Source organism: Pseudomonas sp. NFACC41-3 (genome assembly GCF_900109505.1).
Lineage (GTDB): Bacteria > Pseudomonadota > Gammaproteobacteria > Pseudomonadales > Pseudomonadaceae > Aquipseudomonas > Aquipseudomonas chlororaphis.
The window spans coordinates 239676-287393 of sequence record NZ_FOAE01000001.1; the positions used below are offsets into that span (position 1 = coordinate 239676).

Sequence of the window (47718 nt, forward strand, 5' to 3'; positions counted from 1 at the left end):
ATTCCCATGGTGCAGCAGGCCTCCCAGGGCATGTCGGAGATCAAGCTGCTGTGCTTGGCACTGGTGTTCGTCTACGCCTTCTTCACCTTCAGCTGGTGCATGCGCCAGTACAACTTCGCGGCCATTCTCGTGGGCTCGGCGCCGATGATCGGTGAGCGACATGTTTCCGAACAGGAGCGAAAAGCCTTTGCAATGCGGGCCGCGCGGGTGATTTCCATGGCCGCCAACCAGTTCAACTTCGGCCTGCGTTCCTATTACTTCGGCATGAGCATGCTGGCCTGGTTCGTCAGCCCCTGGCTGTTCATGCTGATGAGCGCGGGCGTGGTGCTGGTGCTGTACCGCCGGGAGTTTCATTCCGACGTGTTGGACGTGATGGTCTATACCCCTACAGAGGCGCCATTGCCCGAGGCGAACAAGGAGATAGCCTGATGAGTATTGCTTTCTGGTGTGTGTTTATCAGCGCGCTGTTGATTTACGTGGCGCGCATACCGGTAGCCAGGGCGATGAAAGAGCAGGGCGGCTACGACAATCACCTGCCACGCCAGCAACAGACACAGCTCACGGGGTTCGGCGCCCGGGCAGTGGCGGCGCACCAGAACAGTTTCGAAGCCTTCATGTTATTTGCGGTCGGGGTGCTGATGGCCCATACCACCCAGACTCAGGGCTGGTTGATCGACGGCCTGGCGATCGTCTTCGTTATCACGCGGGTTATCTATCTGCTGTGCTATTGGGCGGATCTTGCCTGGCAGCGCAGTCTGGTCTGGTTTATCGGTCTGCTCTGCTCATTGCTGCTGATGCTTAGTCCGACTTTTCGCAGCCTGTTGGCTTAGCGTTATTGCAGACAAAGTAAAGCCCGCACTAGGCGGGCTTTCTTTTTGCTGCACTAAAACCGGATTAGTTGGTTTTAGGAGCGGCTTCCTTGGCAGCTTCTTCAGCCGCTGCTTTGTTCGATTCAACCTGATCTTTGGCTGCTTCGGCGTTTTCTTTTGCAGCTTCGTTCACTTTATCCTGAGCTTCATTCATTTTCTGTTGAGCTTGCTCAGCATGTTGGTTGGCATCTTGAGCTTTGTCCTCGGATTTTTTATCGCAGGCAGCGAGACCGAGGGAAGCGGTCAGCATCAGGGCAATAGCTAAAGTCTTACGCATGGGGTGTTTCTCCTTATTGAAGATATCTTCTCGCCTTTCGAGCATGGCTCTACAGGTTAAGTTCCTTGAAAGTTAAAGATATATAAAGTGCCGGCAATATGGAACTTTTACCTGTCGCGTTAACCGAGCGGTTTTGACACCAACTAGAGAATTTCCTTATGGAGCAGAACCCTGTTTTTGAGCGTGCGACGCGGTTTTTGTCGGCGCTGCGCCATTGCCAGGTATTGGCCATGAGCGTGCACAGCGCCTCAAAAGACGGCATCACCCTGATGTTGCCTTACAGCCCGCAGATAGTCGGCAACCCAGAGACCGGAGTGATCCACGGTGGCGCGCTGACCTCGTTGATGGACACCGCCTGTGGCATGGCCACGTTGTGCGTCCTGCCGGAGTTCGAGGTCTGCCCGACCCTGGACCTGCGCATCGATTACATGCACCCGGCGCAGCCGGGCAAGAGCGTGTATGGCTTTGCCCAGTGCTACCGGGTGACCACCGATGTGATTTTCACCCGCGGTTTTGCCTATCAGGACGACCCCGAGCACCCTGTTGCCCATGTGGTGGGCACCTTCATGCGCATGGGCAAGGGCATCAAGGGCAGCAAAGGTTTTGCCGGTGCCATCAAGGGCGAGCGGCCATGAGCGACGATTTCCAGAAGCAAGTGCAGCATGCCCACCAGCAAGGCGATTACGCCGCGCTGCTGCAATTGATTCCCTACGCCAGGCTGATTGGCATCGAGTGTTCGCGGCAGGGCGATGAGTTGCTGTTTCGCCTGCCCGCCAACCGCGACAACATCGGCAACCCGTTGCTGCCGGCCCTGCACGGTGGGGTGATTGCCGGATTCATGGAGCTGGCCGCGGCCCTGCATCTGTTGATTGGCACCGGCTCGCCGGGCGTGCCGAAAATCATCGACTTTTCCCTCGATTACCTGCGTGCCGGGCAATTTCGCGATACCTATGCCCGATGCCAGGTCTGCCGCCAGGGACGGCGGGTGGCGAATGTGGCCATCACCGCCTGGCAGAGCTCCGCAGAGGAACCGATTGCCACCGCCCGCGCACATTTCAAACTCGAAGAAAGTCCAGGGCCTTGAAATCTCAGGTATAGCCCCCAACTCTGTGGACATCCCGCCGTAAGCCCTCCGGGCGCGGCTTATGCCATCTGATTGGAGTTTGATGACCATGAGTGTGGAAACTCAAAAGGAAACCCTGGGCTTCCAGACCGAGGTGAAGCAACTGCTGCACCTCATGATCCATTCGCTGTATTCCAACAAGGAAATCTTCCTTCGCGAACTGATCTCGAACGCCTCTGACGCTGTCGACAAATTGCGCTTCGAAGCCCTGTCCAAGCCTGAGTTGCTGGAAGGTGGCGCGGAGCTGAAAATCCGTGTGAGCTTCGACAAGGACGCCAAGACCGTCACCCTCGAAGACAACGGCATCGGCATGAGCCGGGACGATGTGATCACCCACCTGGGGACCATCGCCAAGTCCGGCACCGCCGATTTCATGAAAAACCTCACCGGCGACCAGAAGAAGGATTCGCACCTGATCGGTCAGTTCGGCGTGGGCTTCTATTCCGCCTTCATCGTCGCCGACAAGGTCGATGTCTTCAGCCGCCGCGCCGGCCTTGACGCCAGCGAAGGCGTGCACTGGTCCTCCAAGGGCGAAGGCGAGTTCGAAGTCGCGACCATCGACAAGGCCGACCGCGGTACCCGCATCGTCCTGCACCTGAAGTCCGGCGAAGACGAGTTCGCCGACGGCTGGCGCCTGCGCAACATCATCAAGAAGTACTCCGACCATATCGCCCTGCCGATCGAGCTGCCGAAAGAGGCCGCTGCCGCAGAGGGCGAGGAGAAGCCTGCGCAGGAATGGGAAACCGTCAACCGCGCCAGTGCCCTGTGGACCCGTCCGCGTACCGAAATCAAGGACGAGGAATACCAGGAGTTCTACAAGCACATCGCCCACGACTTCGAGAATCCGCTGAGCTGGAGCCACAACAAGGTCGAAGGCAAGCTGGAATACAGTTCGCTGTTGTACGTGCCGGCCCGTGCGCCATTCGACCTGTACCAGCGTGAAGCGCCGAAAGGCCTGAAGTTGTACGTGCAGCGCGTGTTCGTGATGGACCAGGCCGAATCCTTCCTGCCGCTGTACCTGCGCTTCATCAAGGGCGTGGTCGATTCCAACGACCTGTCGCTGAACGTGTCGCGGGAAATCCTGCAGAAAGACCCGATCATCGACTCCATGAAGTCGGCGCTGACCAAGCGCGTGCTGGACATGCTGGAAAAACTGGCGAAGAACGAGCCTGAGCAATACAAGGGCTTCTGGAAAAACTTCGGCCAGGTGATGAAGGAAGGCCCGGCCGAAGACTTCGCCAACAAGGAAAAGATCGCCGGCCTGCTGCGCTTCGCCTCCACCCAGGGCGACGACGGCGAGCAGAATGTTTCCCTGGCCGAGTACCTGGCACGCGCCAAGGAAGGCCAGGACAAGATCTACTACCTCACCGGCGAAACCTACGCGCAGGTCAAGAACAGCCCGCACCTGGAAGTCTTCCGCAAGAAAGGCATCGAAGTACTGCTGCTGACCGACCGCATCGACGAGTGGCTGATGAGCTACCTGAGCGACTTCGACGGCAAGGGTTTTGTCGACGTGGCGCGGGGTGACCTGGACCTGGGCAACCTGGACTCGGAAGAGGACAAAAAGGCCGCGGAAGAAGTCGCCAAGAGCAAGGAAGGCCTGGTGGAGCGGATCAAGACCGCCCTGGGCGATACCGTCAGCGAAGTGCGGGTTTCCCACCGCCTGACCGACTCCCCGGCGATCCTGGCGATCGGCGAGCAGGACCTGGGCTTGCAGATGCGCCAGATCCTCGAGGCCAGCGGGCAGAAGGTGCCGGATTCCAAGCCGATCTTCGAATTCAACCCGGCTCACCCGTTGATCGAGAAACTCGACGGCGAGCAGAGCGACGAGCGTTTCGGTGACCTGTCGCACATCCTCTTCGATCAGGCGGCCCTGGCTGCCGGCGACAGCTTGAAAGACCCGGCCGCCTATGTGCGCCGCCTGAACAAGCTGCTGGTTGAACTGTCGGTTTAACTGCGTTGTATAAAAACCCGCTTCGGCGGGTTTTTTCATTCCGGTGTTTTTGAATCAGGAGTCTGAAATGAGCCAAGTCACTGTTCGTTCCCTGGTCTACCAGATTGATGGTCAATCCTATGAAAGCCGCCTGGCGTTCGATGCCAGCCAGCAGGGCCCGCGTCCGGGGCTGTTGATGGCGCCGAACTGGATGGGCGTCGGCGCCGGTGCGGAGAAGATCGCTGAGGCGGTCGCCGCCAAGGGGTATGTGGTGCTGATCGCCGACCTGTACGGGCAACAGGTCCGCCCGAGCAACGGTGACGAGGCGGGCGCCGCGATGATGCCGCTGAAGAATGACCGGGCCTTGCTGCGCAAGCGCATGCAGGCGGCCTTCGAGGCGCTGCAGAGCCAGCAGGAGGCGGCGGTGGACAAGGCCCGGCTGGCCACCTTCGGCTTCTGCTTTGGCGGCTGCTGCTCCCTGGAGCTGGCGCGCAGTGGTGCGCCGCTGCAAGCCGCGGTGTCGTTCCACGGCACCCTGGATACGCCGAACCCGGCCGACGCACGGAACATCAAGGGTTCGGTGCTGGTGCTGCATGGCGCTTCCGACCCGCTGGTGCCGAAAGAGCAATTGCCGGCCTTCGAAGAGGAAATGAATGCCGCGGGCGTGGATTGGCAACTGCTGAGCTACGGCGGCGCGGTGCATTCCTTCACCGATCCGCACGCCAATGTGCCGGGCAAGATGATGTACGACGCCAAGACCGCTCGTCGCGCTTTCACCTCGATGCACAACCTGCTGGATGAAGTGTTCAAGGGCTGAGCCCGGGAACCACAAGCCCGCTTGGCGATGCAATACGGCTCTCAGTGAGCCGCCTTGTACGCCAGGCGGGCTTTTTTGTGCCTGTCGGCCATTCAGATTCGCGTCAGTGCCTGGGCCAGGTCGGCGCGCAGGTCCTCGACATCCTCGACCCCCACGGACAAACGCACCAGTCCATCGCCGATGCCGAGCTGTGCCCGGGTGTCAGCGGGAATGCTAGCGTGGGTCATGATCGCCGGGTGCTCGATCAGGCTTTCCACACCGCCCAGGCTCTCGGCCAGGGCGAAGATTCGCACGCTCTCGAGAAAACGCCTGGCGCCGGCCAGGTCGCAGTCCAGGTCGAGGGAAATCATCCCGCCGAAACCGTGCATCTGCCGCCGTGCCAGTGCGTGCTGCGGGTGGGACGGCAAGCCCGGGTAGTAGACCCGCGCTACCTGTGGCTGGCGCTCCAGCCATTGCGCCAGCTCCAGGGCGTTGCTGCAGTGGCGTTCCATGCGCAGCGCCAGGGTCTTCACCCCGCGCAGGGTGAGGAAGGCGTCGAACGGCCCGGCGATCGCTCCCACGGCGTTCTGCAGGAAGCCCAAACGTTCGGCCAGGTCGGGGTTCTGCCCGACCACCGCGATGCCGCCGATCACGTCGGAATGGCCGTTGAGGTACTTGGTCGTCGAGTGCAGCACGATATCGAAGCCCAGCTCCAGCGGACGCTGGATCCACGGGCTGGCAAAGGTGTTGTCGGCGACGCTGATGATGCCCCGCGCCCGGCAGATGCGCGCGATGGCGGCGAGATCGGTGAGGCGCAGCAGGGGATTGCTCGGGGTCTCGACCATGACCATCCGCGTGTCGTCCTGCAGCGCCGCTTCGAAAGCCGACAGATCGGTCAGGTCGACGAAGCTGAAGCGATGGCCGGCGCTGCGTTGGCGCACCTTGTCGAAGAGACGGAACGTCCCGCCGTACAAGTCATTGCCGGAAACGATATGCGCGCCCGCGTCGAGCAGTTCGAGCACGGTGGAAATCGTTGCCAGCCCGGAGGCGAAGGCGAAGGCCTGGGTGCCGCCCTCGAGGTCCGCCACGCAGCGCTCCAGGGCCCAGCGCGTGGGATTGTGCGAGCGCCCGTAATCGAGCCCCTTGTGCACCCCGGGGCTCTGCTGGGCATAGGTGGAGTTGGCGTAGATCGGCGGCATCAGCGCCCCGGTGGAAGGGTCCGGCGTTTGCCCCGCATGGATTACCCGGGTGGCGAAGGCGCGTGGCGCGCCGGTTTCATCCTGTTGGCTCATGGCAGTGATCTCCGTAAGTGGTTGAGCATGTCGACCCGGGTAATCAAGCCGTGGAAGCCCGAAGCGTCGGCGATGATCGCCACGAAGCCACGGTCGAGTTCCGCCTCCAGTTCGGCCAGGCTGGCGCCGGGAGGCAGGGTTTCCAGCTGATCGGTCATGGCGCTGGCCACGGTCTTGCGAAAGTGTGAAGCATCTTCGTGCACGCCCAGCAGGATGTCCGACTCGTCGATCACCCCGACCAGCCGCTGCCCGTCCACCAGCACCGGCAGTTGCGACACATCGGCCAGGCGCATGCGCTGGAAGGCGGTGAGCAGGGTATCGTCCGGCCCCACGCTGATCACCCGGCCATCTTCGAAGCGCCGCGCGATCAGGTCGCGCAGGTCGCCGTAGCCTTTGCGTTGCAGCAGGCCCTGGTCGTTCATCCATTGGTCGTTGTAGATCTTCGACAGGTAGCGGGTGCCGGTGTCGCAGACGAAGCTGACCACCCGCTTCGGCTCAGTCTGCTCGCGGCAGTAGCGCAGAGCCGCGGCCAGCAGGGTACCGGTCGAAGAGCCGCCGAGAATACCCTCGGCGCGCAGCAACTGGCGGGCGTGCTCGAAACTTTCCTCGTCGCTGATGGAATAGGCCTTGCGCACGCTGGAGAGGTCGGCGATGGATGGAATGAAGTCTTCGCCGATGCCTTCCACCGCCCAGGAACCGGGCGTGCCGAGGGCGCCGCTGCGGCTGTATTCGGCCATCACCGAGCCCACCGGATCGGCCAGGACCATGGCCAGGTCCGGCTGCACCCGGCGGAAGAACCGGGTCAGGCCAGTCAGGGTGCCGGCGGAGCCGACGCCGACCACGATGGCGTCCACGTCATGCTGGGTCTGCGCCCAGATTTCCGGCGCGGTGCTGCATTCGTGGGCCAGCGGGTTGGCTGGGTTGTTGAACTGATCGGCGAAGAACGCGTCGGGAATCTCCTTGGTCAGGCGCGCGGCCATATCCTGGTAATAGTCAGGGTGGCCCTTGCCGACATCGGAGCGGGTGATGTGCACTTCGGCGCCCATCGCCTTGAGGTGCAGGACTTTCTCGGTGGACATCTTGTCCGGCACCACCAGGACCACTCGATAACCCTTGGCGCGGCCGACCAGGGCCAGGCCGAGGCCGGTGTTGCCGGCGGTGGCCTCGACTATGGTGCCACCGGGTCGCAGGCGACCATCGCGCTCGGCGGCGTCGATCATCGCCAGGCCGATGCGGTCCTTGATCGAGCCACCGGGGTTTTGCGATTCAAGCTTGAGAAACAGCGTACAGGGGCCGGTATCGAAACGGCTGACACGCACCAGCGGCGTGTTGCCGATCAGTTCGAGCACGGCGGGACGGGAGTCGTTCGGCATGTCGTCACCTCGCTGCGCAAAGCTGCGCTGGATGGGCGACCCACGGCGAATCATCGCGCGCCGGTCGCAGGCAATGCATCGCTTGGACCATAGGCCGGGATCCGGCCACCCGCAACCGCTCGCGCCGGCCGGTACCTGGTTGCGCAACCAGGCGGCGGGGAAGCCTTGACCTGTCCAGATCACCGAGCGCCCGGCGCTACAGGGGTGACGGCGAGCCTTTGCCCTTGGGCAGTTCGATTCTTTCGCTTTCCCCCGGCACCGTCGGCCAGTCGCCGGCGGCCCAGCGCTGGCGGGCTTCATCGATACGCGCCGGGTCGCTGGAGACGAAGTTCCAGTTGATCCGCCGCGGACCGTCCAGCGGCGCGCCGCCGAACAGCACGGCATGGCAATCGCTGTCGGCGAACAGGGTGGGAGTGGTTCCGGTGGGCAGGATCACCAGCGCATGCGGCTCGACGGGCTCGCCATCCAGCTGGGCGTCGCCTTCGAGCACGTACAGGGCGCGCTCTTCATGTTCGGCAGGGATCAGCAGGGTGGTCGCGGTCTGCAACTGTATTTCGGCATACAGGGTCGGGGAGAGCACCGGTACCGGTGATTCCAGGCAGAAACCGCTGCCGGCGATCATGCGGATCCTGACCCCGAGGTTGTCGCTGACCGGCAAGGTCGCGGCTGGGTGATGGCTGTAGTGCCCCGGGCCTTGTTCATGAGCCTTGGGCGAAGCCAGCCAGACCTGCAGGCCGTGCATGCTGAAGTCGCTGTCGATCAGCGCCTGCGGGGTGCGTTCGACATGGGCGATGGCGCTGCCGGCGGTCATCCAGCTGACATCCCCCTGGTTCACCACCTGATCGGAACCCAGGCTGTCCTTGTGCTGGATCTGCCCCTGGAACAGGTAGGTCAGGGTCGACAGGCCGATATGCGGATGCTGGCGGATATTCATGCCCTTGCCCGCGGGGTAGCGGGTTTGCAGCATGTGATCGAAAAACACGAAGGGCCCGACGCTGCGGCATTGGGCCGAGGGCAGCGGACGCAGGATGGGTTGGCCTTCGACGTCCTCGGCGCGAGGGCGAATCACGAGTGGTGTGTTCATGGTGCATTCCAGGCTGATCGGGTTATGCCCGGGAGCATAACCCGCTTGTGCGAGCCGTGGCGCTATTGGCTGAAGGCGCCTTCGGACAGGTGGGTCTCGATGCTCACCTCGGCGGTGGTCATCAGCTTGTGCACCGGGCAGCGGTCGGCGACGCGATGCAGTTCTTCACGCTGGGCGTCGGTGAGCACGCCCTTGAGGGTCAGCTTGACGTGCAGCGCGTATTTGCCTTTCTGCTCCTGGCTGTTGTCGTGCTTGACCTCGACCGTGACGCCGGTGAGTGGAATCTCTTTTTTCTGCGCATACAGCTTGAGGGTCAGGGCCTTGCAGGCGCCCAGGGCGGCATCGAAGAAGTCGTGGGGTTCCGGCGCGGAACCTTCGCCGCCCAGGGTCTTGGGCAGGTCGGCGAACAATTGATGGTCATCGATCTGGATGCTGTGGCGGAAACCTTCGCTGGATTCGGTGTTGACGGTGATAGTCATGACGGACCTCGGGCAGTGGTGGGCAGTCGGAACAGACGTTGAAAGGTGGTGCAGTTATAGAGCATTACGCTTGCCGTGCGTTCCCCTTTTTCTGAACCGTCACCTGCGGGGCAGGGTCTACCCAGCGTCAACCGACGGGAGCCCGCCCATGCACTGGATCTATCTGAGCACCTTGCTGTTGCTGCTGCCGAGCGCCTGGGCCCAGGCCCGCGACTACGCCTACAGCGATGCTCACTTGCATTACGTCGACTTTTTCCAGGAGTCGGCGGGCATGGACAAGCTGCTCAAGGCCATGGCCGACAATCGCATCGAGCATGTGATGATTTCCGGTATCCCGGTGGCCAAGAAATGGCATGAAGACGAACCCAAGCGGCCGCGCTACTACGCCGGCGACGACGCCGAGGCCTACTGGTACAGCGCCACCGATGTGATTGTCGCCGCCGCGGTGAACCGTCTGACGCCCGAGCAGCGCCAGCATTTTCATCCGTTCCTCTCCGGCTTCAACCCCAATGACAAGAACTCCGACGCCCATATCCAGCGCATGCTCGACCTCAACCCGGGGCTATGGCAGGGCATCGGCGAGGTGTTCACCCGCCACGACGACCTGACCGCGCTGACCTCCGGCGATACGCCACGGGCCAATAACGAGGCGATGACGCGGATCTATCACCTGGCGGCGGAAAATGACTTGCCGGTGATGCTGCATTCCAACATCACCTCCAAGCGCGAGAAGAACCCGCTGTACCTGGCGGAAATCGAAGAGCCGCTGCGCAATCACCCTCACACGCGTTTTATCTGGGCCCACGCGGGCACCAGCGTGGAGATCCATCGGCATCAGGTGCAGCTGGATTTTCTCCTGCCGACCCTGGCGCGGATGCTCGAGTCTTATCCCAACCTCTACATCGATCTGTCCTGGAGCGTGCTCAGGCCGTATCTGCTGGATGAGCAGGGCATGCCCCGGGCGCAGTGGCTGAAGCTGGTGGAGCGTTTTCCCGAGCGTTTCATGCTGGGTTCGGACGTGGTAGGGCGCTTCAACAAGCTGGGGCGGGAAATGCGCGGCTTCGATCCCTTCCTCGATGCCTTGCCGGAGGCCGTGGCGCGCAAGGTGGCCCGGGACAACTTTCTCGCCGTGCTGCCGCGCGCTCGTTGATCCTGGGTGGCTCCAATGCGCGGGCGTTGCCAAGGCGCTGGCGATGCAGGTTTGTCATCAGCCTGTCATGCCTGCGTCATAGGCTCGCGCCATCTCAATCAAGGAGCGCGATATGCACCTCACCCGTTTAAGCGCATTGGCGGCGCTGATGATGCTCAGTGGCCTTGCCAGTGCTGAAGTCCGTGTCGAAGGACCGGTGGAATATGGTGTGTTCGAGGGGCCGAAGGCCGCGTTGCAGTCGGGTGAGCGGGTGCTGCGGCGCAGCAACGAAAACATCGAGCAGACCGAGATCGTGCCCGCGCGGCTGGGCACCAAGTTCGGCCTGCGTTATCAGTTGACCGGCAAGGTGGCCGAGGATGTGCCGCTGACCCTGTTGTATTTCACGCCGGGCATCCGTACCCCGGATGGCCAGCGTCACGACAAGCTCGAAGTGACCCAGAAACTGGTGCCGGGCGCGCCGCAGGACATCATGGCCTATGAGTTCACCGAGAGTCATGAGGTGATCCCCGGCGAGTGGCGTTTCATGGTGTTCCAGGGCGACCGTTTGTTGGTCCAGCAGCGTTTTACCGTACGCTGAATCGGTTACGCCCAGGCATCGGAGTGCTTGGGCGTTTTGATATCACGTTTTCGTCTTAAGCAAATTTTCCGCGACCCGATACCTTCAAGAGCAGCCCGCTGTATGGCGAATGCAGCGCTTTTGGAAGGAACCGGAGAATGAGCATCAGGAGTCTCAACATTGCACCGCGCGCGGGCCTGGGCTTCGGCCTGCTGGCGTTGATGGTGTTCGGCCTGGGGGCGTTCGCCCTGTTGCAGATGTCGAACATGCGCGCGCAGTCCGACGAGGTCGACAACAACTGGCTACCCAGTGTGATGTCGGTGGGCGAAATGAATCAGGACCTGCTGCGGGTCCGTGCGCTGACTCTGCGCTTGCTGGTCAACCGCAGCCCCCAGGCCCTGGCGCAGAACGAAAGCAAACTCAATGAGATCAAGCGCGGCATGACGGTGGCCCAGGAGCGCTATAACGCGCTGATTGTGCTGCCGGAAGAGCGTGTGCTGTTCGATCGCTACAAGGCCGCCGAGAAGCGCTACCTCGAGCATCAGAACCAGGTAATGGCGCTGTCGCAACAGGGGCGTGTCGAGGATGCGGTCGCGGTGGTCAATGGCGAGATGAGCCAACTGGCCGATGAGCTGGCGGGCACTCTCAACGAACTGGTGGCCCTGAACCGGCACAACGCCAACCTGGCCACCGAGCTGGCCAGGGCGGTGTTCAGCAACGCCAAGGTCTGGGTGGTCGTAATGGTCGTGGTGGCTGGCCTGATGACCATTGTCCTGGCCCTGTTGCTTACCCGCAGCATCGTGCTGCCGCTCGCGCAATCGCTGAACGTGGCCGAGGTGGTGGCCGGCGGCGACCTGACCGAGGACATTCGTATCAGCGGCAAGGATGAGCCGGCGCGCCTGCTGCAGGCGCTCAAGGCCATGCAGCACAGCCTGCGGGAGACCATCCGGCGTATTTCCGACTCTTCCAGCCAGTTGGCTTCCGCTTCGGAGGAGCTCAGTTGCGTGACCGAGGACGCCACCCGCGGCCTGCACCAGCAGAGCCAGGAAATCGAACAGGCGGCGACCGCGGTGAACCAGATGACCGCCGCGGTGGAGGAGGTGGCCAGCAATGCCGTGGCAACGTCCGAAGCCTCCCGCCAGTCCGACCTGATTGCCCAGCATGGACGTGAGCAGGTGCGCCAGACGGTACAGTCCATCGAGTCCCTGGCCGACGACGTGACTGCCAACGCCTCCCAGGTCGAAGAGCTGGCGCAGAAGGTGTATGGCATCAGCAAGGTGCTGGATGTGATTCGTTCGGTGGCCGAGCAGACCAATCTGCTGGCCCTGAATGCCGCCATCGAGGCGGCGCGGGCCGGGGATGCCGGTCGCGGGTTTGCGGTGGTGGCGGACGAGGTGCGGGCGCTGGCGCATCGTACCCAGCAATCGACCCAGGAGATCGAGCAGATGATTGGCGGCATTCAGCTGGGCACCGAGCAGGCTGTCAGCTCGATGCAGCAGAGCAACAGTCGGGCCCGCTCGACCCTGGAGCTGGCCAAGGCGGCGGGGGCGGCGCTGGAGGAAATCGCCGGGGCGATCACCCTGATCAACGAGCGCAACACGGTGATCGCCAGCGCCTCGGAGGAGCAGGCGGCGGTGGCCAGGGAGGTGGATCGCAACCTGATGAACATCCGCGACCTGGCCATGCAGACCTCGGCCGGGGCCAACCAGACCAGCGCCGCGAGCCAGGAGCTGTCACGGCTGGCGGTAGACCTGAACACCCTGGTGGCGCGTTTCTCGGTGTAAGTGCTTTTGCGCGGGGGAAAACAGCCGCCCAATAAAAAACGCCCCGAACCAGTCGGGGCGTTTTTCATGGGGTGAAGCGGCGGGGCTTACTTGCCCTGCCAGCGCTTCAGGACCAGGGTGGCGTTGGTGCCGCCGAAGCCGAAGCTGTTGCTCATCACGGTGTTGATGGTGGCGTCTTCGCGAGTCTTGGTCAGGATCGGCATGTCGGCCACTTCCGGGTCCAGCTCGTCGATGTTGGCGGAACCGGCCATGAAGTTGCCTTCCATCATCAGCAGGCAGTAGATCGCTTCGTGAACGCCGGCGGCGCCCAGGGAGTGACCCGACAGGCTCTTGGTGGAGCTGATGGCTGGAGCCTTGTCGCCGAACACTTCACGCACGCCTTTCATTTCCGCGACGTCGCCGACCGGAGTCGAGGTGCCGTGGGTGTTCAGGTAGTCGATCGGTGCGTCGACAGTGGACATGGCCATCTGCATGCAACGGATTGCACCTTCGCCGCTTGGCGCCACCATGTCGTAGCCGTCGGACGTCGCGCCGTAGCCAACGATTTCGGCGTAGATCTTCGCGCCACGGGCCAGGGCATGTTCCAGCTCCTCGACCACCACCATGCCGCCACCGCCGGCGATGACGAAGCCGTCACGGTCGGCATCGTAGGCGCGGGAGGCTTGTTCCGGGGTGTCATTGCGCTTGCTGGACAGGGCGCCCATGGCGTCGAACAGGAACGACTGGCTCCAATGTTCTTCTTCACCGCCGCCGGCGAACACGATGTCCTGCTTGCCCATCTGGATCTGTTCCATGGCGGTACCGATGCAGTGAGCACTGGTGGCGCAGGCGGAAGCGATGGAGTAGTTCAGGCCCTTGATCTTGAACGGCGTGGCCAGGCAGGCGGAAACGGTGCTGCTCATGGTCCGCGTCACGCGGTATGGGCCGACGCGCTTGACGCCTTTCTCGCGCAGGATGTCCAGCGCTTCCATCTGGTTCAGGGTAGAGGCGCCGCCAGAGCCGGCGATCAGGCCGGTACGCGGGTTGGAAACCTGCTCTTCGGTCAGGCCGGAGTCGGCGATGGCGTCTTTCATGGCCAGGTAGGCGTAAGCCGCCGCGTGGCCGACAAAGCGATAGATCTTGCGATCGATCAGCTCTTCGAGATTGAGGTCAATGGAGCCGGAAACCTGGCTACGCAGACCCATTTCGGCATATTCCGGGTTGAAGCGGATGCCAGGGCGACTTGCACGCAGGTTAGCGGAGACGGTCTCTTTGTCATTGCCCAGGCACGAAACGATGCCCAGACCAGTGATAACGACGCGGCGCATGCGGATAACCCTTAGAAGTTGTCAGTGGAGGTGAAAACGCCGACTCGGAGGCCTTCGGCGGTGTAGATTTCGCGGCCGTCGACGCTGACCGAGCCATCGGCGATGGCCATGTTCAGCTTGCCCTTGAGGACGCGCTTGATATGAATGTTATAGGTGACTTTTTTAGCGGTCGGCAGCACCTGGCCAAAGAACTTCACTTCGCCCGAGCCCAGGGCGCGACCGCGGCCCGGCAGGCCTTGCCAGCCCAGGAAGAAGCCGACCAGTTGCCACATGGCGTCGAGGCCCAGGCAGCCCGGCATCACCGGATCGCCTTCGAAGTGGCAGGCGAAGAACCACAGGTCAGGGGTGATATCCAGCTCGGCGACCAATTCACCTTTGCCGTACTTGCCACCCTCTTGGCTGATATGAGTGATGCGATCCACCATCAGCATGTTCGGGGCGGGCAGTTGCGCGTTACCTGGGCCGAACAGCTCACCGCGACTGCAGCGCAGCAGATCTTCCCGAGTAAAGGCGTTTTGTTTGGTCATGCGAGCTCCTCAATAGTCCCATGCGGCAGGGTGGGGCAAATCTTCCCGGCCGATCGAAGCGTTCATGCCTCGAGCCGGCAGCCTACTCATAGACTATTGCGTTGTGGTGAAAGTCACAGCACAAGGGACATGAATGTACACTTGTGCACTGAAATTATTATACAGGCCCTGTGAGGGGCCTGTTCGGGTGCCTAAGACTGCCGCACTTTCGCCCTTCACGCCAGTCGCAGATGGTCGATAAGTGGCCGCTACTGCACCCAGCGTTGGAGAATTTGCTGCAGATCCGTGCGTTTGAACGGCTTGGCCAGGTAATCGTTCATTCCCGCCGACAAACACGCTTCGCGGTCGCCCTGCAAGGCGTTGGCGGTCAAGGCGATGATCGGCAGGTCGGCGCATCCGGGCAGTTGGCGGATCTGCCGGGTGGCCTCGTAGCCGTCGATCAGCGGCAGCCGGCAATCCATCAGGATCGCATCGAAGATCAGGCTCTCGGCGCTGCGAATGGCCTGGGCGCCATCGGTGGCGATGCTGACCGTGAAGCCCAGGCTGCGCAGCATGGCCTGGATCACGGTCTGGTTGACCGGGTTGTCTTCCACCAGCAGCACGTTGCGTCCTTCGCCATGGGCATGCCCGCTGTGCACCCGCGGCGCCAGCACTGGCAGGCTTTGCTGGTACAGCGCCAGCGGGATCTCCAGGGTGAACACCGAGCCGCGGCCTTCCTCGCTCTGGGCGCGCAGGGTGCCGCCCATGCGTTCGGCCAGGGTGCGGGCGATCGGCAGCCCCAGGCCGGTGCCGCCATAACGCCGGGAAATCGAACTGTCGGCCTGCTGGAAGGCGTTGAACATCAGTTCCAGGCTTTCGGTGCTGATGCCAATCCCGCTGTCGCGCACGCTGCAGGTGAACCACAGCAGTTCATGGTCCAGGGCCTGCCATTGCGGCTCGACGGTGACGCTGCCTTGCTCGGTGAACTTCAAGGCGTTGCCGATCAGGTTCACCAGGATCTGCCGGATGCGCGTCGGGTCGCCTTTGACCTGCAGCGACTCCATGCCGGGCGGCAGTCGCAGCTGCAGGTCGAGCCCGCGCTGCGCGGCGCTGTGCTGGAAGGCCTGGGCCGAGCTGCCGATCAGTTCGGCGAGGTTGAACGGGATGTGCTCCAGCTCCAGGGCCGAACGCTCGATGCGCGAGAAGTCGAGGATGTCGTTGATCACCTTGAGCAGGTGCTCGGTGGACTCGGAGGCCAGCGCCGCGTATTCGTGCTGTTCATCGGTCATTTCGGTGGTTTCGAGCAGTTGCAGCATGCCCAGCACGCCGTTCATGGGCGTGCGCAGTTCATGGCTCATCATCGCCAGGAAGTCCGACTTGGCATTGTTGGCCCGCTCCGCTTCTTCGCGGGTCTGGATCAACTGGGCCATGGCCTGGTGTTGCTCGCGGCTGGCCTGTTCGAGGCCGGCGGCCAGGTTGTTGATATGCCGCGAAAGATCGCCCAGCTCGGCATCGTCAACGATCGGCAGCGGGGTCTTGAAGTCACCCTGTTGAATGGCCTTGACCGCGGTGCCCATGGCGCTGATCGGCTGCGACAGGCTGGCCGCCAGGCGGCGGGCCAGGAGGAAGGTGAACAGCAGGGCGAACAGCGCGAGGATGCCGGCCTTGAACAGGATCTCCTGCTGGCGCTGGCTGAAGGCGTCGTTGGACATGCCGACGATCACTCGCCCCAAGTAGTCCTCGCTGGGGCTCACGCTGGCGCTCGGGTCGTCCTGGAAAAAGTCGTTGCTGAGCTGGATGCGTTGCAGGCGCACCGGGGCCTGGAACACTTCGACCTGCTGTGAGCGGTGGTGGGTTTCCGAAGGCTGCTCGACGTACACCAGGATCTTGTTGCGGCTGTCCTGGACTTCGAGAAAGCGCACGTGGGGCGTGGCCAGGGTGGCCTTGAGCAGGCTCTCGAGACCTTCGCTGTTGCCCGAGATCACCCCGTATTCGGTGGCCGGCGCCAGCTGGTTGGCGATCAACTGGCCGGTGTGGTTCAGCTCCTGGCGCAGATCCTGGATCCGCACGAAGGTAAAGAAGCTGATCAGCAGCAGGGTCAGCAGCAGCGCCGGGCCGAGGCAGATGATCTGGGTGCGGGTACTGATGTCCCAACGGCGACGGAAGGTCATGGGCGTTTTTCTCCTTCGGCCAGCTGGGTCGCCACCGATTTCTCGTCTATCGGTTCGACGCCCAGGGAGCGTGCCACCTGCGGGTTGCTCAACACCTTGAACGGTTGCGGATACAGGGTACGCGGCCAGTGGGTCGTGGGTCGGTCCAGCAAGTCGTCGAGCACCTGCAGCCAATCGTCCTGGTCGCTGTAGGTGCTAGCCAGGCTGCCGGCCTTGACGAAGCCGGCATTGGGGCCGATCAGCGCCAGTTGCCGGGCATAGCTGCTCAATAACAGGTTCTTCGCGGTTTTCGGGTTGTACAGCTGCGGGTCGTCCAACCCCAGCAGGACGTCGCTGCTTTTCAGCAGGCTTTGCAGCGGACGGCTGTCATTGGTGTCGTCCCAGCGCTCGGCGACGATTTCCAGCCCCAGGGGATGGGCGGCCTGATGCAGCTCCTTGAGCAGGAATTCGCTGTCGGCGCCGTAGAGCACGCCGATCCGCCGGGCCTGGGGCAGGATCTTGCGGATCAGCCGCAATTGCCGAGCCAGTGGCGGGTCGCTCCATAACAGGCTCAGCCGGGGTGAGGGCGCGGCCCCCAGGCGCTGCTGAGCCTGGATCCGGCCGATGCGCAATACCAGCGTGGCCGGGCCCTGGGCCTCCTGCTGGCGCCATTCGAGGCTGGCCGGGTCGAGCAGGATCAGCCGGGTGCCCGCTGGCAATTGACCGGGGGCAGGCAGGTTGGCCAGGAGCTCGAAGCGCACGTCGTCCTGTGGCCGCTGTTGCGCCAGCGCCTGGGCAAAAGCCTGCACGCCGGCGCTGTCTTCGGCGCCGGTCAGCAACACCTGGGCCGCCCATGCGGGGAATGCACCCCAGAGGCAACAGAACAGCAGCAGGCGAACCCGGAAACGGTTCAAGGCAGGCGTCATCCCTGACTGACGGTGGCTCATGCTAGAACGTCAACTCCGCACTGAAGTAGAGGACGTGGTGCGAGTCATAGTTGTTGTCGACAAAGGTGGTGGGCTCGTCGTCGAGCCGTTGCTGGAGCACGCCGGCCAGCTCCAGGCTGCCCTTGCCCAGGGGGATACGCTTGGCGACACGGGTATCGACCCGTTCGAAGCGATAACCGTTGAGCGCGCTGGAACCATAGTAGAAGAGCGCGCTGGACCAGCCCTGGCCCCAGTCGCGCAACCAGCCCGCCGAGCCGCTGTGGCGCGCGGTCAATTGCTCGTCCAGCGGGTTGCTGGCCTCGGCGTCGACATAGGCGTACGTCAGGCGCAGCCGGTCCGCCGGGTTCAGGCGCCAGTCCAGCTGGGTTTCGCTGCCGGCAAAGCGTGAGGCGTTGCTGTTGCTGGCGATGTACTGGTTGTTGCGCAGCGGCTCGCTGATCATCCCGCTGATTTCGTCGTAGAACAGCTTCACGTCGAGGTTCAGCCCGAGATCGGCGAAAAAGCCGTTGTAGCCCAACTCCCGCGAGCGCATGCGTTCCTGGTCGAGGTTGCCCGGGCCGCGGGTCTTGACGAAGTACTGGGCGCTGGGCTGGCCGTAGGCGGTCGGGCTCAGCTTGGTGACCCGGTAGCTCCAGTTGACGTTGTTCTCGAACATGTCCGGCGAGCGGATCGCTTCCGAATATACCGCCCGCAGGCCGTGGCGCGGGTTGATCAGGTAGTTGACCGCCACCCGCGGGGTCAGCGAGCTGCCGCTCAGCTGTGAGTCTTCGAACATGGCGCCGCCCTGCAACAGCCAGTGTTCGGTGGCGCGCCATTCCAGCTGGCCGAAGGCGCGCCAGGTGCTGTCGTCGAGGGTGCCGTTGAAATAGGTTTGCGAGTCGGCGCGGTCGTAGCGATAGTTCAGGCCGCTGACCAGGCGCACGCCATCGGACAGGCTCAGGGTGTCCTGCAGTTCGAGGTCGTAGCGCGATTCGCGGGCGCTCTGGTCGATATCCCCGCAGACCGTGCGCTTGGCGCCGTCCTTCCATTGCGTCAGCACCTGGTTCGCCAGGGCCTGTTCGGCCGCGGTGCCTGGAGGGGCGCCGGAGCCGGTGAAATTGTCCATGTGCCGGGCCAGCAGTTCGGCGTAGTTCGGGTTGAGCTGCCAGAGGCGGGTCAGTTCCGGGCTGAACGACACCTCGGCGTCACAGGCGCGCCAGTTCTGCTGACGGTCCCAGTGCTGGGCCGAGCCTTGTATATAAAGGCTGTGGTCCGGGTTGATGTCGAGGTTCCAGCGTAGCGAGCCGGCATAGTCCTTGGCGATCACGTCGGAGTTGTAGCCGGCCGAAGTGATGCCGGAGAACACCGGCCGGTAGGTATAGGGGCGCTGGTTGCTGCCTTCCTTGGCGCTGAGTTGCCAGTCGATGCTCTGCCGCTCGTCAAGCATCTGGCTGACCGACAGGCTGAAGCGGTTCAAGCGTCGGCTGTCGCGGTAGTCGGCACCGTTGCGATCGCTGTCGAAGCCGTCGTCCTCCTGCCCGGACAGCGACAGGCGCAGGTCGCCGGTGTCCCAGCCGGTGCCCTGGCTGGCGTACCAGTCGCTGATGCCGCGCTGGCCGCGGGTGACCTTGATCCGCGTGCCGTGGCTGTTGGCGGGCGAGCGGGTGATGATGTTGATCACCGCCATCAGCGCGTTGGCGCCGTAACTGACGGTATTGGGGCCGCGGAACACCTCGATGCGCTCGATGTCCTCCATGGCCACCGGAATGTCGCTCCAGTCCACGGTGGCCAGGCCCGCCCGGTACACCGAGCGCCCATCGATCAGCACCTGCATGCGGCGCGCTTCGCTGGCATTGGTGCCGTGATAGTTCACTGCGGCCTGGTTGCCGCTGATATTGCCGACCATCATCCCCGGCACCAGGCGCAGCAACTCGCTGATATCGCGGGCGCCGCTGGCGTTGATCAGTTCGCTGTCGAGCACGGTCATGCTGCCGGGCACGGCCGCAGGAGACTGTTTCAGACGGGTGGCGGTGAGGATTTCCGGCAGCGGCTGGCTGTCCAGGAACAGATCGTCGGCCAGCACCGGGGTGCTGCAAAGCAGCGCCAGCAACAGGGATGGGCGGGAGAGGGGAGGGCCAGGATACACGGCACAGCCTTGATAACGAGTAATTGCCGCGCATGTTAACCGAGATGACCGGGTTTTCCAGTCGATAACCCCGACATTCCCCGGCCTAATCGGTGTTTTCCCGGCATTTGTGCCTAATTGTTCACAGGGCTGGCCGCCGCAGGGGCGCCCCGTATAATGCCGCCATCGCCACTGTATGGATTGACGGATTGCATATGACTGAACAGCGCCCTATCGCGGTCCTGGGAGGCGGAAGCTTTGGTACCGCCGTGGCCAATCTGCTGGCCGAGAACGGTCATCGGGTGCGGCAGTGGATGCGTGACCCGGAGCAGGCGGAGGCCATTCGCATTCATCGCGAAAATCCGCGTTACCTCAAAGGCATCAAGATTCATCCGGCGGTGGAGCCGGTGACCGATCTGTTGGCCACCCTGAACGACAGTGACCTGTGTTTTGTCGCCTTGCCCTCCAGCGCCCTGCGCTCGGTGCTGGCGCCCCATGCGCAGTTGCTCGCCGGCAAGCTGCTGGTCAGCCTGACCAAGGGCATCGAGGCGCAGACCTTCAAGCTGATGAGTGAAATCCTCGAAGAGATCGCCCCGCAAGCACGGATCGGTGTGCTGTCCGGGCCGAACCTGGCCCGCGAAGTGGCCGAGCACGCCTTGACCGCCACCGTGGTCGCCAGCGAAGACGAAGAACTCTGCCAGCGCGTGCAGGCGGCCCTGCATGGCCGGACCTTCCGCGTCTATGCCAGCGCCGACCGCTTCGGCGTCGAACTGGGCGGGGCGTTGAAGAACGTCTACGCGATCATCGCCGGCATGGCCGTGGCCTTGGGCATGGGGGAAAACACCAAGAGCATGCTGATTACCCGGGCGCTGGCGGAAATGACCCGTTTCGCCGTCAGCCAGGGCGCCAACCCGATGACCTTCCTCGGCCTGGCGGGGGTTGGTGATTTGATCGTCACCTGCTCGTCGCCCAAGAGCCGCAACTATCAGGTCGGTTTCGCCCTGGGCGAAGGCCTGAGCCTGGAAGAGGCGGTGGACCGGCTCGGCGAGGTGGCCGAAGGCGTGAACACCCTCAAGGTGCTCAAGGTCAAGGCACAGGAAGTGGGTGTATATATGCCGCTGGTGGCCGGATTACATGCCATCCTGTTTGAGGGGCGCACGCTGAACCAGGTCATCGAGCTGCTGATGCGTGGCGAGCCGAAAACCGATGTCGACTTTATCTCCCCCAGTGGTTTCAACTGAGCAGGACAGGAGCGAGACATGAACGATACGAATTCCGAAGCCAAGTACGAATCCATCCTGCTGCGTGTGCTGTGGATGCTGGTGTTCGTGCTGGTCTGGCAAGTGGCGCAATTCATCCTCGGCGCGCTGGTGCTGGTACAGCTGATCTACCGGCTGATCTACGGCTCGCCGAGTGCCAGCCTGATGAACTTCGGCGACAGCCTGAGCCAGTTCCTGGCGCAGATCGGTCGTTTCGGCAGTTTCCACACCGACCAGAAGCCTTGGCCGTTCGCCGACTGGCCGGCCCCGCGCGCGCCTGAAGGCGAAGCGCCACATGTGGTGCCACCGGCGCCCCATCCGGTGCGGGACGAGGAGCCCAAGCTGTGAAGCTCTGGGTGCTGCGTCACGGTGAAGCCGAGCCGCATGCGCGCAGCGATGCCGAGCGCAACCTGACCGAGCATGGCCGCGAGGAAGCGCTGCGCAGCGCCGCGCATCTGATCGGCCAGCCGCTCAGCGCGATCATCGCCAGCCCTTATGCGCGGGCGCAGCAGACGGCGAAGCTGGTGCGCGAAGCCCTGGGCTTCGAAGCGGACATCCGCACCGTGTCCTGGCTGACGCCGGACAATAACCCACTGTCGGTGGTCGCCCAGCTCGACTCGGCGGACAACGTGCTGCTGGTCAGCCACCAGCCGCTGGTGGGCAACCTGATCGGCCTCCTGCAGCACGGCCATCTGCGCAATCCCCAGCCGATGCACACCGCGGGCCTGGCGGAACTCGAAGGCGACTGGCCGCTGGCCGGCCTGATGACCCTCAACAGCATCAAGAATCCCTGAGCCTGAATCCCAGAACGATAGGAGCGAGGCTTGCCCGCGAAAGGAAGCGGCGCGGACTGTCCGAAGCAGCGCGTCCGCCTTCATCGCGGGCAAGTCTCGCTCCTGCGACGATCTGTTCTTTTCGCTACATTTCTTAACTTGCGGCGTTTCTTTGTGCGTGGAATAGTCGCCCGAGCAAGTGCTTGGTTGGCTAGCCTCACGATCAGAACAAAAACAAAGGAGCGAGTTGCATGTCTGCTGCTTTTCGTTTGCCGCTGGAAGTGTTCTACGAGCGCGAAGCTCGTCATCCCCGCCAACGTTTCCTGGTCCAGCCCCTGGGCGGTGGCCGGGTCGAGGATCTGACCTGGGCCGACGTCGGCCACCAGGCCCGCTGCGCCGCCCACTGGCTGCGCGCCCGCGAGCTGCCGCCGGGCAGTCATGTCGCGATCATTTCCAAGAACTGCGCCCACTGGATCATCGCCGACCTGGCGATCTGGATGGCCGGTCACGTTTCCGTGCCCCTGTATCCCAACCTGACCGCCGATTCGGTGGCCCAGGTGCTGGAACATTCCGAGTCGGCCCTGGTGTTCATCGGCAAGCTCGACGACTGGCCGGCGATGGCCCCCGGCGTGAAACCCGGGTTGCCCACCATCAGCCTGCCGATCTGCCCCGAAGGCCGCTTCGACTTCACCTGGGACGAGTTGCAGCAGTGCTCGCCGATCCAGGACGACCCCAACCCCGCCGCCGAGCAACTGGCGACCATCATCTACACCTCGGGCACCACCGGCCTGCCCAAGGGCGTGATGCACAGCTTCGGCACCCTGGGTTTCGCCGCTTCACGCGGCACCCAGCTGTTCGGCCTCGGGCCGACGGACCGGCTGCTGTCCTACCTGCCGCTGTGCCATGTGGCCGAGCGCATGTTCGTCGAGCTGGCGGCGATCTATACCGGGCAAACGGTGTTCTTCGCCGAGAGCCTGGAGACCTTTCTCACCGACTTGCAGCGGGCGCGGCCCACGGCGCTGTTCGGCGTGCCGCGGATCTGGACCAAATTCCAGATGGGCGTGTACAGCAAGGTCCCGGCCAAGCGCCTGGACTTCCTGCTGGGCCTGCCCTTCATCGGTAAGCGGGTCGGGCACAAGGTGCTGGCCGGACTGGGGCTGGATGCCCTGCGGGTCGCCTTGTCCGGCGCCGCGCCGGTGCCGCAGACCCTGCTGGACTGGTACCAGCGCCTGGGCCTCGACGTGCTGGAGGTGTACGGCATGACCGAAAGTTGCGGTTATTCCCATATCGGCCGCAGCGGCCAGCATGTACCCGGCTGGATCGGCCGGCCCTGCCCGGACGTCGAGGTACGGATCGACGAGGCCGGAGAGGTCCAGGTGCGTAGCGGGGCGACCATGCTCGGCTATTTCAAGGACCCGCAGAAGACCGCGGAAACCGTCACCGCGGATGGTTTCCTGCGTACCGGCGACAAGGGCGAGCAGGACGCCGACGGTAATCTGCGCCTGACCGGGCGGCTCAAGGAGATCTTCAAGACCAGCAAGGGCAAGTACGTGGCCCCGGCGCCGATCGAGAACCGCCTGGCGGTGCATTCGCGGATCGAGCAGGTGTGTGTGGTCGGCGATGGCCTGAGCGCGCCGCTGGGCTTGTGCGTGTTGTCCGCGGCCGGTTTGCAGGACGCCGCAGGCAACGCCCGTGGCGGCCTGCATGCGAGCCTGGAAAGCCTGCTTGACGAGGTCAATGGCGCGCTCGACAAACATGAACGCTTGCACCGCCTGGTGGTGGTGAAGGACAGTTGGGCGGTGGAGAACGGCTTTCTGACCCCGACCCTGAAGATCAAGCGCAATGTCATCGAAGCCACCTACGGCGAGCGCTTCAAAGAGTGGAGCGAGCGCTCCGAAGCGGTGCTGTGGCAGGATTGAGCGCGGATAACCACCCAAAAGGATGCAGTGATGAGCCTATGGCGTACCACCCCGAACATCGAGCAACTGAACGCGATCCAGAAAAACACCATCGGTGAGGTGCTGGACATCCGCTTCGAGTCCTTCGACGACGAATCCCTGACCGCGAGCATGGTGATCGACCATCGCACCCACCAGCCCTATGGCCTGCTGCATGGCGGTGCCTCGGTGGTGCTGGCGGAAACGGTCGGCTCCATGGCCAGCTACCTGTGCATCGACGCCAGCAAGTTCTACTGCGTGGGCCTGGAGATCAACGCCAACCATCTGCGCGGCCTGCGTTCCGGCCGGGTGACGGCGGTGGCCAGGGCGATTCATATCGGGCGTACCACCCATGTCTGGGATATCCGCCTCTGCAGCGACGAAGGCAAGGCCAGCTGCGTATCGCGTCTGACCATGGCCGTAGTGCCGCTGGGGCAGACGCCGCCGGCACGTTGAGGGGTACCCATAGGCTGAGGCGGAGTGTCATCATTCTTGACCGTTACTGTCATTGCCGCCGGGTAATGGCATGCGGACAATCAGCCATCGTTTTTTGTTCATGAGTTAGCCGGTATGTCGCAACAGGTGTTTTTCACTCACGCCAACGGATTTCCCTCGGGGACCTATGGCAAGTTGTTCGCCGCCCTGGCGCCCGAGTATCAAGTGGCGCATTTGCAGCAGCACGCTCACGATCCGCGCTTTCCGGCGGACGACAACTGGCTGAACCTGGTGGACGAACTGATCCACCATCTGCAACAGCAGGCCGAGCCGGTGTGGGGTGTCGGCCATTCCTTCGGCGGCGTCCTGCATCTGCATGCGGCGCTGCGCTGCCCGGAGCTGTATCGCGGGGTGGTGATGCTCGATTCGCCGGTGCTGACCCGCGCCGATCAATGGGTGATTCGCGCTGCCAAGCGGTTCGGTTTCATCGACCGCCTGACCCCCGCCGGGCGGACCCTGGGCCGCCGCGAGGAGTTCAGCGACCTGGAGTCGGCGCGCAAGTATTTTGCCGGCAAGACCCTGTTCCGCGGCTTCGACCCCGAGTGTTTCGACGCTTACCTGCAACATGGCCTGCATCAGGTCGACGGCCGTTTGCGGCTGCGTTTCGACCCGGCCACCGAGATCAGCATCTATCGCGGCGTGCCGCACACCAGCCCGGGCCGCCCCCGGCAGTTGAAGGTGCCGCTGGCGGTGGTGCGCGGGCGCCAGAGCCGGGTGGTGATGAAGCACCACGCCAGCAGTGTCGGGCGCATGCCCCATGGCGAATCCCTGAGCATGCCGGGCGGGCATATGTTCCCGCTGGAGCGCCCGCAGGACACCGCGGCCCTGCTGAAAAAACTCTTCAGCCGCTGGGAAGCTCGCGCCGAACGGAGCTGCGCATGAGCGCCGCGGTGGAAGAAGTCCGCCTGAGCCTGCCGCATATCGAGCTGGCGGCGCACCTGTTCGGCCCCGAGGACGGTTTGCCGGTCATTGCCCTGCACGGCTGGCTGGACAACGCCAACAGCTTCGCGCGGCTGGCGCCCAGGTTGCGCGGCTTGCGCATCGTCGCCCTGGACATGGCCGGGCATGGCCATTCCGGACACCGCCCCCTGGGTGCCAGCTATGCGCTCTGGGATTACGTATATGACGTCTTGCAGGTCGCCGAGCAGCTGGGCTGGAAACGCTTTGGCCTGCTCGGGCATTCCCTGGGGGCGATCGTCTCGTTGGTGCTGGCCGGCTCGTTGCCCGAGCGGGTGAGCCACCTGGCGCTGATCGATGGGGTGATTCCGCCGACCGCCAGTGGGGAAAACGCCGCCGAGCGCATGGGCATGGCCCTGCAGGCCCAGCTGGACCTGCGGGACAAGCGCAAGCCGGTCTACGCCACCCTGGACCGCGCCATCGAGGCGCGGATGAAGGGCATGGTCGCGGTCAGCCGCGAAGCCGCCGAACTGCTCGCGCAACGCGGCCTGATGCCGGTCCCGGGGGGCTACACCTGGCGCAGCGACAGCCGCCTGACCCTGGCTTCGCCGCTGCGCCTGACCCAGGAGCAGGCCCTGACGTTCGTCCAGCGCCTGGCCTGTCCGGCCCAGCTGGTGGTGGCGGCCGACGGCATGCTGGCCAAGCACCCGGAGTTGCTGGAGCGGCTACCCTTCAGCCGGGAACAGCTGCCCGGTGGCCATCACCTGCACTTGAACGACGAAGACGGCGCGATCCTTGTTGCAGACTGTTTCAATAGGTTTTTCGCCGTTTCTTGACTTGCAGCGGGCAACTGTCGAGGCTGGGCGGGTTGAAATGGGAGACAACCATGATAGATCTCTATACCGCTGCGACCCCGAATGGCCACAAGGTCTCTATCGTGCTCGAGGAACTCGGCCTGCCCTATACGGTGCATGCCCTGAGTTTCGACAAGAAGGAACAAAAGGCTCCAGGCTTTCTCAAGATCAATCCCAATGGCCGGATTCCGGCGATTGTCGACCGCGCCAACGGCGATTTCGCCGTGTTCGAGTCCGGCGCGATTCTCATCTACCTGGCTGAACTCAGCGGGCAACTGCTGCCCAGCGATCTCCAGGGCCGTTCCCGGGTGATCCAGTGGCTGATGTTCCAGATGGGCGGCGTCGGTCCGATGCAGGGCCAGGCCAACGTGTTCTTCCGTTATTTTCCGGAAAAGCTCCAGGGCGCCATCGATCGTTACCAGCATGAAACCCGGCGCCTGTACGAGGTGCTCGACACCCGCTTGCAGGAGGTCGAGTTCCTCGCCGGCGACTACAGCATTGCCGATATCGCCACCTTTCCCTGGGTACGCGGCCATGAATGGTCCGGGGTTTCGGTGGACGGCCTGGCGGCCCTGCAACGCTGGATGGCGACCCTCGAGGCGCGGCCGGCGGTGCAGCGCGGGCTGCTGGTCCCGCAACGCACGGATGACGCCAGTGTCATCAAGGGCGCCCAGGCCATGCTGATCCGATGAGAGCACCCATGCGTTTATCCAGTGTCCTGCTGTTGTCCGCTGTCAGCCCCTTGCTGTTCGCCGCCGATTTGCCCGGCAGCCATGACTTGCCGATCGTGCCGCGCATGCCTGACGCGCAGATCGTCGACTATCGTCCGGCGGCCGAGATGGAGCGGATCTACCCCATGGGCTCGATCCGCAAGATCAGCGGCCAGCTGCGTTTCGATGGCCAGGTCGGCGCTCGTGGCACCACGACTTCGGTGACCTACGAGTTGCCGCCGGAACATTCCTCGACCGCGGCCTTTACCGCCGCTCGCGAAGCCTTGCAGGGGCAGGGCGCCGAGCTGTTGTTCTGGTGCCAGGCCCGCGATTGCGGGGAAAGCAGCCTGTGGGCCAATGAGGTGTTCGGCAATGCCAAGCTGTATGGCGCCGATGTCCAGCAGGCGTACCTGCTGTTGCGCCTGGCCGCGCCCAACGACAATTCGCTGGTGGCCCTGTACAGCATTACCCGCGGCAACCGCCGGGCGTACCTGCATGTCGAGCAATTCGACGCCAGCACCCCCCTGGGCGAATTGTTGCCGACCTCGGCCACCCTGTTGCGCCAGCTCAAGGACACCGGCGAGCTGGACCTGCCCAAGCTCGGCGGCGAGCCCCAGCCGACCTGGCTGACCTTGCTGTCGCGCGGGTTGAACCTCGATACCACCTTGCGGGTCAGTGTTTCCGGGCCGAATGCCGAGGCCTGGCGCCAGGCCCTGATCGGCCAGGGCGTGCGGGCGGCACGCATGGAAAGCGGCAGCCGCGAGGCCCCTGGCCTGCGTCTTGAGCTGCTGCGCTGAACCGCTGCATTGAACGGGCTTGGGCGAACGGGTATCCACCGTTCGCCTACGCTTGGTGAGTTGACCTTTCTCGAGATGCCAAATGCTCAATAATGATCGCCTGTTGGTGCAGATCCTGCTTCTGGTGCTGTTCGGCGCCAGCTTCTGGGTCATGGCGCCGTTCTGGTCCGCGTTGTTCTGGGGGGCGGTCCTGGCGTTTGCCAGCTGGCCGCTGATGCGCCTGCTGACCCGCTGGCTCAATGGCCGCGAGTCCCTGGCCGCGGCCGTGCTGACCCTGGGTTGGATGCTGCTGGTGGCGGCGCCGCTGGTCTGGCTCGGCTTCAACCTGGCCGACCATGTGCGTGACGCCACCGCCTTTATCAAGGATGTGCAGGTCGATGGCCTGCCCGCAGCGCCGAGCTGGTTGGCCGGCGTGCCCTTCGTCGGTGAACGGCTGGTGGGGCTGTGGAACAGCATCGACCAGCAGGGCGCGGCGATGATGCTGGCGATCAAGCCCTACCTGGGGCAGGTCGGCAACTGGCTGCTGGCCCGCAGCGCGCAGATCGGTGGCGGGATCCTCGAGCTGACCCTGAGCATCGTCTTCGTGTTTTTCTTCTATCGCGACGGGCCGCGCCTGGCGGTGTTCGTCCATGGGCTGCTGGAGCGGCTGATTGGCGACCGCGCCGGCTACTACATCGAGCTGGTGGCCGGTACGGTGCAGCGGGTGGTCAACGGTGTGATCGGCACCGCCGCGGCCCAGGCAGTCCTGGCCCTGATCGGGTTCCTGATCGCCGGCGTGCCGGGTGCGCTGGTGCTGGGGATCGTCACCTTCCTGCTCAGCCTGATTCCCATGGGCCCACCGCTGGTATGGATTCCGGCCACCGCCTGGCTGGCCTGGAAGGGCGAATACGGGATGGCGGTGTTCCTCGGTATCTGGGGCACTTTCATCATCAGTGGCGTCGACAACGTGCTCAAACCCTACCTGATCAGCCGCGGCGGCAACCTGCCGCTGGTGATCGTGCTGCTCGGGGTCTTTGGCGGGCTGATCGCGTTCGGCTTCATCGGCCTGTTCATCGGCCCGACCCTGTTGGCCGTGGCCTACAGCCTGCTGACCGACTGGAGCGCGAGCCAGGCGCGGGTCGAAGACAAGCGCCTGTAGCCGCTGCTTGGCAGCAGTGGCGGATGATCAGGCGGCGTCGTGAACGCCGCCGGGGGGCAAGGTTCGTGGACGGGAGCCGGGTACCGCCCGGCAACGGGCGACTCAGGCGCGGGGCAGGCGCACCACGGTGGTCAGGCCGCCACCGGGGGTTTCTTCCAGGTGCAGTTGCCCGCCCAGGCGTTCGGCGGCCTCGCGGGCAATGGTCATGCCCAGGCCGACGCCGCCGGAATTGCGGTTGCGCGAGCCTTCCAGCCGGTAGAAGGGTTCGAACACGGCTTCGCGCTGGTCTTCGGCGATGCCCGGGCCATGGTCGATGACCTGGATTCGCACCTGCTCGCGGCTGTCCTGCAGGCTGATACGGGCATGCCCGGCATAGCGCAGGGCGTTGTCCAGCAGGTTGTTCAGGCAGGAACGCAGGGCCAACGGCTGCACTTGCAGGGGCGCGCAATGGCCGTCGGTCCGCACGTCGGCGCCCTGGTCTTGGGCGTTTTCGCAGAGCGACTCCACCAGCGCCTGCACATCCATCCACTGCAGGGCCTCGCTGGTGCGCTGTTCATGCAGGTAGCTCAGGGTCGCGTCGAGCATGCTGATCATGTCGTCGAGGTCCTGGCGCATCTGGCCCTGCAGCTTGTTGTCCTCGATCTGTTCCAGGCGCAGCTTGAGGCGCGACAGCGGCGTGCGCAGGTCATGGGAAACCGCGCCAAGCATGCGCCCGCGTTGCTTGACCTGCTCCTGGATGCGCCGCTGCATCAGGTTGAAGGTGTGGGCCGCCTGCCGCGCTTCCCGTGGGCCGGACTCGTCCAGCGGCGGGCTGTCGAGGTTTTCGCTGAGGCGCTCGGCGGCATCGCTCAGGCGCTGGATCGGCCGGGTCAGCAGCTTGGCGCCGTACCAGGCGGCGATGATCAGCGAGATGAACTGGAACGTCAGCGGCACGATCGGGCCGCCGAACCAGGGACGTGGTGGCCGTGGCTCGAAACGCCCACTGCCGGGCTGTGGCTGGCCGCTGAATTCGCTGGCCGGCGGGCGTGGAGGTGGGCCGTAGAGACGGAACCAGAAAAAGGCGAGCAGGTGGGCGAGCACGATCGCGATCAGCAGTACCCCGAACAGGCGGCCGAACAGCGTATCGAAGCGCCCACGCATCAGCCGATGTCTCGGGCGTCGAACAGATAGCCTTCACCACGCACGGTCTTGATCAGCTGCGGCGATTTCGGGTCGTCGCCGAGCTTCTGCCGCAGGCGCGAGACCAGCAGGTCGATACTGCGATCGAAGGCTTCGATGGAGCGCCCACGGGCGGCGTCCAGCAACTGTTCGCGGCTCAGGACCCGGCGCGGGCGTTCGATGAACACCCAGAGCAGGCGGAATTCGGCGTTGGACAGCGGCACGACAAGACCGTCGGCGGAGATCAGCTGGCGCAGCACGCTGTTCAGGCGCCAGTTGTCGAAGCGGATATTGGCCCGCTGCTCGGTGCGATCGTCGCGGACCCGGCGCAGGATGGTCTGGATCCGCGCCACCAGTTCCCGGGGCTCGAAGGGCTTGGCCATGTAGTCGTCGGCCCCCAGCTCCAGGCCGATGATCCGGTCGGTGGGCTCGCAACGGGCCGTCAGCATCAGGATCGGGATGTCCGATTCGTTACGCAGCCAGCGGCACAGGGACAGGCCATCCTCGCCGGGCAGCATCAGGTCGAGCACCACCACGTCGAAGTGTTCCGCCTGCAAGGCCTGGCGCATCGCCGCGCCGTCGGTCACGCCGGTGGCGTGGATATTGAAGCGGGACAGGTAGTCGATCAGCAGTTCGCGGATCGGTACATCGTCGTCGACGATCAGCGCCCGGGTGTTCCAGCGCTTGTCGTCACCCGTGCCAGGTGCTTTCTGATCGTCATTGAGGGGAGCTGGAGTGTTGTGCATGCGTGCGATCGTCTGCCAGGTAGGCTGCCAGCCACAAAGAGGGGCGGCGAGGTGGTGGCTTCAGCATAGGCGTCCGGCCCTGGGGCTGGAAGTGCTGTTCGGGAGTGTTGCGGCTGGCGAGGGTAGCCGGGCGGGGTGTTGCCGGCGTGTCGGGAGTGTATCGGGCTTGACACAATTGCCGCCAGGGTCGGGCATTTGCACGGTTTTATCGATACGGGAGCTGCCGTTGGCGATGAATTACCGATCATCGGGTCCCGGAGCGTCGTCGCTTGCGCTACAATCCGCGCCGATTTCGACTTGCCTGAGAGCCCCTTCATGTCCGCTTGCCAGACTCCTATCATCGTCGCCCTGGACTTTCCCACCCGTGACGCCGCACTGAAACTGGCTGATCAGCTGGACCCCAAGCTGTGCCGGGTCAAAGTCGGCAAGGAACTGTTCACCAGTTGCGCTTCGGAAATCGTCGGCACCCTGCGCGACAAGGGTTTTGAAGTCTTCCTCGACCTGAAATTCCATGACATCCCCAACACCACCGCGATGGCCGTCAAGGCCGCCGCGGAGATGGGCGTGTGGATGGTCAATGTGCACTGCTCCGGCGGCTTGCGCATGATGGCGGCCTGCCGCGAAGTGCTCGACCAGCGCAGCGGCCCGAAACCGCTGCTGATCGGCGTGACCGTGCTGACCAGCATGGAGCGTGAAGACCTGGCCGGCATCGGCCTGGATATCGAGCCGCAGGAACAGGTGCTGCGCCTGGCCGCCCTGGCGGAAAAGGCCGGTATGGACGGCCTGGTCTGCTCGGCCCTGGAAGCCCAGGCGCTGAAGGCCGCGCACCCGTCGCTGCAACTGGTGACCCCGGGGATCCGTCCGGCGGGCAGCGCCCAGGACGACCAGCGGCGCATCCTCACCCCGCGCCAGGCGCTGGATGCCGGTTCCGATTACCTGGTGATCGGCCGTCCGATCAGCCAGGCGGCGGACCCGGCCAAGGCCCTGGCGGCCGTGGTGGCCGAGCTGGCCTGAATCCGGCAGCGCAGTGCTGGCTGTCGGCGATAGTGCAAGCGCGCTTCGCGCTATCGCGAGCAAGCTCGCTCCTACAGAGAGTGCATAGGCCCTTGTAGGAGCGAGCTTGCTCGCGAAACGATCGGACAGACAACCCGATTCAAAGAGCCATGTTCAAACCTTCAGCACCAGCTTGCCGAAGTTCTCGCCGCTGAACAGCTTCATCAGCGTTTCCGGGAAAGTCTCCAGCCCCTCGACGATATCCTCCTTGCTCTTGAGCTGCCCCTTGGCCATCCAGCCGGCCATTTCCTGCCCGGCGGCGGCGAACTGGGCTGCATAGTCCATCACCACAAAACCTTCCATGCGCGCGCGATTGACCAGCAACGACAGGTAGTTGGCCGGGCCCTTGACCGCCTCCTTGTTGTTGTACTGGCTGATGGCGCCGCAGATCACCACCCGGGCCTTGAAGTTCAGGCGGCTGAGCACGGCATCGAGAATGTCGCCGCCGACGTTGTCGAAATACACATCAACGCCTTTTGGGCATTCGCGCTTGAGGCCGGCATGGACGTCTTCGCTCTTGTAGTCGATGGCCCCGTCGAAGCCCAGTTCGTCGATCAGGAACTTGCATTTGTCCTGGCCGCCGGCAATGCCGATCACCCGGCAGCCTTTGATCTTGGCGATCTGCCCGGCAATGCTGCCCACCGCGCCGGCCGCGCCCGACAGCACCACGGTTTCACCGGCTTTTGGCGCACCGACGTCCAGCAGGGCGAAATAGGCGGTCATGCCGGTCATGCCCAGGGCCGACAGGTAGCGCGGCAGCGGCGCCAGTTTCGGATCGACCTTATAGAAGCCGCGCGGCTCGCCGAGGAAATAGTCCTGCACGCCCAGGGCGCCATTGACGTAGTCGCCGACGGCGAAGCCGGGGTTGTTCGAGGCGATCACCTGGCCCACGCCCAGGGCGCGCATCACTTCACCGATGCCCACCGGCGGGATGTAGGACTTGCCTTCGTTCATCCAGCCGCGCATGGCCGGGTCGAGGGACAGGTACTCATTCTTCACCAGGATCTGCCCGGCCGCCGGTTCGCCGACGGGAACCTGCTGGTAGGTGAAGGTTTCGCGGGTCGCCGCGCCCACCGGGCGTTTGGCGAGCAGAAACTGGCGATTGGTCTGGGTGGTCATGGCAGGCACTCAAGGATCGATGGAACCCTAGTTGATAGACCTTCAGCCCTGATGCCGCAAGGTTTGCCGCTGTAGCGAATAGGGGGCGATCCAGAGGCGTGATGGTCGTATGGCGACTTTCATCACCACCGCGGATAAGTGGGCAACCGGCCCTCTGATAGTGCTGCCGCGTGCCCGTTGCCTGTGCCTAGACTGGGCGAATCCGATCCATGCATTCCATCGAGGGCATCACCATGAGCATGACGTTTTCCGGCCAGGTCGTTTTGGTCACCGGCGCAGCGGCGGGTATTGGTCGGGCCACGGCCCTGGCGTTCGCCGCGCAGGGGCTGAAAGTAGTGGCGGCCGACCTCGATGTCGCCGGTGGCGAGGGCACGGTGCAATTGATTCGCGCCGCCGGTGGCGAGGCGCTGTTCGTGCGCTGCGACGTTACCGATGAGGCGGATGTGCAGAACCTGATGGCCCAGGTGGTAAGCAGCTACGGCCGCCTCGACTATGCCTTCAACAATGCCGGGATCGAAATCGAGAAGGGCAAGCTGGCGGACGGCACCCTGGATGAGTTCGACGCGATCATGGGAGTCAACGTCAAGGGCGTCTGGCTGTGCATGAAACACCAGTTGCCGCTGATGCTCGCCCAGGGCGGCGGGGCCATCGTCAACACCGCATCGGTGGCCGGTCTGGGCGCGGCGCCGAAGATGAGCATCTATGCCGCCTCCAAGCATGCGGTGATCGGCCTGACCAAGTCGGCGGCCATCGAGTACGCGAAGAAGAAAATCCGGGTCAACGCGGTGTGCCCGGCGGTGATCGACACCGATATGTTTCGCCGCGCCTACGAGGCCGATCCGAAGAAAGCCGAGTTCGCCGCGGCCATGCACCCGGTCGGGCGGATCGGCAAGGTCGAGGAAATCGCCAGCGCGGTGCTGTATCTGTGCAGCGACGGCGCGGCCTTCACCACCGGCCAGGCGCTGGCGGTCGACGGTGGCGCCACCGCCATCTGACGCTCGCCTGCCTTAGGGGCGGCCCAGGTGACCAAGCGTTGCCAGGGCTGTACCGGATCGACCTCGACCATTCTGAAAACGACCTGAACGTAGCTTTTTGCCATTATTCCGACGCCAGAGACTTGTGCTCCAGTGCAGCCCGTTGCGAACCTGCAAAACTGGACAATGGCCCTGTTGCCATTGGGGACTGGAAGGGGACTGAGCGCAATGAATTCGGCCACGAACGGACGTTTTGCCAATCTCGGCATGGCGAAAAAACTGGGTGTCGGTTTCACCCTGGTGCTGCTGCTGACGGCACTGGTAGCCGCCATCGGCATCTGGTCCCTGCAGACCATCAGCCAGCGCTTCGATGGCCTCAAGCAGATGTCGTCGCTCAACAGCGGGTTGCTCAAGGTGCGCCTGCTCGAACAGAACTATGCCTTGCACGGCGACGCCAAAACCGCGGACGCCTTGCACGAGGGCGTCGACGCCTTGCTGGCCCTGGCGGCGCAGCTCAAGGAACGTTCGGCGGCGAATGTGCCGGTGATGACCGATGTCGAGCAGGCGCTGGGGGCTTACCGCAAGGCTTTCGACGAGTTCGTCGAGCTGACCCAGGCCAAGGACCTGGCGCTGGAAATGGCCAGCTGGTCGGTGTCCAGCGTGGCCAATAACCTCGACGTGCTGCAGGCCGGCCTGGCCGATGACGGTACCTATAGCCTCAAGGAATCCGCCGGCAAGGAGGGTAGCGAGTTCGTCGAGCAGGCCAATCAGGTCAGCCAGGTCTCGCGCCTGATGCTGCAAGCCATGAACGAAGCCCGGGTGCGCCTGGACCAGAGCCGCAAGGGCGAGGAAGAGGTCGAGCAGGGTAAGATCGAACAGGCCGATCAGGCCCTGGCCCAGGCCGAGCAGCTCAAGACCCTGGTCAAGGACGCCGGTTATCAGACGGTGCTCAACGAAGTGGTCGGGCATATCGGTGGCTTCAGCGAGAAGCTCGCCGAATACACCGGCTTGCTGGCGCAGGAGAAAAAGGTCTATCAGCAGCTGCACGAGCGCGCCGCACAAGTGATGGAGCGGGTCGACCAGGCGTACGGCGCGCAGGATCAGGCGATGCAGGCGGAGCTGAAAAAGAATTCGCTGCTGATCGTCGCGTCTTCGGCCCTGGCGTTGCTGGTGGGTGTGTTGGCGGCCTGGATCATTACCCGCTTGATCGTCACTCCGCTGCGCAGCGTGATGCGCGTGGCGCAGCAGATCGCCGCCGGTGACCTGAGCGCGACGGTGGAGGTGACGCGCCGGGACGAAATCGGCCAGTTGATGCTGGCGATGCAACAGATGGGCAGCGGCCTGAGCGGTATTGTCAGCGGCCTGCAGGCAGGCATCGAACAGTTGGCCAGCTCGGCCCAGTCGCTGTCGGCGGTGACCGAACAGACCAATCTGGAAGTCAGCAGCCAGAAGGAAGAAACCGAGCAGGTGGCCACGGCGATGAACCAGATGACCGCCACCGTGCACGACGTCGCGCGCAACGCCGAAGAAGCCGCGCAGGCGGCGCAGACCGCCGACGACAAGGTCGAAAGCGGCCAGCAGGTGGTGCGCCAGAGCATGCAGCGCATCGAACAGCTGGCGGATTCGGCCACCAGCGCCAGCTCCAGCATCGAAAGCCTCAGCGCCGAGATCCAGAACATCGGCACCGTGCTCAGCGTGATCAAGAGTGTCGCCGAGCAGACCAACCTGCTGGCGCTGAACGCGGCCATCGAAGCGGCGCGTGCCGGCGAGCAGGGCAGGGGCTTCGCGGTGGTGGCCGACGAAGTGCGGGCCCTGGCCAAGCGTACCCAGCAATCCACCGAAGAGATCGAACGTCTGGTCAGTGCCTTGCGTTCGGCGGCGCAGTCCTCGGTGCAGCAGATCCAGAGCAGCGGCGAACTGGTCAAGCTGGCGGTCAGCGATGCGCTGCAGACCGAAAGCGCGTTGGGCAGCATCGCCACGGCGGTGTCGCTGATTCAGCAGATGAACCAGCAGATCGCCGCGGCCGCCGAACAACAAAGCTCGGTCGCCGAAGAGATCAACCGCAGCGTCACCAGCATCCGTGCCAGCGCCGATCAGTCGTCACTGGCCATGCAGGGCAATGCGGCGTCGAGCATCGAGCTGGCGCAGTTGGGGGCGGAGTTGAAGGGGATGGTCGGGCATTTCCGGTTGTAATGCCGCGGGTGCTTGCTACAGGCTGCGCCGCCAGGGGCGCAGCCTTATGGATCGTGCCGCGCGAGTTGCTTGCACGGCTGTTGCCGGTCAGTCGTAAATGGCTTTCTTCTTCCAGTCGGCGTCGGCTTCGACGACCTTCAGGCCTTCGGTCAATTGGTTGACCTCGCCTTCGACCGGCTGGGTGTTGGTCAGCACCATCGCGTTGGAGCGGGCCAGGAGTTTTTCCAGGTACTCCAGCTGTTCCCGATAGACCGCCGGATCCGGCTGCTTGCGCAGGTACTGCACACCGCGCTCGAACGCCAGGCGCGCCTGGCCGGGTTGTTCCTGCTGCAGGGCGTACTGGCCGAGGTTGTTGAAGAACTCGATATGCAGCAGCACCAGGATATGGCGGATTTCCCTGATCCAGTGCTTGGCTTCATTGGTCGGCAGGAAACCGTCCTGGGCGGCGCGCGTCACCTGGCCATGCAGGGCTTCCAGGAGAAAGCGCACGTCCTTGGCCTTGGCTTCGGTCTGGATCGGGCAGGGCGGGTTGTTGACCGGAATCGATTCGCCCTGGCCGACCAGCGCGTTCAACTCGGCGATACGCGCCTTGAGCGTGGCATCGGACTTGTTCAGGTTCAACAGACGCTGAACGACGTTGAGCTCCAGGCGGGTCATCAGCAACTTGAGCCCTGGCGACATGAACTGGCCGGGGAAGGTCTCGGTGATTTCGCCACAGCGGCGCAGGCGGTCATTGAGTTCGACCTTGGTACGGGCCTTTTCCAGTTTGTTGTTTTCCACCACATGGTTCATGTAGCCAATGGCGATCAATATTACGATCCCGGCTACTACTAGCAGGGTGATCATGAGTGGTGTCACCGTGTAAGACCTCTTTCTGGGGTTCGCGTACGAGTGGCGAGTGTAGTGACTTAGCCTTGGGGCGCCTAGCGCAGGTCGACGAGCAGAAACAGGCCGATTCTCTGCTTATATAGGAAATGTCTGGCTGGTTTCATATTGCCATCACCTAAGGATGTGGACTATAGCGTCTTGTCGAGTGTCAGAATATAGGCGTCAAGGCACAGGCTGCACAAATGCCCGAAAGGGCTCGCAAACCACCCCGAAGTCATTGATTTAAATAAATTTATATCAGGGGGTTGACGACCCTCCAATCCATCCATAGAATGCGCGCCACTTGCAGCGTAAAGCACACAGCGAAACGCGGCAGGGAGTGAATGTTGTAGCGTGTCCCCTTCGTCTAGTGGCCTAGGACACCGCCCTTTCACGGCGGTAACAGGGGTTCGAGTCCCCTAGGGGACGCCAATGCGGGAATAGCTCAGTTGGTAGAGCACGACCTTGCCAAGGTCGGGGTCGCGAGTTCGAGTCTCGTTTCCCGCTCCAATTTTAAACGGCACTGCTTTCGGGCGGGGCTGAGTGAAACCAGAACCAAGTCTTCGGAGGCGGATCTGGACACCGAAACACACACCATGTGTTCCGGGTAGCGTGTCCCCTTCGTCTAGTGGCCTAGGACACCGCCCTTTCACGGCGGTAACAGGGGTTCGAGTCCCCTAGGGGACGCCATTTGCGGGAATAGCTCAGTTGGTAGAGCACGACCTTGCCAAGGTCGGGGTCGCGAGTTCGAGTCTCGTTTCCCGCTCCAAACATAGAGCTACAGATTTTCAACAGTCTGTAACTCATCGAAAAAGGGTCCCATTCGGGACCCTTTTTTCGTTTCCGTCGGCAGTGGCCGAGTTTCGGTCCGTTGCTCCTCTGCAGTGCGGGATGACGCTGCTTTCCCCTTGTCCTGTACGCTGGCGCAGATCCTGTTCGGCGCCTGCATGCTCCTGACCGTGCGCCCAGCCTTTGTGAGTAGGCGTTTGGCACAGGGTTTGCGAAGGTCTGGGCCGGATTGACCATCGATAGAGTGGTGCACCTTTAAATGAGTATCTCCGTGGCGACAACTAAGGGTAATTGGCGGGCGGTCATCGCACTGGTGTTGGCGGCCTTTGTGTTCAACACCACGGAGTTCGTCCCCGTCGGGCTATTGAGTTCGATCGGCAGCAGCTTCGACCTGTCGACGGCCCGGGTCGGTCTGATGCTCACTCTCTATGCCTGGATAGTGTCCCTGACTTCGCTACCGGTCATGCTGCTGACGCGCAACGTCGAGCGACGCAAGCTGTTGCTCGTGCTGTTCGGGATGTTTATCGCCAGTCATATTCTGTCGGGGCTGGCCACGAGTTTCGGCATGCTGTTGCTGAGCCGGGTCGGTGTGGCCTTGTCCCATGCGCTGTTCTGGTCCATTACCGCGTCCCTGGCGGTGCGTCTGGCACCACCGGGAAAACAGGTCCAGGCCCTGGGCTTGCTGGCCACCGGTACTTCCTTGGCGATGGTGCTGGGTATTCCCCTCGGCCGGTTGCTGGGCGAGGCCATGGGCTGGCGGACCACCTTTATCGTGATTGCTGGCCTGGCTACCGTGCTGGTGTTCTGGCTGGCCAGGAGCCTGCCGTTGTTGCCCAGCCAGAACTCGGGTTCTCTCAGAAGCCTGCCGGTGCTGTTCAAGCGGCCTGCGCTGATGGCGCTCTATGTACTGACAGCTCTGGTGGTCACCGCGCAGTTCACGGCCTATAGCTACATCGAGCCTTTCATCAAGGTGGTGGCCGGCTTGAGTGGCGATGCGGTGACCCTCATCCTGCTGCTGTTCGGTGGCGCCGGTATCTTCGGCTCGCTGTTGTTCAGCAGGTTTCACCGCTACAGCCCGCAGCGCTTTCTGCTGGTGACGGTGGCGTCGCTCATTCTGTGCCTGGCATTGCTGTTGCCGTTGAGCGGGGAGGTCTCGTATCTGGGCGGGCTCAGCCTGATTTGGGGGATGGCGATCATGGGCTTCGGGCTGGCGCTGCAGTCCAGGGTTCTGGTGCTCGCTCCGGACGCTACCGATGTGGCAATGGCGCTGTTTTCGGGGATCTACAATATCGGCATCGGCGGCGGCGCGCTGCTTGGCAGCTGGGTAGGGGGCCAACTCGGGTTCGCCTATATCGGCTTGGCCGGCGGCTTGCTGGCGACCTTGGCGTTGCTGCTCTACTGCGCATCCATCTACCGCCTGACCCGGTCCAGCGTTTTGGGTGTCGACCCTGCTGAGGCCGCGGTCGAGAAGTAGAGTCCGGGAGCAGGGCATCGAGAGGCGCCAGATAAAAAAGAGGGGCAATGATTCGGCTGAATCATTGCCCCCTTTTTTTTCACTCAGACAACAAGCCCTGCTCCCTTATAACGGGGGCAGGGTTTCTACTCTCAGAACTGCAGGCCAACCGGCTGCACCTTGGCCGCTTCACCAAAGACGCTGTTGAAGGATTGCGTCTGCGACCAGAAGTCGATGCCGACCAGGCCGCCATAGAATTGTCCGGCGGAGGCAGAGCCATCGACTTTGCCGCCTGCCGACGACTGGTACATCTTGGTGAAGTTCATCCCCGCCAGCCCACCCAAGCGCGCGCCATAACCGCCGCTGACGTCGCTGGTGGTTGTGGAGTTGCGGATTTCTCCTTCATTCTGCCCGGCCAGGCCTCCCACTCTGCTGTAAGCGCCGCCTTTGACCGAGCCTTTGACGAAGGCGTTGCCGACCTTGCCCTGCTGCCTGCCGACCAGACCGCCGACCAGGCTGGTTGTACCACCACTCACCGTGGCGGATACCGTGGCATTGTTGATATCGCTACCTTGGTTATAGCCGACCAGGCCGCCGACCTGGCTATTGGTGCCGCCGTTCACCGTGGCCGATGCCGAGGAATTGTTGATGCGGCTGTCCTGGCTATGACCGACCAGGCCGCCGACCTGGCTATCGTCGCGGCCCTCCACCATGGCGGATGCCGAGGTGTTGGTGATATCGGTATTCTGGCTGTGGCCGACCAGGCCGCCGATCCGGCTGCGATAGTAGCCGGTCACGGTAGTGGATACCGATGAGTTGGCGATATTGTCATTCAGGCTATGGCCGACGAGACCGCCGATACGGGCATCATTGCCGCCTGTAACAGACTGGGAGGTGGAGGAGGCATTAGCGATGGAGGACTTTTCGCTATAGCCGATCAGGCCACCGATGTTTGCCTTGTCGCCACCCGTCACCATGCCGGTGACTGTCACATTATCGATACGGCCGTTCCGATTGTAGCCAATCAGGCCGCCCACATTGCTACCGTACAGACCGGCCACATAGCCTTTGGCCGAGCTGTTGCTGATCGAGCCGTCCTGGTTCGTGCCGATCAGGCCGCCGATATTGGCATTCCTACCGCCTTTCACCGTGCCGGAGGCCGAAGCGTTATCGATGCGGCCGCCCTGGTTGTGACCAATCAGGCCGCCTACATTACTACTGTATCGGTCGGACACGTTGTTGTTGGCAGAACTGTTGGCAATCGAACCACCCAGGTTCTGGCCCACCAGGCCCCCGATCGCTTCCGTGCCATTGCCGGTTACGTCGCCGCTGGCGTGAGAGTTGGCCAGCGAACCCTGGTTGGAGCCAACCAGGCCCCCTATCCGACGAGCCCGGTTACCCGAGACATTGGTGCTAGAGCGGGAGTTGCTGATGCTGCCATTGCCCGTATTCTCACCGACCAGGCCGCCGATGTTCAGGTTGGCGCCGGCGAGGTCGATCGTGCCGGTGCTGGAGGCATTGGCGATGACCCCGCGGTTCGAGCCCACCAATCCACCTGCGTTTCTGGAATCACCATTCATCTGCCCCCTGAGGCTGACATCGGCATGGCTATTGGTGATTTTTGCCACGCCATCGGGATTGGTGATGTTTTCACCCACCAAGCCACCCATTGCAAAGGTGTGCTGGTTGCCGATCACCAGGCCGCTGGCCGAGGAGTTGGCGATGTCGCCGGCCAGGTTGAGCGCAACCAGGCCACCCAGCGAGTTCAGATGAGAGGCTCCGGTCACCCGTACATCCTTGGCCTTGACGTTGCGGATGCTGCCCATGTTCACCGCGGCAAGCGTGCCGACCTGGGTGTTGTAGTAGGTGGAATAAGCGCCGCTGGCTGAAATGCGTTCCAGGTTCAGGTTGCTGATCTGCCCCAGGTTCGCGCTGAACAGCCCGACAAAGGGAGTGGTGCTATAGATCGACAGGTCGCTGATGGTATTGCCCAGGCCATCGAGCTTGCCGGTGAAAGAATTGTCTTCGCCAAGTGTTTTGAAGCTGCCTTGGCCGGTGATCTGGTTACCCAGTACATAGCGGCCATTCATGTTGTTTTCGATATCGCGCAACTGCTTCAGGTTCTGCACCACCTGGTAGGACTCGCCGTTGGCGCTGAAGCGGGCATCCGCACCGGAGAGGGTGGCGCTCTTGTCATCCTGGAGGCTGTGGCCGTTTTTGGAGTTCAGTTCCAGGCTCGCTCCCGTTCCGGTTAGAGCGACATTGTCATTCAGGCGGATGCCGCCCTGTGCGGCATTCAAGGCCAGGGTTGCGCCGGCACCGGTGGCGCTCAATGCTGCATTCACCTCGACGTCGCCGCGTTCGGCGGTCAGGCCCAGCTTGTTACCGCTGTTCCAGGACACCGCCTTGTTGACCGACAGGTTGCCCTTGCTGCTCAGTTCAACGTTGGTCCGGGCCAGGTTCTGGGCCAGGGTATCGGCGTGCAGCGTCGGGGCAGTGTCGGTATTGCTGCCCGTTCCATTGTTACCGTTGATACCGCCGCCAATGACCAATCCACGCGTGGACGGATTCTCTGCCTTGGAAACGCTCACCTCGCTCGAGTGGATCTTCCAGGTACCGGTCGCTCCCTTGTCGGCGTGCGTATCCACTTGCGCGGCCAGTTGTACTTCGACCTGGGCGCCGCGGTTTTCCACCACGCCACCGTTGCCCTGGCCGCCAAGGGCGCTGGCGTCCTGGCGTCCGGCTACCTGGACGATGCCATTGTCGCCACCGTCCAGGACAATCTTGCCGGCCTTGTTCTGCAAGGTCTTGGCCTCGATTACGCCCTGGTTGCTCACTACATTGTTCAGCAGGCTGCTGGCGCTGCTGGCGGTCATCAACACCTGGCCACCATCGGCCTTGAGCAGGCCACCGTTCTGTACCAGGGCATCCACCGCCGCACTGTTCACCTGCAGGTTGAGCAGGCCGTTGCCGTCGAAGTTGACGCTGAAGTCCTTGCCCGCGCCCAGCGCGACACTGCCCATCTGCGCCTGGATCACCCCGCTGTTGCTGACCTGGGCACCGAGCAACGCGACGCTACCGCCCTCGCTGGCGGTGATCTGGCCGGCGTTGCTCACGGCAGAGCTGGAGTTCCCGGCAAAGCGGTAGGTGCCGTCGAGGAAGTCCTTGTCGCTGATGTTCTGGGTGGAAGCCACCAGGCCGCCGACGTTGACCTGGGCGGACTTGCCGAAGACCACGCCATTGGGGTTGATCAGGAACACCTTGCCGTTGGCATCGATGCGGCCCTGGATATCGCTGCCATTGGTGCCCAATACCCGGTTGAGGGCGATCGAGCTACTGCCGGGTTGGTGGAAGCTGACGCTTTCGTCGCCAGCGACGCTGAACTCGTTCCAGTTGGTGATCAGTTTGTTGCTCTTCTGGTCGACGGTCATGTGTTTGCCGTCGACCGTGGTATGGATGCCAGCGTCGCCCGCGACTACCGCCGCTCCACCCGGCAGGGCGAAGGCCGGAGCCTGGGCCAGCAGACCCAGCAGCGAGAAGCCGGCGGCGATCACGACCTTGAGGCGGCTGGATTTGCCTCGGCGCCGGGTTCCTTCGCTGGCGACGTTCCAGCAACCAGTGGCCTGGTTCCAGATCAGTGCATAGCTTTTGTTCATGGTGCTTCCTCTATATGAATACTCTGCTGATCCCCCCAGCAGAACGGGTACAACGGATGCGGGGCAGGCGCCGAGGCGGTCACGCAAGGCCGGGGCGCCTTCCCTCCATGCGGGAGGGAAGTTGTTTGTCTCAATCCATGCTTGATTTCATGGGCCTCCAAGCAAGGGAGGCTCATGGGGTTTTGTCAGATAAGACCTGCTACATAACGTCTATAAAATGGCTGCTCGAGTGTTTCGAGTGACTATCCGAATTCCCCAGCGAATTGATTGCAAGCCTGTACGCGCCAGCGTTGAGGCTGGAGTTATTTGCATGTAAATGCCTGGTTGCTCAGAGGGGTGTATTAATTAACAAAAGGAAATAAAATAAAAAACCAGAACTTTCTTAACTGGTCTACGGCGCTTTCCTAGTTGAAGTAAGACAGCTAGCTATTGCGCTCGTCATATTGAAGTCTTGCAGCCTGGTGCGCGATGGCCTGTCAGAATCAGAAGCGCGATTCCCTGGGAAAACCACCACTATCTCCGCTTTGGGAGGCATCGCAAAAACAGCGGGCCAGAGCCTTAGGCCTGCCTGACAGGCCTTCTCGATCGTCGAGCCTGGGCGGTTTCGGGCTGCGGTGCTTTTGTCCTGTGAGAGGGTTGTCTAAGTTAAAGCCTGGATGTAAGCCGACAGGGTCGATACTTCATGCATATCGGGAAATATCAGACCCATGCCGGCATGATATTTCGAATGCCAGGAAGTAATAGAAACACTCTCGGTCTGGAGTTTCTGGATTGAAAATACTTGTTTCTAGAAAGTGCTGATGCGCAGGCAGATATCTAGCGATATGGACTCTGAGGGAGATTGCTTATTCTGTTCGCTCTTTTCTGCTTTCGTATATGAATGAGCATGCGCTTCCTTTTAGGAATCGTCCTACTGATTGCGACGTCTATCTACTGTAGTTTTCCTGCCTCCTGCCTCCAGCCTTTCTCGAACGTCACGAATACCCGCACGGTTCGCTTCGTCGAGTCCATCGATGTTTTTGCATGGCGCGTAACAACGGGGGGGGAGGGCCGCCCTTCGACGCATACCGAGGTAGAGAATTTACCGTGAAGACTCCAGCTATCGCCGGACTGATTCTGGCCAGCTTCGCCCTGTTTTTTCCTGCTTGCTCCCAGGCTGGCATCAACCTGGAAAATACCCGGGTGGTGCTTGCGGCACCGAGCAAGGAAGCGTCCCTGGTGATCAAGAACAGCGCGACCGAGGACCTGATGTTCCAGGCCTGGGTCGAGTCGGCCGACAAAAGCGAGGATGTGCCCTTCGCCATCACCCCGGTGCTCAAGCGTCTGGCTGGCGAACAGCAGCAGGTGTTGCGCATTCTCTACAGCGGCAAGGGCCTGCCGACCGACAAGGAGTCGGTGTACTGGCTGAACGTGCGGGAGGTTCCGCAAAAGTCCCGGGAGGAAAATACCCTGCAAATCGCCGTGCAGCAGCGCCTCAAGCTGTTCTACCGGCCGGCCGGGCTACCCGGCAAGGTGACGGATGCGCCTGGGGAACTGAAGTGGCGGGTATCGGGCAAGGATGGGCACGCTCGCTTGGAGGTAAGTAACCCCACCCGTTTTCATGTGTCCTTTGGCTTGGTCATCTTGCGCAGGGGCAGCGAGGCCTACAACGCACCGATCGACATGGTGGCGCCGGGCGCGACCTTCGTCGCCGAGCTGCCTGGGGTGGCGGAAGACGTCCGCTCCGCTGACCTCAAGGTTGAGTTTCAGGTGATTGGTGACTATGGCGGAATGGACAGACATGAAAGTTCTGTTTCGAGCTAATTTTAGTTTTTTCTTTGGTGAATTATTAATCTGTCGACGATGAGTTGGTTTCAGTGTTTTTTATTGGCCAATTATATGGACGTGTAGGTGAGTGCTCGTCAGGGATAGTGATCTTGAAAGGTAGTTTATGCGGAAGCTGATATTCGGGGTTGTTGCTGCGGCTGGTTTTTTTGTTGCCGTAGATGTATTCGCTGCTTGTATCTGGTCGGGGGCAACTCCTACTCCTGTAAAAAGTATTCCAGTGCCTGCGCAAATTATTTTGAAGGCGGTACCCATTGGGGGAGAACTGGCAAAATATTCAGAAAACCTCTGGCCTCTTGATAAGAGCCAATGCCCAGGGGCAACTGAATACTCAATGTCTTTAGAAACGGCATTGCTTCCAACGTCACAGTCCAATGTCTTTGATTCTGGAGTCAAAGGGATAGGGGTGAAGTTCACTGTTGTAAGGGGGATGAATAATTTCACTAGTGGGGTCCCATTTTCCGATACCGCAGGCGACGGTCGGTCTCCTTATCTTCCGCATATCATGAACGTAACCTTTGTTCGTACCGGGCGCGATGTTGCATCGGGAAATGTCTCCTTGAATTTCAGGTCGGTCTGGAGACATGTGGAGCATACGCTCACGGTGCAATCGCAAGGCACCACCAAGCTGGTCAACGATATATTTTTCGCTGGTTGCGAATCCGTGGGTGCAGCAGTCAATGTCCCCATGGGCAAGCAGACTATCGACAACCTCAAGAAGGGAAGCGTCAAAGAGGTGCCATTCAACTTCGATGTCCGCTGCGAAGGCTTGAAACCTGACACGAAAGTTCCGGTAAAAGTCTACTTCGAAGGCAACTCCCAGGCCGACGGCCTGCTCAAGCTTTCCAACCTGGGCCAGGCGGGTGTTGCATCGGGGGTGGGCATTTCCCTGGTCAACGATAAGGGCGTCAAGTTGCCATTCGATATCTCCAGGTCCATCGCCCTCGATTGGAACAGGGAGATTGCGGAGGGCTCCATTTACCGGTTCTCCGGCAGTGCCAAATATGCCCCCACAGGTGGCGAGATAAAGCCGGGCAAAGGCGATGCGACCATGAGCTTTGTTCTTAACTATAACTGACTTACTGCCATGCAGTTCGCCAGTATTAGTGGTAGCGAGTTTTTATCACTTTTCTTGAGCGTTATTAACTTGTGCCTGTGGTACTTAATATGGCATGGGGAGAGGTGTTATATATGCGTAAGCTGATATTTGTCTTGATATTTTTATTCAGTCTGTTTACTAGGGAAGCGTTTGCAGTTTGCACGCTTCCGAATGTTCCGCAATTACTGGACATTGTTCTACCTGCTCAGGCCACCATTAAGGCTGCTCCTATTGGAGGGGAGCTTGCCAGGCGTGAGGTGAAGCTCTGGAATGCTTCTTCTAAGTGTGAGAGCGGGGATCGTCTCACTGCCAGAATCACGACTGCACTGAAGCCATCGGTGGTGCCTAATGTGTATGAAACAGGTGTCAAGGGCCTCGGCGTTCAATTCTGTGTGACCTGGTTTACTAGTTTGGTGTGTCCTTTCTATGCTCAGGGGGTTCATGGCTTGGGGGAGTGGCCTCTCCCCGGGTCTCTAGTGATGAAGATCATTCGCACCGATCGCAATGTAGAGTCAGGAAAAAGTGTACCGATGGCGTTCACCATAGATTGGCTAATCGGCGGCGCTGCCTTCCAGGTCAGAGGACAAGGCACTACCGAACTGGTCAACGATATATTTTTCGCCGGCTGTGAATCCGTGGGGGCGGCGGTCAATGTCCAGATGGGTAAACAGACCATCGAAAATATTACCCGGGGTAGCGTCCGGGAGGCACCGTTCAACTTCGATGTACGCTGTACAGGGTTGAAATCTGGGGCAAAAGTGCCGGTAAAAGTCTACTTCGAGGGCAGCTCCCAGGCCGACGGCATGCTCAAGCTTTCCAGGCTGGGTCAGGCTGGGGTCGCAACGGGGGTAGGTATATCGCTGGTCAACGACAAGGGGGCCAAGCTACCGTTCGACATCACCCGATCCATCGCCCTCGACTGGAGCAGGGATGCTGCCGATGGCTCCATTTACCGGTTCTCCGGCAGTGCCAAATACGCTCCGACAGGAGGCGAGATAAAGCCTGGCAAGGGCGATGCGACCATGAGCTTCGTTCTTAACTACAACTGATCGTCATTGGTGGCGGGTACTGTCAGGAAGGCCTGGCCTCTCTGCAGCGTTTTCAGAATGCTCCAATGCTCTTCTTGTAACCGGCAGATTGCTCGTTTTACATGGAGCGGGTTAGAGCATAGACCGGAGGAGCACAGTGAAGAACGATAAATGTTCCTCACCGAATTCGGTGAGCGGCTCAAGCTTGCATCCGCCTAGAGCGAACGAACCCGTATCTGAAGGCATCTGGAAGAGCTCAAAGAGCAGCTCTGACGGGAAGTTCACAGACGTCGCGGTGAACACGGACGCCTTGGCCTCATTGCTTCGGAAGCCGGAACGCAAAGGAAAGACAGGGTCATGAGTTTGATTGCAGTGTATGCGGACTGGGACGGACTCCCTGAGCCCCGACGACTTGGTGTCCTGCACAGCCGCAGAACCCGAGCAACCGAACGGTTCGAGTTCGAATGATGCTTGCAGGTCCCCGGGAAGCAAAGGTTCTGTGAACACCGTTCGGGGAGCCCTCCGTATGGAAGCGATCATGTAGCCATGCCACGCTCACCATCAGGCTCCTCGTGCGCGACCCTCGCTGTTTCGCATATGAGTGCGCATGTTCGCTTTAGGAATTGTCCTACTGCTTGCGACGCCTATCTACTGTAGTTTTCCTGCCTCCTGACTTTCTCGAACGTCACGAATGCCCGCACGGTTCGCCTCGTCGAGTCATCGATTTTTTTACATGGCGCGCAACAACGGGGGGCTGTCCTTCGACACATATCGAGGTAGAGAATTACCGTGAAGACTCCAGCCATCGCCGGATTGATTCTGGCCAGTTTCACCCTGCTTTTTCCTGCTTTCTCCCAGGCCGGCATCAACCTGGAAAACACCCGTGTGGTGCTTGCGGCGCCGAGCAAGGAAGCGTCCCTGGTGATCAAGAACAGCGCGGCCGAGGACCTGATGTTCCAGGCCTGGGTCGAGTCGGCCGACAAGAGCGAGGATGTGCCCTTCGCCATCACCCCGGTGCTCAAGCGCCTGGCTGGCGAACAGCAGCAGGTGTTGCGCATTCTCTACAGCGGCAAAGGCCTGCCGACCGACAAGGAGTCGGTGTACTGGCTGAACGTGCGGGAGGTTCCGCAAAAGTCCCGGGAGGAAAATACCCTGCAAATCGCCGTGCA

The 47718-nt window shown here is 62.4% G+C and carries 42 protein-coding genes and 4 tRNA genes (1 of these 46 cut by a window edge); 31 read left to right on the top strand and 15 right to left on the bottom strand.

The window, feature by feature from the left end; all coding sequences use genetic code 11:
- A protein-coding gene (locus tag BMY68_RS01065; RefSeq protein ID WP_007931525.1) for a DUF599 domain-containing protein crosses the window boundary here: on the top strand, positions 1-429 show its 3' portion. It extends 309 nt beyond the left edge of the window; the window shows 429 of its 738 coding nt (coding positions 310-738); the start codon falls outside the window, past its left edge; its stop codon occupies positions 427-429.
- Positions 429-830: an MAPEG family protein gene (locus tag BMY68_RS01070; protein ID WP_009042792.1), complete on the top strand. Its 402-nt coding sequence runs from the start codon at positions 429-431 to the stop codon at positions 828-830. The genes BMY68_RS01065 and BMY68_RS01070 overlap by 1 nt, the downstream gene beginning before the upstream one ends.
- Before the next feature lie 64 nt (positions 831-894).
- Here BMY68_RS01070 and BMY68_RS01075 read toward each other — a convergent pair whose 3' ends face one another.
- A complete protein-coding gene (locus BMY68_RS01075; RefSeq protein ID WP_009042793.1) occupies positions 895-1146 on the bottom strand; it encodes a hypothetical protein in 252 nt (83 codons plus the stop codon).
- Between the two features lie 158 nt (positions 1147-1304).
- Between BMY68_RS01075 and BMY68_RS01080 the strand changes: the two genes are divergently transcribed.
- The 4 genes from BMY68_RS01080 (at position 1305) to BMY68_RS01095 (ending at position 5019) form a co-directional block, all read left to right on the top strand.
- Complete coding sequence (locus BMY68_RS01080) at positions 1305-1781, top strand: PaaI family thioesterase (protein ID WP_009042794.1); 477 nt, start codon at positions 1305-1307, stop codon at positions 1779-1781.
- Entirely contained in the window at positions 1778-2230 is a 453-nt protein-coding gene (locus tag BMY68_RS01085) for a PaaI family thioesterase (protein ID WP_009042795.1), read from the top strand. Before BMY68_RS01080 ends, BMY68_RS01085 begins: the two co-directional genes overlap by 4 nt.
- 88 nt (positions 2231-2318) lie before the next feature.
- The gene (htpG, locus tag BMY68_RS01090) at positions 2319-4223 is read left to right on the top strand and encodes a molecular chaperone HtpG (RefSeq protein WP_053260599.1); all 1905 of its coding nucleotides are present in this window, start codon (positions 2319-2321) and stop codon (positions 4221-4223) included.
- A 67-nt stretch (positions 4224-4290) separates the two neighbouring features.
- Positions 4291-5019 carry a dienelactone hydrolase family protein gene (locus BMY68_RS01095; RefSeq protein WP_085530193.1) on the top strand — a complete coding sequence of 243 codons (729 nt, stop codon included), beginning with the start codon at positions 4291-4293 and terminating at the stop codon, positions 5017-5019.
- A gap of 92 nt (positions 5020-5111) precedes the next feature.
- Here the strand turns inward: BMY68_RS01095 and BMY68_RS01100 are convergent, their stop codons facing one another.
- From BMY68_RS01100 to BMY68_RS01115, 4 genes are all read right to left on the bottom strand, one after another.
- The gene (locus BMY68_RS01100; protein ID WP_085530194.1) at positions 5112-6290 is read right to left on the bottom strand and encodes a trans-sulfuration enzyme family protein; all 1179 of its coding nucleotides are present in this window, start codon (positions 6288-6290) and stop codon (positions 5112-5114) included.
- Entirely contained in the window at positions 6287-7663 is a 1377-nt protein-coding gene (locus tag BMY68_RS01105) for a pyridoxal-phosphate dependent enzyme (protein WP_085530195.1), read from the bottom strand. Before BMY68_RS01105 ends, BMY68_RS01100 begins: the two co-directional genes overlap by 4 nt.
- A 196-nt stretch (positions 7664-7859) precedes the next feature.
- Positions 7860-8747, bottom strand: a complete 888-nt coding sequence (locus tag BMY68_RS01110; RefSeq protein ID WP_085530196.1) for a pirin family protein — start codon at positions 8745-8747, stop codon at positions 7860-7862.
- Between the two features lie 62 nt (positions 8748-8809).
- Positions 8810-9226: an OsmC family protein gene (locus tag BMY68_RS01115; RefSeq protein WP_007931549.1), complete on the bottom strand. Its 417-nt coding sequence runs from the start codon at positions 9224-9226 to the stop codon at positions 8810-8812.
- Positions 9227-9374: 148 nt separating this feature from the next.
- On the opposite strand from BMY68_RS01115, the gene BMY68_RS01120 reads away from it, so the two are divergent.
- From BMY68_RS01120 to BMY68_RS01130, 3 genes are all read left to right on the top strand, one after another.
- Entirely contained in the window at positions 9375-10376 is a 1002-nt protein-coding gene (locus tag BMY68_RS01120; protein ID WP_085530197.1) for an amidohydrolase family protein, read from the top strand.
- Positions 10377-10488: 112 nt separating this feature from the next.
- The gene (locus tag BMY68_RS01125; RefSeq protein WP_009042803.1) at positions 10489-10953 is read left to right on the top strand and encodes a DUF3859 domain-containing protein; all 465 of its coding nucleotides are present in this window, start codon (positions 10489-10491) and stop codon (positions 10951-10953) included.
- Between the two features lie 137 nt (positions 10954-11090).
- Complete coding sequence (locus BMY68_RS01130; protein ID WP_062823213.1) at positions 11091-12716, top strand: methyl-accepting chemotaxis protein; 1626 nt, start codon at positions 11091-11093, stop codon at positions 12714-12716.
- A gap of 86 nt (positions 12717-12802) precedes the next feature.
- Here the strand turns inward: BMY68_RS01130 and fabB are convergent, their stop codons facing one another.
- From fabB to BMY68_RS01155, 5 genes are all read right to left on the bottom strand, one after another.
- A complete protein-coding gene (gene fabB, locus BMY68_RS01135) occupies positions 12803-14023 on the bottom strand; it encodes a beta-ketoacyl-ACP synthase I (protein WP_007931556.1) in 1221 nt (406 codons plus the stop codon).
- An 11-nt stretch (positions 14024-14034) separates the two neighbouring features.
- Complete coding sequence (gene fabA, locus BMY68_RS01140; RefSeq protein ID WP_007931558.1) at positions 14035-14550, bottom strand: 3-hydroxyacyl-[acyl-carrier-protein] dehydratase FabA; 516 nt, start codon at positions 14548-14550, stop codon at positions 14035-14037.
- Positions 14551-14798: 248 nt separating this feature from the next.
- Positions 14799-16700 carry an ATP-binding protein gene (locus BMY68_RS01145; protein ID WP_009042805.1) on the bottom strand — a complete coding sequence of 634 codons (1902 nt, stop codon included), beginning with the start codon at positions 16698-16700 and terminating at the stop codon, positions 14799-14801.
- On the bottom strand, positions 16697-17626 hold the full coding sequence (locus BMY68_RS01150) for an ABC transporter substrate-binding protein (RefSeq protein ID WP_175534800.1): 930 nt from the start codon (positions 17624-17626) through the stop codon (positions 16697-16699). Before BMY68_RS01150 ends, BMY68_RS01145 begins: the two co-directional genes overlap by 4 nt.
- Position 17627: 1 nt before the next feature.
- Positions 17628-19751, bottom strand: coding sequence for a TonB-dependent receptor plug domain-containing protein (locus BMY68_RS01155; RefSeq protein ID WP_085530198.1), 2124 nt, complete (start codon positions 19749-19751; stop codon positions 17628-17630).
- Positions 19752-19945: 194 nt separating this feature from the next.
- Between BMY68_RS01155 and BMY68_RS01160 the strand changes: the two genes are divergently transcribed.
- From BMY68_RS01160 to BMY68_RS01205, 10 genes are all read left to right on the top strand, one after another.
- Positions 19946-20971, top strand: a complete 1026-nt coding sequence (locus tag BMY68_RS01160; protein ID WP_009042808.1) for an NAD(P)H-dependent glycerol-3-phosphate dehydrogenase — start codon at positions 19946-19948, stop codon at positions 20969-20971.
- Between the two features lie 18 nt (positions 20972-20989).
- Positions 20990-21337 carry a DUF4389 domain-containing protein gene (locus tag BMY68_RS01165; protein ID WP_007931570.1) on the top strand — a complete coding sequence of 116 codons (348 nt, stop codon included), beginning with the start codon at positions 20990-20992 and terminating at the stop codon, positions 21335-21337.
- On the top strand, positions 21334-21783 hold the full coding sequence (gene sixA / locus BMY68_RS01170) for a phosphohistidine phosphatase SixA (protein ID WP_009047787.1): 450 nt from the start codon (positions 21334-21336) through the stop codon (positions 21781-21783). The genes BMY68_RS01165 and sixA overlap by 4 nt, the downstream gene beginning before the upstream one ends.
- Before the next feature lie 230 nt (positions 21784-22013).
- Positions 22014-23681, top strand: coding sequence for an AMP-binding protein (locus tag BMY68_RS01175; protein ID WP_085530199.1), 1668 nt, complete (start codon positions 22014-22016; stop codon positions 23679-23681).
- Between the two features lie 30 nt (positions 23682-23711).
- The gene (locus tag BMY68_RS01180; RefSeq protein WP_007931583.1) at positions 23712-24155 is read left to right on the top strand and encodes a hotdog fold thioesterase; all 444 of its coding nucleotides are present in this window, start codon (positions 23712-23714) and stop codon (positions 24153-24155) included.
- 114 nt (positions 24156-24269) lie between these two features.
- On the top strand, positions 24270-25076 hold the full coding sequence (locus BMY68_RS01185; RefSeq protein ID WP_085530200.1) for an alpha/beta fold hydrolase: 807 nt from the start codon (positions 24270-24272) through the stop codon (positions 25074-25076).
- Complete coding sequence (locus BMY68_RS01190) at positions 25073-25927, top strand: alpha/beta hydrolase (protein WP_085530201.1); 855 nt, start codon at positions 25073-25075, stop codon at positions 25925-25927. The genes BMY68_RS01185 and BMY68_RS01190 overlap by 4 nt, the downstream gene beginning before the upstream one ends.
- Before the next feature lie 50 nt (positions 25928-25977).
- Positions 25978-26637: a glutathione S-transferase family protein gene (locus BMY68_RS01195; RefSeq protein ID WP_085530202.1), complete on the top strand. Its 660-nt coding sequence runs from the start codon at positions 25978-25980 to the stop codon at positions 26635-26637.
- Between the two features lie 8 nt (positions 26638-26645).
- The gene (locus BMY68_RS01200; protein ID WP_175534801.1) at positions 26646-27452 is read left to right on the top strand and encodes a DUF4892 domain-containing protein; all 807 of its coding nucleotides are present in this window, start codon (positions 26646-26648) and stop codon (positions 27450-27452) included.
- A gap of 82 nt (positions 27453-27534) precedes the next feature.
- Complete coding sequence (locus BMY68_RS01205; RefSeq protein WP_085530204.1) at positions 27535-28590, top strand: AI-2E family transporter; 1056 nt, start codon at positions 27535-27537, stop codon at positions 28588-28590.
- Positions 28591-28692: 102 nt separating this feature from the next.
- On the opposite strand, the gene BMY68_RS01210 is transcribed toward BMY68_RS01205, so the two are convergent.
- Together BMY68_RS01210 and BMY68_RS01215 are read right to left on the bottom strand one after the other, a co-directional pair.
- The gene (locus BMY68_RS01210) at positions 28693-29730 is read right to left on the bottom strand and encodes an ATP-binding protein (protein ID WP_085530205.1); all 1038 of its coding nucleotides are present in this window, start codon (positions 29728-29730) and stop codon (positions 28693-28695) included.
- Positions 29730-30494: a response regulator gene (locus BMY68_RS01215; RefSeq protein ID WP_085530206.1), complete on the bottom strand. Its 765-nt coding sequence runs from the start codon at positions 30492-30494 to the stop codon at positions 29730-29732. The genes BMY68_RS01210 and BMY68_RS01215 overlap by 1 nt, the downstream gene beginning before the upstream one ends.
- Before the next feature lie 315 nt (positions 30495-30809).
- Between BMY68_RS01215 and pyrF the strand changes: the two genes are divergently transcribed.
- The gene (pyrF, locus tag BMY68_RS01220; RefSeq protein ID WP_007931610.1) at positions 30810-31508 is read left to right on the top strand and encodes an orotidine-5'-phosphate decarboxylase; all 699 of its coding nucleotides are present in this window, start codon (positions 30810-30812) and stop codon (positions 31506-31508) included.
- Positions 31509-31661: 153 nt separating this feature from the next.
- Here pyrF and BMY68_RS01225 read toward each other — a convergent pair whose 3' ends face one another.
- Entirely contained in the window at positions 31662-32666 is a 1005-nt protein-coding gene (locus tag BMY68_RS01225; RefSeq protein ID WP_062823204.1) for an NADP-dependent oxidoreductase, read from the bottom strand.
- Positions 32667-32899: 233 nt separating this feature from the next.
- Between BMY68_RS01225 and BMY68_RS01230 the strand changes: the two genes are divergently transcribed.
- Both BMY68_RS01230 and BMY68_RS01235 read left to right on the top strand, forming a co-directional pair.
- On the top strand, positions 32900-33661 hold the full coding sequence (locus tag BMY68_RS01230) for an SDR family oxidoreductase (protein WP_085530506.1): 762 nt from the start codon (positions 32900-32902) through the stop codon (positions 33659-33661).
- A gap of 207 nt (positions 33662-33868) precedes the next feature.
- Positions 33869-35833: a methyl-accepting chemotaxis protein gene (locus BMY68_RS01235; RefSeq protein WP_085530207.1), complete on the top strand. Its 1965-nt coding sequence runs from the start codon at positions 33869-33871 to the stop codon at positions 35831-35833.
- Positions 35834-35920: 87 nt separating this feature from the next.
- Here the strand turns inward: BMY68_RS01235 and BMY68_RS01240 are convergent, their stop codons facing one another.
- Entirely contained in the window at positions 35921-36691 is a 771-nt protein-coding gene (locus BMY68_RS01240; protein ID WP_085530208.1) for a hypothetical protein, read from the bottom strand.
- A gap of 365 nt (positions 36692-37056) precedes the next feature.
- Here BMY68_RS01240 and BMY68_RS01245 point away from each other — a divergent pair.
- The 5 genes from BMY68_RS01245 (at position 37057) to BMY68_RS01265 (ending at position 38963) form a co-directional block, all read left to right on the top strand.
- Positions 37057-37132, top strand: a tRNA-Glu gene (locus tag BMY68_RS01245).
- Positions 37133-37134: 2 nt separating this feature from the next.
- Positions 37135-37210: transfer RNA gene (locus tag BMY68_RS01250), tRNA-Gly, on the top strand.
- 104 nt (positions 37211-37314) lie between these two features.
- Positions 37315-37390, top strand: a tRNA-Glu gene (locus BMY68_RS01255).
- 3 nt (positions 37391-37393) lie between these two features.
- Positions 37394-37469, top strand: a tRNA-Gly gene (locus tag BMY68_RS01260).
- A gap of 279 nt (positions 37470-37748) precedes the next feature.
- The gene (locus tag BMY68_RS01265; protein WP_085530209.1) at positions 37749-38963 is read left to right on the top strand and encodes a sugar transporter; all 1215 of its coding nucleotides are present in this window, start codon (positions 37749-37751) and stop codon (positions 38961-38963) included.
- Positions 38964-39094: 131 nt separating this feature from the next.
- Here the strand turns inward: BMY68_RS01265 and BMY68_RS01270 are convergent, their stop codons facing one another.
- Positions 39095-42598, bottom strand: a complete 3504-nt coding sequence (locus tag BMY68_RS01270; RefSeq protein WP_085530210.1) for a GLUG motif-containing protein — start codon at positions 42596-42598, stop codon at positions 39095-39097.
- 1086 nt (positions 42599-43684) lie between these two features.
- Here BMY68_RS01270 and BMY68_RS01275 point away from each other — a divergent pair.
- The 4 genes from BMY68_RS01275 to BMY68_RS01295 form a co-directional block, all read left to right on the top strand.
- Positions 43685-44401, top strand: coding sequence for a fimbrial biogenesis chaperone (locus tag BMY68_RS01275; RefSeq protein ID WP_085530211.1), 717 nt, complete (start codon positions 43685-43687; stop codon positions 44399-44401).
- Between the two features lie 127 nt (positions 44402-44528).
- Positions 44529-45500 (top strand): fimbrial protein, encoded by a 972-nt coding sequence (locus BMY68_RS01280; protein WP_085530212.1) that lies wholly within the window; start codon positions 44529-44531, stop codon positions 45498-45500.
- 113 nt (positions 45501-45613) lie between these two features.
- Entirely contained in the window at positions 45614-46570 is a 957-nt protein-coding gene (locus tag BMY68_RS01285; protein ID WP_085530507.1) for a fimbrial protein, read from the top strand.
- Between the two features lie 768 nt (positions 46571-47338).
- A partial coding sequence (locus BMY68_RS01295) for a fimbrial biogenesis chaperone (RefSeq protein ID WP_139214883.1) occupies positions 47339-47718 on the top strand: 380 nt, incomplete at its 3' end.

Coding starts and splice junctions, on each gene's coding strand:
- BMY68_RS01130 (WP_062823213.1), top strand. CDS start 11,091: ATGAGCATCAGGAGTCTCAACATTGCACCGCGCGCGGGCCTGGGCTTC.
- BMY68_RS01190 (WP_085530201.1), top strand. CDS start 25,073: ATGAGCGCCGCGGTGGAAGAAGTCCGCCTGAGCCTGCCGCATATCGAG.
- BMY68_RS01180 (WP_007931583.1), top strand. CDS start 23,712: ATGAGCCTATGGCGTACCACCCCGAACATCGAGCAACTGAACGCGATC.
- pyrF (WP_007931610.1), top strand. CDS start 30,810: ATGTCCGCTTGCCAGACTCCTATCATCGTCGCCCTGGACTTTCCCACC.
- BMY68_RS01230 (WP_085530506.1), top strand. CDS start 32,900: ATGAGCATGACGTTTTCCGGCCAGGTCGTTTTGGTCACCGGCGCAGCG.
- BMY68_RS01070 (WP_009042792.1), top strand. CDS start 429: ATGAGTATTGCTTTCTGGTGTGTGTTTATCAGCGCGCTGTTGATTTAC.
- BMY68_RS01175 (WP_085530199.1), top strand. CDS start 22,014: ATGTCTGCTGCTTTTCGTTTGCCGCTGGAAGTGTTCTACGAGCGCGAA.
- BMY68_RS01150 (WP_175534800.1), bottom strand. CDS start 17,626: ATGAGCCACCGTCAGTCAGGGATGACGCCTGCCTTGAACCGTTTCCGG.
- BMY68_RS01110 (WP_085530196.1), bottom strand. CDS start 8,747: ATGAACACACCACTCGTGATTCGCCCTCGCGCCGAGGACGTCGAAGGC.
- BMY68_RS01080 (WP_009042794.1), top strand. CDS start 1,305: ATGGAGCAGAACCCTGTTTTTGAGCGTGCGACGCGGTTTTTGTCGGCG.
- htpG (WP_053260599.1), top strand. CDS start 2,319: ATGAGTGTGGAAACTCAAAAGGAAACCCTGGGCTTCCAGACCGAGGTG.
- BMY68_RS01235 (WP_085530207.1), top strand. CDS start 33,869: ATGAATTCGGCCACGAACGGACGTTTTGCCAATCTCGGCATGGCGAAA.
- BMY68_RS01125 (WP_009042803.1), top strand. CDS start 10,489: ATGCACCTCACCCGTTTAAGCGCATTGGCGGCGCTGATGATGCTCAGT.
- BMY68_RS01120 (WP_085530197.1), top strand. CDS start 9,375: ATGCACTGGATCTATCTGAGCACCTTGCTGTTGCTGCTGCCGAGCGCC.
- BMY68_RS01225 (WP_062823204.1), bottom strand. CDS start 32,666: ATGACCACCCAGACCAATCGCCAGTTTCTGCTCGCCAAACGCCCGGTG.
- BMY68_RS01105 (WP_085530195.1), bottom strand. CDS start 7,663: ATGCCGAACGACTCCCGTCCCGCCGTGCTCGAACTGATCGGCAACACG.
- BMY68_RS01145 (WP_009042805.1), bottom strand. CDS start 16,700: ATGACCTTCCGTCGCCGTTGGGACATCAGTACCCGCACCCAGATCATC.
- BMY68_RS01265 (WP_085530209.1), top strand. CDS start 37,749: ATGAGTATCTCCGTGGCGACAACTAAGGGTAATTGGCGGGCGGTCATC.
- BMY68_RS01185 (WP_085530200.1), top strand. CDS start 24,270: ATGTCGCAACAGGTGTTTTTCACTCACGCCAACGGATTTCCCTCGGGG.
- BMY68_RS01270 (WP_085530210.1), bottom strand. CDS start 42,598: ATGAACAAAAGCTATGCACTGATCTGGAACCAGGCCACTGGTTGCTGG.
- BMY68_RS01200 (WP_175534801.1), top strand. CDS start 26,646: ATGCGTTTATCCAGTGTCCTGCTGTTGTCCGCTGTCAGCCCCTTGCTG.
- BMY68_RS01095 (WP_085530193.1), top strand. CDS start 4,291: ATGAGCCAAGTCACTGTTCGTTCCCTGGTCTACCAGATTGATGGTCAA.
- BMY68_RS01195 (WP_085530202.1), top strand. CDS start 25,978: ATGATAGATCTCTATACCGCTGCGACCCCGAATGGCCACAAGGTCTCT.
- BMY68_RS01075 (WP_009042793.1), bottom strand. CDS start 1,146: ATGCGTAAGACTTTAGCTATTGCCCTGATGCTGACCGCTTCCCTCGGT.
- BMY68_RS01205 (WP_085530204.1), top strand. CDS start 27,535: ATGCTCAATAATGATCGCCTGTTGGTGCAGATCCTGCTTCTGGTGCTG.
- BMY68_RS01085 (WP_009042795.1), top strand. CDS start 1,778: ATGAGCGACGATTTCCAGAAGCAAGTGCAGCATGCCCACCAGCAAGGC.
- BMY68_RS01115 (WP_007931549.1), bottom strand. CDS start 9,226: ATGACTATCACCGTCAACACCGAATCCAGCGAAGGTTTCCGCCACAGC.
- BMY68_RS01165 (WP_007931570.1), top strand. CDS start 20,990: ATGAACGATACGAATTCCGAAGCCAAGTACGAATCCATCCTGCTGCGT.
- BMY68_RS01280 (WP_085530212.1), top strand. CDS start 44,529: ATGCGGAAGCTGATATTCGGGGTTGTTGCTGCGGCTGGTTTTTTTGTT.
- BMY68_RS01100 (WP_085530194.1), bottom strand. CDS start 6,290: ATGAGCCAACAGGATGAAACCGGCGCGCCACGCGCCTTCGCCACCCGG.
- fabB (WP_007931556.1), bottom strand. CDS start 14,023: ATGCGCCGCGTCGTTATCACTGGTCTGGGCATCGTTTCGTGCCTGGGC.
- BMY68_RS01285 (WP_085530507.1), top strand. CDS start 45,614: ATGCGTAAGCTGATATTTGTCTTGATATTTTTATTCAGTCTGTTTACT.
- BMY68_RS01160 (WP_009042808.1), top strand. CDS start 19,946: ATGACTGAACAGCGCCCTATCGCGGTCCTGGGAGGCGGAAGCTTTGGT.
- BMY68_RS01215 (WP_085530206.1), bottom strand. CDS start 30,494: ATGCACAACACTCCAGCTCCCCTCAATGACGATCAGAAAGCACCTGGC.
- fabA (WP_007931558.1), bottom strand. CDS start 14,550: ATGACCAAACAAAACGCCTTTACTCGGGAAGATCTGCTGCGCTGCAGT.
- BMY68_RS01210 (WP_085530205.1), bottom strand. CDS start 29,730: ATGCGTGGGCGCTTCGATACGCTGTTCGGCCGCCTGTTCGGGGTACTG.